59 protein-coding genes, 1 other RNA gene, 2 pseudogenes and 1 other annotated feature (2 of these 63 running past the window's edge) are annotated in these 57,671 nt (G+C 37.9%); of the genes and pseudogenes, 13 read left to right on the plus strand and 49 right to left on the minus strand.

Annotation, left to right across the window (positions count from 1 at the left end; genetic code table 11):
* Both TR08_RS26955 and TR08_RS26960 read right to left on the minus strand, forming a co-directional pair.
* Window positions 1–566 carry the 5' portion of a M42 family metallopeptidase gene (locus TR08_RS26955; RefSeq protein ID WP_045523539.1) on the minus strand. The gene continues 520 nt to the left of window position 1, outside the view, so the window shows 566 of its 1,086 coding nt (coding positions 1–566); it begins with the start codon at window positions 564–566; its stop codon lies beyond the left edge, outside the window.
* A 53-nt stretch (window positions 567–619) separates the two neighbouring features.
* Window positions 620–1,111, minus strand: a complete 492-nt coding sequence (locus TR08_RS26960) for a dUTP diphosphatase (RefSeq protein ID WP_045523541.1) — start codon at window positions 1,109–1,111, stop codon at window positions 620–622.
* Window positions 1,112–1,213: 102 nt separating this feature from the next.
* Between TR08_RS26960 and TR08_RS26965 the strand changes: the two genes are divergently transcribed.
* Window positions 1,214–1,594: a hypothetical protein gene (locus TR08_RS26965; protein ID WP_045523542.1), complete on the plus strand. Its 381-nt coding sequence runs from the start codon at window positions 1,214–1,216 to the stop codon at window positions 1,592–1,594.
* A gap of 4 nt (window positions 1,595–1,598) precedes the next feature.
* Here TR08_RS26965 and TR08_RS26970 read toward each other — a convergent pair whose 3' ends face one another.
* The 24 genes from TR08_RS26970 to TR08_RS27085 all read right to left on the minus strand — a co-directional run bounded on the left by TR08_RS26970 (window position 1,599) and on the right by TR08_RS27085 (window position 25,397).
* A complete protein-coding gene (locus TR08_RS26970; RefSeq protein ID WP_045523543.1) occupies window positions 1,599–2,186 on the minus strand; it encodes a TVP38/TMEM64 family protein in 588 nt (195 codons plus the stop codon).
* A gap of 69 nt (window positions 2,187–2,255) precedes the next feature.
* The gene (locus tag TR08_RS26975) at window positions 2,256–2,519 is read right to left on the minus strand and encodes a DUF1294 domain-containing protein (protein WP_045523545.1); all 264 of its coding nucleotides are present in this window, start codon (window positions 2,517–2,519) and stop codon (window positions 2,256–2,258) included.
* A 58-nt stretch (window positions 2,520–2,577) separates the two neighbouring features.
* Window positions 2,578–2,937 carry a 50S ribosomal protein L20 gene (gene rplT, locus TR08_RS26980; RefSeq protein WP_045523547.1) on the minus strand — a complete coding sequence of 120 codons (360 nt, stop codon included), beginning with the start codon at window positions 2,935–2,937 and terminating at the stop codon, window positions 2,578–2,580.
* 35 nt (window positions 2,938–2,972) lie between these two features.
* Entirely contained in the window at window positions 2,973–3,173 is a 201-nt protein-coding gene (gene rpmI / locus TR08_RS26985; protein WP_045523549.1) for a 50S ribosomal protein L35, read from the minus strand.
* Window positions 3,174–3,190: 17 nt separating this feature from the next.
* Window positions 3,191–3,694 carry a translation initiation factor IF-3 gene (gene infC / locus TR08_RS26990; RefSeq protein WP_045523551.1) on the minus strand — a complete coding sequence of 168 codons (504 nt, stop codon included), beginning with the start codon at window positions 3,692–3,694 and terminating at the stop codon, window positions 3,191–3,193.
* A gap of 115 nt (window positions 3,695–3,809) precedes the next feature.
* Window positions 3,810–3,941, minus strand: a sequence feature (ribosomal protein L20 leader region).
* A gap of 169 nt (window positions 3,942–4,110) precedes the next feature.
* Complete coding sequence (gene thrS / locus TR08_RS26995) at window positions 4,111–6,048, minus strand: threonine--tRNA ligase (protein WP_045523552.1); 1,938 nt, start codon at window positions 6,046–6,048, stop codon at window positions 4,111–4,113.
* A gap of 518 nt (window positions 6,049–6,566) precedes the next feature.
* Window positions 6,567–7,439, minus strand: a complete 873-nt coding sequence (gene ytxC, locus TR08_RS27000; RefSeq protein ID WP_052427649.1) for a putative sporulation protein YtxC — start codon at window positions 7,437–7,439, stop codon at window positions 6,567–6,569.
* Between the two features lie 149 nt (window positions 7,440–7,588).
* Entirely contained in the window at window positions 7,589–8,518 is a 930-nt protein-coding gene (gene dnaI, locus TR08_RS27005; RefSeq protein WP_045523554.1) for a primosomal protein DnaI, read from the minus strand.
* Window positions 8,519–8,531: 13 nt separating this feature from the next.
* Window positions 8,532–9,917 (minus strand): replication initiation and membrane attachment family protein, encoded by a 1,386-nt coding sequence (locus TR08_RS27010; RefSeq protein WP_045523556.1) that lies wholly within the window; start codon window positions 9,915–9,917, stop codon window positions 8,532–8,534.
* Window positions 9,918–9,970: 53 nt separating this feature from the next.
* Window positions 9,971–10,432 carry a transcriptional regulator NrdR gene (gene nrdR, locus TR08_RS27015; protein ID WP_045523558.1) on the minus strand — a complete coding sequence of 154 codons (462 nt, stop codon included), beginning with the start codon at window positions 10,430–10,432 and terminating at the stop codon, window positions 9,971–9,973.
* An 86-nt stretch (window positions 10,433–10,518) separates the two neighbouring features.
* Window positions 10,519–10,917 carry a hypothetical protein gene (locus TR08_RS27020; RefSeq protein WP_045523560.1) on the minus strand — a complete coding sequence of 133 codons (399 nt, stop codon included), beginning with the start codon at window positions 10,915–10,917 and terminating at the stop codon, window positions 10,519–10,521.
* 109 nt (window positions 10,918–11,026) lie between these two features.
* Entirely contained in the window at window positions 11,027–11,401 is a 375-nt protein-coding gene (gene speD, locus TR08_RS27025) for an adenosylmethionine decarboxylase (RefSeq protein ID WP_045523562.1), read from the minus strand.
* A gap of 323 nt (window positions 11,402–11,724) precedes the next feature.
* The gene (locus TR08_RS27030) at window positions 11,725–12,756 is read right to left on the minus strand and encodes a glyceraldehyde-3-phosphate dehydrogenase (protein ID WP_045523564.1); all 1,032 of its coding nucleotides are present in this window, start codon (window positions 12,754–12,756) and stop codon (window positions 11,725–11,727) included.
* A 238-nt stretch (window positions 12,757–12,994) separates the two neighbouring features.
* The gene (gene coaE / locus TR08_RS27035; protein ID WP_045523566.1) at window positions 12,995–13,600 is read right to left on the minus strand and encodes a dephospho-CoA kinase; all 606 of its coding nucleotides are present in this window, start codon (window positions 13,598–13,600) and stop codon (window positions 12,995–12,997) included.
* A gap of 21 nt (window positions 13,601–13,621) precedes the next feature.
* Entirely contained in the window at window positions 13,622–14,257 is a 636-nt protein-coding gene (gene ytaF, locus TR08_RS27040) for a sporulation membrane protein YtaF (RefSeq protein ID WP_045523567.1), read from the minus strand.
* Window positions 14,258–14,345: 88 nt separating this feature from the next.
* Complete coding sequence (gene mutM / locus TR08_RS27045) at window positions 14,346–15,173, minus strand: DNA-formamidopyrimidine glycosylase (RefSeq protein WP_045523569.1); 828 nt, start codon at window positions 15,171–15,173, stop codon at window positions 14,346–14,348.
* Between the two features lie 11 nt (window positions 15,174–15,184).
* Complete coding sequence (gene polA / locus TR08_RS27050) at window positions 15,185–17,818, minus strand: DNA polymerase I (protein WP_045523571.1); 2,634 nt, start codon at window positions 17,816–17,818, stop codon at window positions 15,185–15,187.
* An 18-nt stretch (window positions 17,819–17,836) separates the two neighbouring features.
* Complete coding sequence (gene pnpS / locus TR08_RS27055) at window positions 17,837–19,597, minus strand: two-component system histidine kinase PnpS (RefSeq protein ID WP_045523572.1); 1,761 nt, start codon at window positions 19,595–19,597, stop codon at window positions 17,837–17,839.
* Window positions 19,594–20,310, minus strand: a complete 717-nt coding sequence (locus TR08_RS27060; protein ID WP_045523574.1) for a response regulator transcription factor — start codon at window positions 20,308–20,310, stop codon at window positions 19,594–19,596. Before TR08_RS27060 ends, pnpS begins: the two co-directional genes overlap by 4 nt.
* A gap of 125 nt (window positions 20,311–20,435) precedes the next feature.
* Entirely contained in the window at window positions 20,436–20,912 is a 477-nt protein-coding gene (locus tag TR08_RS27065) for a MaoC/PaaZ C-terminal domain-containing protein (protein ID WP_045523576.1), read from the minus strand.
* 77 nt (window positions 20,913–20,989) lie between these two features.
* Entirely contained in the window at window positions 20,990–21,928 is a 939-nt protein-coding gene (mdh, locus tag TR08_RS27070) for a malate dehydrogenase (protein ID WP_045523578.1), read from the minus strand.
* Between the two features lie 111 nt (window positions 21,929–22,039).
* The gene (gene icd, locus TR08_RS27075; protein WP_045523580.1) at window positions 22,040–23,308 is read right to left on the minus strand and encodes an NADP-dependent isocitrate dehydrogenase; all 1,269 of its coding nucleotides are present in this window, start codon (window positions 23,306–23,308) and stop codon (window positions 22,040–22,042) included.
* A gap of 145 nt (window positions 23,309–23,453) precedes the next feature.
* Window positions 23,454–24,572 carry a citrate synthase gene (citZ, locus tag TR08_RS27080; protein WP_045523582.1) on the minus strand — a complete coding sequence of 373 codons (1,119 nt, stop codon included), beginning with the start codon at window positions 24,570–24,572 and terminating at the stop codon, window positions 23,454–23,456.
* A gap of 363 nt (window positions 24,573–24,935) precedes the next feature.
* Window positions 24,936–25,397 carry a DUF441 domain-containing protein gene (locus tag TR08_RS27085; RefSeq protein WP_045523584.1) on the minus strand — a complete coding sequence of 154 codons (462 nt, stop codon included), beginning with the start codon at window positions 25,395–25,397 and terminating at the stop codon, window positions 24,936–24,938.
* Between the two features lie 179 nt (window positions 25,398–25,576).
* Here TR08_RS27085 and ytvI point away from each other — a divergent pair, with 179 nt between their 5' ends.
* On the plus strand, window positions 25,577–26,692 hold the full coding sequence (gene ytvI / locus TR08_RS27090) for a sporulation integral membrane protein YtvI (protein WP_045523586.1): 1,116 nt from the start codon (window positions 25,577–25,579) through the stop codon (window positions 26,690–26,692).
* A 38-nt stretch (window positions 26,693–26,730) separates the two neighbouring features.
* On the opposite strand, the gene TR08_RS27095 is transcribed toward ytvI, so the two are convergent.
* From TR08_RS27095 to dnaE, 8 genes are all read right to left on the minus strand, one after another.
* Entirely contained in the window at window positions 26,731–27,117 is a 387-nt protein-coding gene (locus TR08_RS27095) for an FxsA family protein (protein WP_045523592.1), read from the minus strand.
* 102 nt (window positions 27,118–27,219) lie between these two features.
* Window positions 27,220–28,980, minus strand: a complete 1,761-nt coding sequence (gene pyk / locus TR08_RS27100) for a pyruvate kinase (protein ID WP_045524252.1) — start codon at window positions 28,978–28,980, stop codon at window positions 27,220–27,222.
* Window positions 28,981–29,015: 35 nt separating this feature from the next.
* Entirely contained in the window at window positions 29,016–29,975 is a 960-nt protein-coding gene (pfkA, locus tag TR08_RS27105) for a 6-phosphofructokinase (protein WP_045523594.1), read from the minus strand.
* A 297-nt stretch (window positions 29,976–30,272) separates the two neighbouring features.
* Window positions 30,273–31,247 carry an acetyl-CoA carboxylase carboxyl transferase subunit alpha gene (gene accA / locus TR08_RS27110; RefSeq protein ID WP_045523596.1) on the minus strand — a complete coding sequence of 325 codons (975 nt, stop codon included), beginning with the start codon at window positions 31,245–31,247 and terminating at the stop codon, window positions 30,273–30,275.
* Window positions 31,241–32,116: an acetyl-CoA carboxylase, carboxyltransferase subunit beta gene (gene accD, locus TR08_RS27115; RefSeq protein ID WP_045523597.1), complete on the minus strand. Its 876-nt coding sequence runs from the start codon at window positions 32,114–32,116 to the stop codon at window positions 31,241–31,243. Before accD ends, accA begins: the two co-directional genes overlap by 7 nt.
* Before the next feature lie 202 nt (window positions 32,117–32,318).
* A complete protein-coding gene (locus TR08_RS27120; protein WP_045524253.1) occupies window positions 32,319–32,894 on the minus strand; it encodes a FadR/GntR family transcriptional regulator in 576 nt (191 codons plus the stop codon).
* Window positions 32,895–32,949: 55 nt separating this feature from the next.
* The gene (locus tag TR08_RS27125; protein ID WP_045523599.1) at window positions 32,950–34,188 is read right to left on the minus strand and encodes an NAD(P)-dependent malic enzyme; all 1,239 of its coding nucleotides are present in this window, start codon (window positions 34,186–34,188) and stop codon (window positions 32,950–32,952) included.
* A gap of 125 nt (window positions 34,189–34,313) precedes the next feature.
* Window positions 34,314–37,676 (minus strand): DNA polymerase III subunit alpha, encoded by a 3,363-nt coding sequence (dnaE, locus tag TR08_RS27130; protein ID WP_045523601.1) that lies wholly within the window; start codon window positions 37,674–37,676, stop codon window positions 34,314–34,316.
* A 399-nt stretch (window positions 37,677–38,075) separates the two neighbouring features.
* Between dnaE and TR08_RS27135 the strand changes: the two genes are divergently transcribed.
* Both TR08_RS27135 and ytrI read left to right on the plus strand, forming a co-directional pair.
* Window positions 38,076–38,411, plus strand: coding sequence for a YtrH family sporulation protein (locus TR08_RS27135; RefSeq protein WP_045524254.1), 336 nt, complete (start codon window positions 38,076–38,078; stop codon window positions 38,409–38,411).
* Entirely contained in the window at window positions 38,408–38,911 is a 504-nt protein-coding gene (gene ytrI / locus TR08_RS27140) for a sporulation membrane protein YtrI (protein WP_045523603.1), read from the plus strand. The genes TR08_RS27135 and ytrI overlap by 4 nt, the downstream gene beginning before the upstream one ends.
* Window positions 38,912–38,948: 37 nt before the next feature.
* On the opposite strand, the gene TR08_RS27145 is transcribed toward ytrI, so the two are convergent.
* Entirely contained in the window at window positions 38,949–39,893 is a 945-nt protein-coding gene (locus TR08_RS27145) for a DHH family phosphoesterase (protein WP_045523604.1), read from the minus strand.
* A gap of 95 nt (window positions 39,894–39,988) precedes the next feature.
* Here TR08_RS27145 and TR08_RS27150 point away from each other — a divergent pair, with 95 nt between their 5' ends.
* Complete coding sequence (locus TR08_RS27150) at window positions 39,989–40,285, plus strand: YtpI family protein (protein WP_045523605.1); 297 nt, start codon at window positions 39,989–39,991, stop codon at window positions 40,283–40,285.
* A 203-nt stretch (window positions 40,286–40,488) separates the two neighbouring features.
* Here the strand turns inward: TR08_RS27150 and TR08_RS27155 are convergent, their stop codons facing one another.
* The 3 genes from TR08_RS27155 to TR08_RS27165 all read right to left on the minus strand — a co-directional run bounded on the left by TR08_RS27155 (window position 40,489) and on the right by TR08_RS27165 (window position 42,914).
* On the minus strand, window positions 40,489–41,808 hold the full coding sequence (locus TR08_RS27155) for a CBS domain-containing protein (protein ID WP_045523607.1): 1,320 nt from the start codon (window positions 41,806–41,808) through the stop codon (window positions 40,489–40,491).
* 123 nt (window positions 41,809–41,931) lie between these two features.
* A complete protein-coding gene (locus TR08_RS27160; protein ID WP_045523609.1) occupies window positions 41,932–42,168 on the minus strand; it encodes a hypothetical protein in 237 nt (78 codons plus the stop codon).
* Between the two features lie 65 nt (window positions 42,169–42,233).
* Window positions 42,234–42,914 carry a metal-dependent hydrolase gene (locus TR08_RS27165; protein ID WP_045523611.1) on the minus strand — a complete coding sequence of 227 codons (681 nt, stop codon included), beginning with the start codon at window positions 42,912–42,914 and terminating at the stop codon, window positions 42,234–42,236.
* 177 nt (window positions 42,915–43,091) lie between these two features.
* Between TR08_RS27165 and TR08_RS27170 the strand changes: the two genes are divergently transcribed.
* Window positions 43,092–44,189, plus strand: a complete 1,098-nt coding sequence (locus TR08_RS27170; RefSeq protein ID WP_045523613.1) for a M24 family metallopeptidase — start codon at window positions 43,092–43,094, stop codon at window positions 44,187–44,189.
* A gap of 46 nt (window positions 44,190–44,235) precedes the next feature.
* Window positions 44,236–44,432: non-coding RNA, 6S RNA (gene ssrS / locus TR08_RS31570), on the plus strand.
* Between the two features lie 71 nt (window positions 44,433–44,503).
* Here the strand turns inward: ssrS and ald are convergent.
* The 5 genes and pseudogenes from ald to TR08_RS27195 all read right to left on the minus strand — a co-directional run.
* Window positions 44,504–45,637: an alanine dehydrogenase gene (ald, locus tag TR08_RS27175; RefSeq protein WP_045523615.1), complete on the minus strand. Its 1,134-nt coding sequence runs from the start codon at window positions 45,635–45,637 to the stop codon at window positions 44,504–44,506.
* Between the two features lie 655 nt (window positions 45,638–46,292).
* The gene (locus TR08_RS27180) at window positions 46,293–46,763 is read right to left on the minus strand and encodes a (2Fe-2S)-binding protein (RefSeq protein ID WP_274521060.1); all 471 of its coding nucleotides are present in this window, start codon (window positions 46,761–46,763) and stop codon (window positions 46,293–46,295) included.
* Window positions 46,764–46,767: 4 nt separating this feature from the next.
* The gene (locus tag TR08_RS27185; RefSeq protein ID WP_193747859.1) at window positions 46,768–47,307 is read right to left on the minus strand and encodes a hypothetical protein; all 540 of its coding nucleotides are present in this window, start codon (window positions 47,305–47,307) and stop codon (window positions 46,768–46,770) included.
* A gap of 323 nt (window positions 47,308–47,630) precedes the next feature.
* Window positions 47,631–47,981 (minus strand): annotated as a pseudogene (locus tag TR08_RS27190) (recombinase family protein); the annotation flags it as partial.
* 1 nt (window position 47,982) lies between these two features.
* Window positions 47,983–48,354: pseudogene (locus TR08_RS27195) on the minus strand (cupin domain-containing protein); the annotation flags it as partial.
* Between the two features lie 587 nt (window positions 48,355–48,941).
* On the opposite strand from TR08_RS27195, the gene TR08_RS27200 reads away from it, so the two are divergent.
* The 4 genes from TR08_RS27200 (at window position 48,942) to TR08_RS27210 (ending at window position 52,419) form a co-directional block, all read left to right on the plus strand.
* A complete protein-coding gene (locus TR08_RS27200; RefSeq protein WP_045524259.1) occupies window positions 48,942–50,474 on the plus strand; it encodes a multicopper oxidase family protein in 1,533 nt (510 codons plus the stop codon).
* A gap of 308 nt (window positions 50,475–50,782) precedes the next feature.
* Window positions 50,783–50,989 carry a spore germination protein gene (locus TR08_RS27205; protein WP_045523616.1) on the plus strand — a complete coding sequence of 69 codons (207 nt, stop codon included), beginning with the start codon at window positions 50,783–50,785 and terminating at the stop codon, window positions 50,987–50,989.
* Window positions 50,990–51,283: 294 nt separating this feature from the next.
* Entirely contained in the window at window positions 51,284–51,415 is a 132-nt protein-coding gene (locus TR08_RS31575) for a YjcZ family sporulation protein (protein ID WP_081954672.1), read from the plus strand.
* A 719-nt stretch (window positions 51,416–52,134) separates the two neighbouring features.
* Window positions 52,135–52,419 (plus strand): hypothetical protein, encoded by a 285-nt coding sequence (locus TR08_RS27210; protein WP_045523618.1) that lies wholly within the window; start codon window positions 52,135–52,137, stop codon window positions 52,417–52,419.
* A gap of 356 nt (window positions 52,420–52,775) precedes the next feature.
* Here TR08_RS27210 and TR08_RS27215 read toward each other — a convergent pair whose 3' ends face one another.
* Window positions 52,776–53,060: a hypothetical protein gene (locus tag TR08_RS27215; protein WP_081954673.1), complete on the minus strand. Its 285-nt coding sequence runs from the start codon at window positions 53,058–53,060 to the stop codon at window positions 52,776–52,778.
* 142 nt (window positions 53,061–53,202) lie between these two features.
* Entirely contained in the window at window positions 53,203–53,361 is a 159-nt protein-coding gene (locus TR08_RS32875; RefSeq protein WP_193747860.1) for a hypothetical protein, read from the minus strand.
* Between the two features lie 103 nt (window positions 53,362–53,464).
* Here TR08_RS32875 and TR08_RS27220 point away from each other — a divergent pair, with 103 nt between their 5' ends.
* On the plus strand, window positions 53,465–53,914 hold the full coding sequence (locus TR08_RS27220) for a universal stress protein (protein ID WP_045523620.1): 450 nt from the start codon (window positions 53,465–53,467) through the stop codon (window positions 53,912–53,914).
* Between the two features lie 77 nt (window positions 53,915–53,991).
* On the plus strand, window positions 53,992–54,306 hold the full coding sequence (locus tag TR08_RS27225; RefSeq protein ID WP_045523622.1) for a hypothetical protein: 315 nt from the start codon (window positions 53,992–53,994) through the stop codon (window positions 54,304–54,306).
* Between the two features lie 48 nt (window positions 54,307–54,354).
* On the opposite strand, the gene TR08_RS27230 is transcribed toward TR08_RS27225, so the two are convergent.
* The 4 genes from TR08_RS27230 to TR08_RS27245 form a co-directional block, all read right to left on the minus strand.
* Complete coding sequence (locus TR08_RS27230) at window positions 54,355–54,867, minus strand: MogA/MoaB family molybdenum cofactor biosynthesis protein (protein ID WP_045523623.1); 513 nt, start codon at window positions 54,865–54,867, stop codon at window positions 54,355–54,357.
* Between the two features lies 1 nt (window position 54,868).
* Window positions 54,869–55,705, minus strand: coding sequence for an EcsC family protein (locus tag TR08_RS27235; protein ID WP_045523625.1), 837 nt, complete (start codon window positions 55,703–55,705; stop codon window positions 54,869–54,871).
* 180 nt (window positions 55,706–55,885) lie between these two features.
* Window positions 55,886–57,073, minus strand: a complete 1,188-nt coding sequence (locus TR08_RS27240) for an acetate kinase (protein WP_045523627.1) — start codon at window positions 57,071–57,073, stop codon at window positions 55,886–55,888.
* A 240-nt stretch (window positions 57,074–57,313) separates the two neighbouring features.
* Window positions 57,314–57,671, minus strand: partial view of a class I SAM-dependent methyltransferase gene (locus TR08_RS27245; protein WP_045523629.1) — the final stretch only. It continues 626 nt past the right edge of the window; the window shows 358 of its 984 coding nt (coding positions 627–984); the start codon falls outside the window, past its right edge; the stop codon is at window positions 57,314–57,316.

Below are 57,671 nucleotides of genomic sequence, written 5' to 3' on the forward strand. Positions count from 1 at the left end.
ATTGCACAGCCAATTCGGTTATCCCACGCTTTGGCTAATAACATTTTTTCATTGTTCATGACGGTAAATTCGAAATAAGGAACAACCATATCACCAGGGCGGACACCCCATTCTTGAGCTTCCTCACGGCTGCTTGCTCCGATATCAATAAACATATCTTTTATTTCAACTGGTTTCTTACGCGCTTCTGGAGATAAAATGTGCGGTGGCTTCGATCCAATAACACCAACCACCTCACCTTTTTTCGTAACGACCGTGACACGCTGAGCAAGCATGACCTGCGACCACCAGCCGCCAACTGTTTGAAAGCGAAGGAAACCTTTATCATCAATTTGTGTAACCATGAAGCCGACTTCGTCTAAATGGCCAGCCACCATAATTCTCGGGCCGTCCTCTTTCCCAACCTTCTTGGCGATCAAACTGCCAAGACCATCTGTTGTTACTTCATCAGCATATGGTGCTATGTATTTCTTCATAACTTCACGAACTTCCCTCTCGTTGCCGGGAATCCCTTTGGCGTCGGTTAAATCCTTTAACATCGTTAATGTTTCATCTAATTTTGCCATCAAATCGCCCCCTTTTATGTATGTTCGAACTTCATTATACAGTAATTTTTATGCTAATAGTTATTCTGCTGTCTTTGATAATTTACTTCATTTTTCGTAAAATATGCTTTTTCCATTTCTTCATAGGTTATTCCAAGCAGTGTACCCAGCTGTAAATAGGATTCAAGCAAAGTTTTAAAATCAATGTCATTCTTGCTTTCTTTAAATACATTTACTTTTTCATAAATCAAAATAAATTGCTCTGTAGTGTTCACTGTTGATGGTTCAATCTCAAGTGTGTAATCGAGGTTTTGAAACCCGCATTCGATACCAAGCGATAATATGAAATGGATTCCATCCACAAACTCCTCTAAAACCACACTTTTTTCCGAGGATGGCCTGATACTCCAAAACTTGAAACAGCGTGTTTCATTCGCCAATTCCCCCAGTTCCACCAGCAAGGCAAGAACCTTTCTGTTAAATAAATCTTCGTTCTGTAATGCATGCTTTTCTTCGATATGCTGATCCAATGCTTGCTGCATCCTAAATAATTTTTCTAATTGCATTTCTTGATCACTCCCTTTGCAAAATTATATCAAAGTATAGGAAGAATGAAACTTTTCTCTTCCTAATTCGTATAGTAAGAAAAAGGTATAGGAGGCAAAAACATGATTTGGCTGTTGCGCTTAGTGTTAGTATCCTTGTTCATATTCATCATTTTTGTAACAATTAAATTCCTCCTCAAACCAACCCGTAAATTAGAAACAGCACGAAAACACAAACGCTTTTTACTAGTAGATAATGAGGAGGTAATAAAGAATTTTCAACTTACCTACAATGGTGTCGTGTTTACGGGAGAAAAATACTTAGGGGCCACGAAAAACAGTATAGATGTTGTTTCCATTTCGCTTTCACCGGATCATACCACTTCCATTCAAGGAATGGCTAAAGAAGACTATTACTTTATTGAGAAAAAAATACATGAAAAATATCCAGTGGCCCAAATCAATTGGAAAAGCCCCATACATGAATTTTTGCATCAAAAATAGCCGCCTAACCAGCGGCTTTTTCTTTTGTTCTTTTAAAGAATTCCTTCCATTTGATAACATTTTGTTTCTCTCTCAATAGATATACGAGAAAAGTTAAACCAAGAAGAATCACAACGATAAAAGAAGGTGTAAAGGTAGAGATATACTCACCAAAGATCGTAAAGAAAAAAGCGATAGGAATATTAGTTATGAAAGAAGCCTTCATGTACTCTTTAAATCTTGGTTTTCTTTGTTTTAAGCAAAAGCTTAACAGGTGGTAGTGGACAAATGGAATAAGTCTTAAAATGGCAATTTGACCAACTGTAAGATTTCGATATTCTCCGAACCAACGATTTTTTATTTTTATAAGGCGCTCCTGTGTTTTCGGCATTCTATCAATAAAAGCATAGAAAAAGACGCTAACTCCCATTAAACCGATAACCGAATAAATAGTCCCCCACAATGTTCCAAATAGAACACCTCCAGCAATGACGACAACCGATACAGGAATAAATAAGAACGATCTTAGCAGATGAAATAAAACGAAAGCCAATGGAGCAAAAATCCCCCCAGCTTCCACCATAATTAACAGCAAAGACAAGTCCTCATTCATAAAACAAAGCCCCCTGGGTGTTAATCTTTCTTGATAGTTAAGCATATAGAATGGGCCATGCTGTTATGTCTATAAACTGTAAAAATAACCTAAAAGAATGATTTCTGCTAGTGCAAGTATGGGAAACCCAAATTTAAAGGATAAATGCTTCGTCTTATGTCGATATAGCTGCATCCCTGCAGTCGTACCAACCGCACCCCCAAATAGAGCAATCAGCCACAACGTCTTTTCGCTAATCCGGTATTGATGTTTTTTAGCACGATCTTTATCTACTTTCATCACAATCAAACCAATAAGATTCATTATGATATACGCACCAAAAATGATACTCATTTCCCCATCTCCCTTATAGAAAAAGCCATCCTCACAGTGGAGAATGGCTTTTAAATGATTACTTGTTTTGTTGTTGTTTTGCAACGTTTGCTAATTCAGCAAATGCGTTTGCATCACTTACTGCTAATTCAGCAAGCATCTTGCGGTTTACTTCGATACCAGCAAGCTTTAAGCCATGCATTAAACGGCTGTAAGAAAGACCGTTCATACGAGCTGCTGCGTTGATACGAGTAATCCAAAGTTTACGGAAGTCGCGCTTTTTCTGGCGACGATCACGGAATGCATACATTAAAGATTTCATAACCTGTTGGTTAGCTACTTTATATAATGTATGTTTTGAACCATAATAACCTTTTGCTAATTTAATAACTTTTTTACGACGCTTGCGCGTAACTGTACCGCCTTTTACACGTGGCATGTAATTTCCCTCCTATATAAATCGATCGCTCGAATTTACTTGATGTTTGTTAATAAGAAACGGATGCGTTTGAAATCGCCTTTAGAAACTACTGAAGCTTTACGAAGCTTACGCTTAGCTTTTGTAGATTTGTTTGCAAATAAGTGGCTAGTATATGCGTGAGAACGCTTCAGTTTACCAGAACCAGTTTTCTTGAAACGCTTTGCAGCGCCACGGTGAGTTTTCATTTTTGGCATTGGGATAGTCCTCCTTATTACTTTTCGTTTTTAGGTGCTAGAACGAGGAACATGCTTCGTCCATCCATTTTTGGATGAGATTCGATAGTTGCAACTTCCTTGCACTCAGTAGCAAAACGGTCTAATACACGTTGACCGATTTCTTTATGGGTAATCGCCCGGCCCTTGAAGCGGATAGAAGCTTTTACCTTGTCGCCTTTTTCCAAAAACTTAATCGCATTGCGAAGTTTTGTATTAAAGTCATGCTCATCAATTGTTGGGCTGAGCCGAACTTCTTTTGTAACAATAATCTTTTGATTCTTTCGAGCTTCTTTTTCTTTCTTTTGATTCTCGAATTTAAATTTGCCATAGTCCATAATTCGGGCTACCGGAGGTTTCGCATTTGGTGCAACTAGTACCAAATCAAGATTCACTCGTCCGGCAATCTCCAGCGCTTCAAATTTGGTTTTAATCCCCAATTGCTCGCCGTTTTGATCAATTAGGCGAACTTCGCGAGCGCGAATACCCTCATTTAACAACATGTCTTTGCTAATAATTAGCCACCTCCAAGGTTTTCACGAATACAACATCCGGGTCAAGAACATCTGACTTTTGCTGCATCGGCAAGTTATGAACAACTTTAGATTCTTTGTTTAAGCAAATAAAAAAGTGCGGATGAATACACCCACACTTTACGAAACAAAAGTAATAAACTAAATAGTTCACGTAAAACCTGCCAACTGCCAATTGCGTCAATCAGGTGAGAAGCGGGTGCTTCTTCTTTTCCCAAAACTAGTATTCAATTTTCCTTAGTAACTATAACATAACCAAAGACGTAATGTCAAACATGCATTTCATATGACAACGAAATTCATTTTATCAAGAAACGAAAAATTATTCAATAGAAATTTTTTCTTTTCAAAAAACAAAGGGAGAAAAATCTCCCTTTGTGATCATTTTAACCTCTTTTTACTTCTGCAAGTAATGACTCGAGGAATTGTCCAAATGGCTCTGTTACTGATTTTTGCTCTCCATATTTGCGGACGTTTACGGCATTTTCTTCAACTTCCTTGTCACCAACAACGAGCATATATGGAATTTTTTGCATTTGTGCTTCACGGATTTTATAGCCGATTTTTTCATCACGGCCATCTAATTCGACACGGAAGCCTTCATTCTGAAGTTGTTCCTGAACCTGCTTTGCATAATCAAAGTGTGCTCCTGGTGAAACAGGAATCACCTGTACCTGTACTGGTGCCAGCCAAGTTGGGAATGCTCCTTTGTATTCCTCAATTAAGAAGGCGACAAAGCGTTCCATTGTTGAAACGACTCCACGGTGGATAACCACTGGGCGGTGCTGCTTGCCGTCTTCACCAACATAAGTTAAATCAAATCTTTCTGGAAGCAAGAAATCTAATTGTACAGTAGAAAGAGTTTCCTCTTTACCTAAAGCTGTTTTTACTTGAACGTCCAGCTTAGGACCGTAGAAAGCTGCTTCTCCTTCAGCCTCATAATAATCAAGGCCAAGGTCATCCATCGCTTCCTTCAGCATACCCTGTGCTTTTTCCCACATTGCGTCATCATCAAAATACTTTTCAGTATCTTGGGGATCGCGGTAGGAAAGACGGAAGGAATAGTCATTAATGTTAAAGTCTTTATAAACCGCTAAAACAAGATTAACAACTCGTTTAAATTCGTCTTTAATTTGGTCCGGACGAACAAAAATATGGGCATCATTTAAAGTCATTCCGCGAACACGCTGAAGTCCTGATAAAGCTCCTGACATTTCGTAACGGTGCATTGTTCCAAGCTCAGCAATACGGATAGGCAGCTCACGATAGCTGTGGATTGCATTTTTGTACACCATCATATGATGCGGGCAGTTCATTGGACGAAGAACCAATTGCTCGTTATCCATATCCATTATCGGGAACATATCCTCCTGGTAATGATCCCAGTGACCCGAAGTTTTGTATAAATCCACGCTTCCCATGATTGGAGTATAGACATGGTCATAGCCAAGACGCTGCTCTTTATCCACGATGTATCGTTCAACAACCCGACGGATTGTTGCACCTTTTGGAAGCCATAATGGCAAGCCTTGACCAACTAATTGTGAACTAGTAAAGAGGTTCAATTCTTTCCCGATTTTACGGTGGTCACGCTCTTTCGCTTCTTCCAATAAGCGAAGGTGCTCTGCTAAGTCTTCTTTCTTGAAGAACGCAGTTCCGTATATACGCTGAAGCATTTTATTTTTACTGTCACCGCGCCAGTAAGCACCGGCAATGCTCAATAATTTGAATTCTTTAATTTTTCCAGTTGAAGGTACATGAACACCACGGCAAAGATCAGAGAACTCACCTTGCGCATAGATTGTCACAGTCTCTTCATCAGGAATCGCTTCAATCAGTTCAAGCTTGTAAGGATCACCCTCTGCTTTGAAATGCTGAATGGCTTCCGCACGGCTTACTTCTTTACGAACGATTTCAATGTTTTCATTGACGATTTTCGCCATTTCTTTTTCAATTCTTGGAAGGTCCTCTGGAGTAATGGATTCCTCAATGTCGATATCATAATAAAATCCACCTTCGATTACTGGTCCTACACCAAGGTTTACTTCTTTTCCATACAGCCTTTTAACCGCTTGCGCCATTAAGTGAGCTGTACTATGACGTAAAATCTCCAAAGCATCTTTTGAATCTGGGACAACGATTTCTATTGAACCGTCTTCTACGATTGGACGGCGAAGATCAAATAATTGACCATTCCATTTCCCAGCGATTGCTTTTTTCTTCAGTCCCGGGCTGATGGAAGCAGCAATATCTTCCGTTGTTGTTCCACGAGGGAACTCCTTTACTGCTCCATCTGGAAACGAAATCTTAACAACGTTTGACATGGTAACTCCTCCTTTTGAATGAAGCGTCCTATTAAAACGCTTTAGAAAAATAAAAAAACCCGTCCCTGGAAAAGGGACGAGTTTAATAAACACGTGGTTCCACCCAATTTTTCATTTTAAAAAAAGCTTAAAAATGACTTTAGGACAGGGTAACGGGCTGTTTCCCGTCAGGCGACTACTCACTTCAAAGAAGCGTTCACCGCTGAAGTTTAAAGGTGGTAAGCATTCAATCCGTGCTAGGAGGCTTTCAGCCAGGTCCTCCCTCTCTGGTAACCGTGAATAAATACTGTTGTCCTTATCATTACTTTTGCTTGATATATTGATGTCTAGCTTCAGCGCCTAGCCCCTCGAATCATAAGCCAATCGCTTCGAAAAGGCAAAGAACGCCTTCTGTCAGCGCTCGTCTTATGCTTGTCGGGTCTGGACAAGGCGCTTCAGCATTTCGGACTATGTACGTTATTATAATGATTCTATTTTGAAAAATCAATACACCAAGCACACAATTATTACAATATTTTTCAAGCACCGTTTTCGTTAGCGGTGTTTTTCTGTTGAATCCATTCTTTTGTATGCCGTAAACCTTTGTAAGACTTTATCAAGACTCTTTCTTCAAAGATGTTTTTAATGGTCCTGACAAGAGGCTCATCTGGATTTTTGGTATAAAGGTGAATGCTCTTTGGTGCGATAGATAATAAAGGTGCAATCGAAGCAGAATCTACATAAACCGGATGGTTAAACAAAAGCTTCCGGTCAATCATTCTCATCAACTCTCCCCTTTTGATCTCTTCAAATTGCTGATCAAAGAAAGTAATTTCCTCATCAAACAACAGATGCAGCGTATCCATTTTAGGCTCACGGCTTGCTAAAAAATCTCGTAATGTTTGTATAAACATTTGATATTCTTGCTCCATTTTATATTCATCGATCGATATTTCTACGTAACTCTCTAACATCTTCAAATAGGGACGCAATCGAAATTTAAGAAAGGAGTCAAACGAAAAAGAGACATCCTCCTTGAAAATTTCCTCAACTGCTTCTCTAATTTGAGGTTCTTCCGCATTTTCCTTAATAAAAACAGCCAGATCCTCCCGCTGACCTTCAAGAACAGAATAAATAATCTCCATAATGTGCTCCTGCTCTTCTGGATCCTCAAAAAAATATCGCTCTTGTAAAATAGCCCTAAACCAGTCATCACGCTTTATTATTATGATAAATTCATAAAATGCTTCTTTAACCTCTTCAAACCTAACCTTGCTTTCCGAAATTTTTACTATATGTCGATCTTCAAACAGAAGAATATCTTGATTATTTGAATGATATCGTAAGCACTTCAGCAAGTGATCATAAAATCTCTTCGCATCCATCCTGCTTCGGAAGATGATTTCTGCCAACCAAATCCCCCCTCTGACCCATACTCTGTTTTACTATTTATATGGGGGACTTGGCCAAAATAGAAGTTAAGACAGCCGTTATGCACCTATATTGTGAAAAAAAATATGGATTACCGAAAATGCATCGGTAATCCACTGTCATTTACACCTTAATCACGCCGATTTGGTCCATCAACCAATACTGGTTCACTTAAGCTTCGGATTCTTTCCATGATTCTCTTTGCTTTCATTTTTTCCTCTTCTCCACGCTGACTGTAGGTTAAATGGTGTTCAAGTCCTTGAAAGTCAAAATTAGAGGTAAAGAAGGTAGGAAGCTTTTCAAGCATTCTAAACTGAAGGATCGGGCCTAATACTTCATCCCTTGTCCAGCTAGAAACGGCTTCGGCACCGATATCATCAAGCATTAAGATTGGTTCTTTTTTTAGAGCTTCAATTTTTTCATTTAAGGTAGAATCACCAATTGCACTTTTCATTTCGCGCATCAGCTCGGGAACATAAACAATCATCGTTGAAATTTGCTTTTTCGCCAACTCGTTGGCTATGGCTCCTAATAAATATGATTTACCAACTCCAAACTTGCCATGTAGATATAATCCCTTTGGCTTTAGACCAGCCTCATAATTCATTAAAAAAGTGCCTGTCTTATCTGCTGCATCCATACGGCCCAAGTCACCTTCAAAATCCTCAAAGGTAGCTTCCAATATATCTCTTGGCACGTATAGACTTTTGATGAGCTTTTGATTCTTCTTTTGTTCATCCGCCATCACTTTTCTAGGGCAACGCTTATAAATCACGTCTATGGAGTTTCGTACCAGCACCAAATCAGGGTGATACCCTTTCATGAAATTTATACAGCCATCGAGACTTTCACAGTGATTACATTTTTTACTTTGCTGGGTGTACTCATAAAGCTTACTCATGCTTTTATCAATGGCAGCCGAATCGAGCTCATTTTGGTGTTCTGTCAGAAATGCATGAATATCGGGATGATTCAGTACTTGCTTCCGCTGCTCTTCATAGCGCTTCTGAAAGCTTTCATTTGATGCTAGACGCTTAAGTGTTCGATTTATCTTTTCCAATTACACTCACCCCCTATTTACGAAAGGCTTTTAGTTTTTCTTCAAATGCACGCTTTTTCGCTTCAAGCTCTGAGTTATCTTTAATGGAATCTTTAACACTTTCTTTCCCATTATCATCAAACCAATCAGGTAATACCTCTGTCCTAATAGGCTTTTGTTTCGTAGATTTTCCTGTCTTTTTGCTTTCTTTAAAGCTTCGCTCTTCTTTCCTTGCTGCTTCCATCGCTTCCTTAACACTCTTTATTTTAAGCCGAGCCCAATGGCTTGCAATGGATTCAACAAAGCCTTTTGTAAATTTCATGTCTGTTTTTCTAAGAACAACCTCAATCAATACATTTACAACACCAGGGGGAAGTTTGTATTTAATCATGACTTCCTCTAATATTTTTAAATTCGAAACAGAAGGCTCCACTCCACCCGATAGTTCTTTAAAAATAACGATTGGCGGTGTGGTTTCATAATAACGAATTAATTTTTCTTCCTGCGTTTTCGGTTCCGTCACTTGGACCTGATGGACAGCAGGCTGAGTTCTATTGATAAGACTCGGAAGTTGATCATAATTTTCAAATTGATACCAATCACGCGCACCTTTTCTAAGGTCGTCGATATCAATTTCATCATTTTCATTAATGGCCCCTAATATAAAGTTTTTCATTTCAATAGGGCTAATTCCATAAAGAAATGCAAGATTACTGATAACCTCTTTTACTTTTTTGGTAAGTGCTTTTTGAGGGACTAGTGATTCATTAAGACCCGCCATTAACATATCAAAATCAAAGGTATTAGTATCAATTTGAATTGGTTTTTGTTCCTGACGACCGATAAATTCTTGAGTGGATTCCGCCTCCAAGTCTTCTGCATGCTCTTGCATATACTGAAGACTGCCTGGAGTTGCTGATGCAAACACATCCTGGAAGGCTCTTGTTACTTCTAAATAGTCCTCTTCCATTGGCTTTTTTGGGATGGTAAAAAAACGTTTTAACCGCGAAAAGTGGTTTTTCCCGATTTTACGATATAAATAAATATTTAACATTCCATCAAGAAAGAATTGCTCTGGATTCAATGGTGGATGGATTTCATAAATAAACGAACGTCCACTTTCATCTGTTTTCACGTATGTTTTTAATAAGCCAATCCCCTCAAGCATCAACCTAGCTTCGTAGATATCTTTTAAGTTGACACTTAACAAATTCATTAATAAATGATGGGTGGAGGATTCAGACCAAAGTTTATTTTCTTCAAGCTCTGCCCATAGAGTCATATATAAGCTTAAACAAGTAGAGCCAATTAAGGGCTGATACAAAAAAGTCAGCACTTTGCGATCATATTCATGCAGCAATCCATTTGACGTAACAAGATAGCGGTCAATCGGAATCAATTCCTGCCAATGCTGCGCCATATCATTCACCCTTTAAAAAAAGTAATAAAGAGCCAAAGACTTTCTTTAGCTCTCTAGGATTTCTCCTTGTTTATCAGTTCCTTTAATTCCTGAATAAAAACGTTTATATCCTTAAATTGACGGTAAACTGAAGCAAAGCGCACATAAGCTACTTCATCAACATGTGCAAGCCTGTCCATGACCATTTCACCAATCAATTCACTTTTTATTTCTGATATTCCTTGACTGCGTAATTCCTTTTCTACCCCTTGGGTAATATCCTCTAATTCTTTTAAAGCAACAGGGCGCTTTTCACAAGCTTTAATTAAGCCTCTTAAGATCTTATCACGGCTGAATTCTTCCCTTGTACCTTCCTTCTTGACGACAATAAGTGGAATTTCTTCAATCTTCTCGAATGTTGTAAATCGATACCCACATTCTTCGCACTCACGTCTTCTTCGAGTTGCACGACCCTCATCTACCGGCCGGGAATCAAGCACACGTGTACCATAATTTTGACATGAAGGGCACTTCATTTGATCAACTCCCAAATCAATCCATTCATAAGTATAACATATCTATTCTTTATCTTATTAGAAAGAAAACGGTAACACAAGATGTATTATGAGCTTTTTCCGACTCTAACAAGAGTATGTAATTTGTTGATTCGCTCGTAGTAAGAAATAAGCCTTTTTCTTAAAATTGGATACAGTCCGATAGGTGAAAATTTTTCAGAAGAAATATTAAAGTCTACCGCCGTTTCCATTGGTCTCACAGTAACAACTGTAACGATTAAAAAACAAGAAATTGGTTTATTGATTTCAACTGCAATCTCCCCATGGTCTTTAGAAACAGTTGCGATTCGGCAATCCGCATCCTGTCTAAATGAATCTTCAATTGACTGAAATAACTGGTTGAAAGTTGCTTTATAATAATGGGTATTTAAGGAACTATCTTTTTGATGATCTGACGTTTCGACTTGTTTGCTGAAGCGAATAAATATATTCCTAAGTATAGACATGGTATCCTCCAATAAATTATCTTTTTTCTTAGTTTACAATACTTTGAGAAAAAAATAAAAAGAGGTGTACTATAAATACACCTCTCGTCGCTTTTTTATTTATAGAATATTATAGAACTTTTGCCTGTTTTACATGAACAGGTCCCATACCACGTGGAATTTCAATATTTTCACGTGTTTGCGCATTTAAGGCTTCCGCAATATAATCAGCTGCTACATTGGGATTAAGATCGCCACAAGTATATACATCAATGCTAGCATATCCATGCTCAGGGAAGCTGTGAATCGTTAAGTGAGATTCAGAAATAATAACAACACCGCTTACGCCTTGTGGTGCAAATTTATGAAATGCTACTTCGCGGATTTCCGCACCTGATTTCAGAGCTGCTTCGACAAAAGTTTGTTCAATAAAATTCATATCATTCAATTTTTCAAAATCGCATCCCCATAATTCAGAGATAACGTGACGTCCCATTGTTTCCATATTCATTTTTCCCCCTCTAAACATTTTCGCTGCATTCTTGAAATCTGAGTTATTGACGGTATCTTATAATTACCACGGGGGAAAGTTAGTCCAGAGAGGTCCTAACCCTTTAAGTAATTAATTGCTACCTAATTTCAAGAAGTTCACGATGACTAGTATACTAAGTTTATATTTTTTTTGCAACCTATCAATCTAAAATTTTTTTTAGTAATAGTGTTTAAAGGGCCTTTCTCCTCTAAAAAAAATCAAATTTCAAACTATAATATGAAATTGCAAATGAAAAAGCTACAAAAAAATGCTGTCAATTGACAGCATTTTTTGTTTTATCCAACTTTAACTTGATTTGAATTAGCCATTAGATGTGCGACATATAAGGTAAGATCGACGACACGGGAAGAATAGCCCCACTCGTTATCATACCATGCAAGCACTTTCACTTTTCTGTTACCCATTACCATGGTTGATAATCCATCAATGATAGCGGAGTATGGATTTGTATTGAAATCAACTGATACAAGCGGCTCCATAGTAAAGTCCAGGATACCGGTTAATGGACCATTTTTTGCCTCCATAAATGCCAGATTGATATCATCAACCGTAACATCTTGTTTCAAATCGACCACTAAATCTACTAGAGAAACATTTGGAGTAGGTACACGCAGTGACATTCCATGCAGCTTACCCTTTAACTGAGGTAATACCAGTGATAACGCTTTAGCAGCCCCAGTTGTTGTTGGGATGATAGATTGTCCACATGCTCTAGCTCTTCGCAAATCTTTATGTGGGTTATCGATGTTTCGTTGATCATTTGTATACGAGTGAATCGTCGTCATTAGACCATTTTCGATTCCAAACTTTTCATCCAGCACTTTTGCAACAGGTGCCAAACAGTTTGTAGTACAGGAAGCGTTGGAAATAACATCATGTTGCATGATATCGAGCTTTTCTTCGTTTACTCCCATAACAATCGTAATATCCTCATTTTTACCCGGTGCAGTAATAATTACCTTTTTCGCTCCTGCGTCTAAGTGTAGACTTGCTTTGTCTCGTGAGTTAAATTTTCCGGTTGCTTCGATAACCACATCAATATTTAACTCTTTCCATGGAAGCTGCTCAGGATTTCGATTATTTAATAATTTTACTCGTTTACCGTTTACAATTAGCTCTTCATCTAATGCAATGATATCCCCTTGAAATTGTCCATGAACCGTATCATATTTAATTAAATGAGCTAACGTTTCCGCTGGATAGCTCGCATTTATAGCAATAATATCAAGCTTATTTTCAAGGATCGCTTTTCTAAAAACCATCCTTCCAATTCTCCCAAAACCGTTTATTGCAATTCTCGCCTTCATTACACGGCCCCTTTCTTAATATGTTATACTTATTAACTTGTTTCTTCGTAATTAGTATAACATATTAAGGTGAATAAGTGATACATAAAGTGTGGAATTTTAAAAATGTTTTACAATTCAGATATGTAACAAAACTCCATGTCATTTGCTCAAGAACTTAACTTGCATCCTTTTCGGGCACAATCTAATCCTTATTCTCTCCATAAACAAAAAAAAGAAGGGTGCGCCCCCTTCTTGATTAAGTCAATTCTATTCCCCAGCTTTTTAAAACCTCAATTACCTGTTTTTTTGTTTCAGCGATAGACCCATTATTATTAATGACGGCATCGGCTAAAGGTACTTTTTCTGACAGGGGCATTTGTGACTTCACTCTTGCCTCTGCGTCCTCAGGTGAGAGATCATTGCGTTCCATCAGTCTTTTTAGCTGGATATCTTTATCCACATAAACAAGGAGCGTTTTTTCCACCATATGCGTTAGTTTACTTTCAAACAGCAGCGGTATATCGAGGACGATGACTTGTTCCCCGCTCACCTTTGCTGCCTCTACTTGATTATTCATCCTTTTTCGAACCTCAGGATGAACAATGCTATTTAAGAGTTGTCGTTTTTCAGCGTTATGAAAAATAATCGAACCGAGTTTCTGCCTATCAATTTCCTCGTTACTTAGTAAAATATCATGACCAAATTCAGTAACGATTTTTTGGTAGGCTGGTTCTCCTTTTTCAACAGCAAGGCGGGCTTCTACGTCTGCATCAATGACAGTGATGGCCAATTCTTTCAACATATTTGAAACAGTACTTTTTCCACTGGCTATTCCGCCTGTTAATCCGATTACTAGTGACATACTCTTATCCTTTCCACATTATCATAATTTCCAAATACCAATGATAATTAATAAAATCCCCGGTAAAAAGGTAAACTTTTGAACCCAACTAAATTTATGAAAAAAAGCACCGCTTCTTATTCCTAAAAGAAGAAATAGTGAACTCATAACAGCCACGCTGGCGGCCAAATAAAAGGGAGAGAATCCAAGCATAGCCGCACCAATTCCAGCACCAAATGCATCAATGGATAAAGCAAAACCAAGCATGAATGCCTCGATTCCAGTAATCGTACCCGAACGGTCAAAGTCCGCTGACATTGGTTTTCTTAAAATATTTATTGCAATCCCTAATGAGCGGATTTCAAAATTAATAATTAGCTTTTCATGTTCGAGTAGTACTGCATCTTTTTCCGGTCTAAAAAATTGATACATTACCCAGGCGCCGAGACCGATTAATATAAAGCCCCCAAGGCTTGCCGTGATATTGGGAGATAAGATTTTTTCTATTGCATGACCAATTGACACAGCAATCATTAAAGAGATTGCTGAACAGGTTGCAATAATGAGCACTGATTTAAGCGGCAGTACCATTTTCCTTAGTCCATACGTAAACCCTACGCTAAAGCTATCAAGACTGAGAGCAAAAGCCAGCAGGAGAAGTGAGAACAATTGAAACATGATGTCTAGGGCTCCTTCCGTCAATCACTACGATAGTATATGGGAGGAGCCTATCCTTTGTTATTAAATTGTCAATTCACTTCAATTTTTAAAGTTTTTGGCAGGTAGGACAATAATGAGTACCTCGTCCGCCTACAGTTGTTTTTTCTAATGGGGTTCCACACTTTTTGCATTCTTCCCCTTTACGACCGTAAGCAAATAATTCAAGCTGAAACATTCCAATTTCCCCTTGTGAGTTTACGTAGGAGCGAATGGTGCTTCCTCCTTTTTTAACCGCTTCATCTAATGTCTTAACAATTTCCTGATGCAGCAATGTTAATTCTGCTTCACTCAGAGAGTTTGCAATCCTTTCAGGATGAATTCCAGAACGGAACAGTGCCTCATCCACATAGATATTTCCAAGTCCAACAAAGACTTTTTGATCTAGGAGTGCAGGCTTCACCTTTCTGTTTGTCTTTTTCAGCTTCTCGGATAAATATTCCTTCGTGAAATCTTCTGAAAAAGGCTCTGGTCCAAGGTCGATAAGAGGAGGCTTTTGAAATTCCTCCCCTTTTTTAAATAAGTGCATCGTTCCGAATTTACGAACATCCCGATACCGTAATTCACTTCCATCGGTAAAATGAAAGATAACATGAGTATGTTTATCATACGGTTCTTCTTTTGGGTATAGCCCATATTTACCTTCCATCCTTAAATGGGAAACTAGGGCAAAGGTGTTAGTATAGATGATTAAAAACTTTCCTCTTCTGCCGATATCCTCAATTGATTCCCCTCTAAGGGCGTCAATGAATTGTTCAACCTCAACTGGATTTTTAATAATTTTCGCCCAGTGAACCGTTATATTCTCAATTTGTTTATGTGAAACAAGCTGTTTTAACGTCTTTCTTACGGTTTCAACTTCCGGTAGTTCTGGCATACAATTCCCCCTTATTTTGCGTCAAACCATGTTGGGCCATAGGAATAGTCTACTTTTAATGGCACTTTTAATTCGAGGGCATTCTCCATCACATCAGGCACTAATGTCTTGAGTGTTTCGATTTCTTCTTCTGGTGCTTCAAATATGAGTTCATCGTGCACTTGGAGAAGCAATCTTGTTTTTAACCCATAATCCTTCAACGCTTCAGCCATATCGATCATGGCTTTTTTAATAATATCGGCTGCACTTCCCTGTATCGGGGTGTTCATTGCCGTTCTTTCTGCAAAGCTTCTAATGTTAAAATTACGATGTGTAATCTCCGGGATATATCTTCTTCTTTGGAGAAGGGTAGCTACATAGCCTTTTTGTTTGGCAGAATGAATGATGTCATCCATATAATCCTTTACCCCTGGATAGCTGGCAAGATAGCGGTCAATAAACAGACTAGCTTCCTTGCGGGTAATTCCTAGGCTTTGGGAAAGACCATAATCACTAATTCCATAGACAATGCCAAAGTTAACGGCCTTTGCCTGTCGTCTCATATTGGATGTTACCTCGTCTGCATTAACATGGAATACATCCATCGCGGTTTTTGTGTGAATATCGAGGTCATCCTTAAACGCTTGAATCAGTTTTTCATCACCAGCGATGTCAGCCAGAACTCTGAGCTCGATTTGCGAATAATCAGCTGCAAAAATGATCCATCCTGGTTCTGATGGTACAAATGCTTGGCGAATTTTTCGTCCCTCTTCTAATCGAATCGGAATGTTCTGCAGGTTCGGATCTATGGAGCTTAATCTGCCTGTAGCTGTTAATGTCTGCTGATATCGCGTATGAACTTTACCCGTTTTTGGACTAATTACCTTGAGCAGACCTTCAATATAAGTGGACTGAAGCTTGCCTAATTGTCTGTAATTAAGAATATGCTCAATGATTTCATGGTCATTTGCTAATTTCTCTAATACATCCGCTGATGTTGAATAGCCCGTTTTCGTTTTCTTAAAGGTTGGCAGGTTTAGTTTTTCAAATAAAATCACACCTAATTGCTTGGTTGAATTAATATTGAACTTTTCACCAGCTAAATGATAAATGATGCCTTCGATTTCGATCAGCCTGTCATGAATTTCGCTGCCCATCCTTTGTAGACGTGCCCTATCAACCTTGATTCCGCAAGATTCCATATCAGCTAAAATGAGTGATAATGGCATTTCAAGCTCAGTAAACAATTCATATTGTTCATTTGTTTTTAACTCGTCTTCTAGTTTTTGTTTCAAGTCAAACATAGCAAGACTTTTTCGAACAAGGTGCTCAGCTACTTGTGTTGCTTCAGGTATTTTCCGCTTAGCCCCTTTTCCATAAAATGACTCATCTGATTGGAGATTAATCCCGTATTTTTTTCCGATCGTTGAAAGGTCATCGATCGATTCAGATGGATTGATAATATAGGAGGCCATTAACGTATCAAAATGAACCCCTTTTAAATGAATATCATACCTTCTTAAAGAAACCTCTGAACGCTTTGCATCGTAGACTGTTTTCTTTTTTGTTTCATCTTCAGCCCACTTTTTAAAGCTGTCCGACTTTATGGCTAATTCAGTTGGAAAATAATAATATCCCTTTTCATTTACAAGAGAAAAACCAATGATATCAGCGTAATGATAATTATCATCGAGCATTTCAACATAGAAATAATTATCACCTGCAAATAAATTATCGATTATCACATCAGGTGTGACAAACTCTATATCTTCAAGCTCAAGCTGCTCAGTACTTGACGTGTCTCCGCCCAGCTTTTCCAATAAGGAATGAAAGCCAAGCTCTTTATACAAAGTTACAACTTTTTCTCTTTCAAATCCCTCATAGGCAGCATTTTCTACTGATACTTCTACTGGTGCCTGTCTTTCAATTGTGGCAAGCTGCTTACTCATCACTGCTTGATCTTTAAATTCTTCAAGCTTTTCTTTTAACTTACTTCCAGTCATTTGATCGATGGAGGCAAGTAATTTCTCTAACGTTGAAAATTCCTTGAGCAGCTTAATCGCTGTTTTTTCGCCGACACCTGGTACGCCCGGTATATTATCTGAAGGGTCACCCATTAACCCCTTCATATCAATAATTTGCTCAGGAGTTAATCCATACTTTTCCATCACATGTGTTGGCGTATATTCCTCAATATCGGTAATCCCTTTACGCGTTATTCCAACTGTTGTATGTTCGGAGGAAAGTTGAGTTAAGTCTTTATCTCCTGATATTACCTTGATTTCATAACCCTCTTTTTCCGCTGATAATGATAGCGTTCCTATAATATCATCTGCCTCATAATTCTCAAGCTCATATCTCTGAATACCATATGCATCAAGAAGCTCACGAATAAAAGGGAATTGTTCGGATAATTCTGGAGGTGTTTTTTGCCTTCCTCCCTTATACTCACCAAAGGTTTTATGACGAAATGTTGTCTTCCCTGCATCAAAAGCCACCAGTATATGTGTTGGCTTTTCATCTTCGATAATCTTATTCAGCATCATGGTAAAACCGTATACTGCGTTTGTGTGTATGCCTTTATCATTATTAAGCAGGGGCAGTGCAAAGAATGCACGGTAAGCGATACTATTCCCGTCTATTAATACTAACTTTTTCTTTTCCATCCAATTACCCCTTTCAGGTTAATCCAAATATTTATGTAATTCGATGATAAACTCACTGCCCTCACCAAGGGTACTTTTTACCATAATGTTTCCATGATGTGCTTCAACTAAATGTTTTACGATTGCTAATCCTAGACCTGTCCCACCAGAGTCCCGGCTTCTTGCACGGTCAACACGATAAAATCGTTCAAAAATACGAGGAATTTCTTCCTTCTTAATTCCAACACCCGAGTCTTTCACATGGATTTTAACTGTTTTCTCGTGTTCAAAAAGTGATATATTTACATATCCTTGTGGCGGGGTATACAAGATTGCATTGCTTATTAAATTTATAAATACCTGCTTTAAGCGGTCATGGTCTCCTTGTATATATAATTCTTCCCTCTTGAACTCAAGTTCTAGACGAATATCCTTTGAAATTGCTTTTTTATTCAGCATGGTAATAACTTCTTTGATCAATTCATACAGATCAAAGTCCTGGATGTTCAACTTAAATTCCTGCTGCTCAATTTTTGAAAAATCGAGCAAATCTTGAATAAGCGATTGCATTCGTTCACTTTCTTTATTAATAATGGATAAAAAGGCTTCCAGGGTATCTTGATTGTTCATCGCACCATCTAACAACGTTTCAGAAAAACCTTTAATTGATGTGACGGGGGTTTTCAATTCATGTGATACATTGGCAACAAAATCTTTTCTCATTTGTTCAAGTTTTTTAATCTCAGTAATATCATGGAAAACGAGTAAAACCCCTTTCCACACATTGTTTATCCCAATAATCGGTATCCCATGAACATCAAAGTATTTTCTCTCGATACTTAATGGGAGAAGGAGATGTTTTCTGATTTTTTGTTCCGTCCTGAAAACATCTGCAATGATATTGCAAATTTCCTCTTGTTCAATTACTTCGTAATATAATTTATTTAAGGAATCGGAGGATTTCACCTGAAAGATATCAAAGTAACCCTTATTGATTAGATTTATGAACCCACGACTGTCAATTAACATTAATCCTGCACCCATATTTTCAATTAATGCACTTAGGCGGTCTTGCTGTATTTCTTGACCTTTACTCATTTCTTGAAGATTTTGGGCCAATACATTGATCGAAGTACTCAACATACTCGTTTCGTTTAATTCGTTACCTTCAATTCTAGCCCGGTAATTTCCTTTCGCTAGTTCAATGGCGACATTAGTAGCCGCTTCTATTGGCTTTGTATACCTTACAGTTATTCTATATCCAAGATAAATAAAAACAATAAACACTATCAATAAGCTAATTGACAGGATCCACCAAATTTGCCCGTATGCTTTTTTAAGCTCACTTATTTTCGTAAAAATGAACAAATATCCTTCTTTTTCATTTGCTTTTATAATCGGTTTCCAGGAATAGTGTAAGTCGTATTTCTCATGCTCAACAAGCTTCGTCTCATTTTTTGGTTTTTCCTTTAAGACCTCATTAATATTCTCTTTTATCCCATTTATATTAGAAGTGTTTTCCCCACTATCAAAAAGAATTTTACCTTTTGTATCTGTGAGAGCAAGTCTTACATTAAGCATACTGCTTATTTCCATTATCTCTTGTTGATTGATTGAGTTCACTCCACCGTTATTTTCAATAAACAAGCTAAGAAGATTGCTCTCTTTATCTAAACGTTCATTATATGTATCAAGGTAGTAGCTTTTAAAAAGCTGACCAAGTAAAATTCCCAATCCGATTAAACCGATTATGATTAAACTAATTAGTGCAAGAAGAAGCTTTGTGCGGAACTTGTTCATTCCCCCTTCGGCTCCTCAAGCTTATACCCTAATCCACGGACAGTTTTGATATAAGCAGGTTTCTTCGTGTCCTCTTCTATTTTTTCCCGCAAATGTGAAATGTGAACATCTACAATACGAGTATCGCCAGCAAATTCATAATTCCAAACAGCACTTAATAATTGGTCTCGAGTTAAAACGCGATTTTTATTTTGAGCCAAGTAGTGTAGTAGTTCATATTCCTTCAGGGTTAATTCCAATTGCTGATTTTTAAAATAAGCTTCATATTTATCCGGGAAAATTTGAAGGTTTCCGATTTCAATAACGTAACCAACCGTTTGGTCAACTTCATTATTAATGGTTTGTATTTGAACTCTTCTTAAAATTGCTTTTACTCGTGCAACCACTTCTCTTGGGCTAAAAGGCTTAATCATATAATCATCTGCACCAAGTTCCAGGCCCAATATTTTATCAAACTCATCATCTTTAGCTGTTAACATTAGGATTGGTGTCATGATTTTTTGTTGCCGCAGCTGCTTGCATACTTCGATTCCATCCATTTTTGGAAGCATTAGATCTAAAACAATAATATCAGGTATCATCGTTTCGGCTAATTGTTTGCCCGCTAAGCCATCCATTGCCGTGACTACTTCAAAACCGGCTTGTTCCAAATTATATTGAAGCAATGTTACAATTGATTGTTCATCGTCTACAACTAGTACCTTATTTTTCATAAAAACCTCCGAGAGTTTTATCTATTTCGTCACCTTCCTCCATTATAGTATAGAAATAATAAGAATACCCACTATCTAACTTGAGACAAAAAAAAAAGGAATGTGAAGTACATTCCTTCATGATATTAGAAATTATCTAAAACATCGGCATCCATTCCTCCTAAGCGATGAGGAGGGCAAACTTTTAGTTTCCCATTAATCACTACTTCGTCTTTTTCATTTGTTCCAACAACTGTAATCATCACGGTGTGATCATCATGATTAACTTCGACAACCTCTAACAACAACTGGACCGTTGCATAATGGTAAACTGGCTTAGAAAATTGGATATCTTGACTTAAAATATGACTTCCTGGTCCAGGTAAATACTTTGAAACAGCCGAAGTAATCATTCCTGTTAGCATAATACTTGGAACAATCGGTTTTTTGAAAGGTGTTTGTGAAGCATAATCATGCTGAATAAATAGAGGATTTGCATCATCGGTCAGCCCTAAATACAGAAGAATATCCTTATCTTCGATTTTTTCGGTTAAGGCTAGTTTTTCACCAACTGACATTTCTTTTATTTCTCTTCCTAATTTTCTTTTCTTCCCTAAAAGCATTTTTTACGCCCCTTTGTAAACGGTTTCATTTATAGTAGAAAAAAATTCGGGGAGCTGAACCCCCGAATTTTAATCATTTACACTAATACTTTCATTACATTTTGAACAGATTCAACTGATTTGTCTAAAGCTGCCTTCTCTTCAGCAGTTAGATCAAGCTCGATAACTTTTTCAATTCCGTTTGCACCAAGGATTGTTGGTACTCCAAGGTAAATACCTTCGTAACCAAATTCTCCCTCAAGGTAAGCGATTGAAGGAAGAACACGGCGTTGGTCTTTTAAGATAGCTTCACACATTTCAACAAGTGAGGCTGCTGGTGCATAATAAGCACTGCCGTTTCCTAAAAGGTTAACGATCTCTCCGCCACCTTTTCTAGTACGCTCTACAATCGCTTCTAAACGATCTTTAGGAATTAATGTTTCTAACGGAATACCACCAGCATAAGAATAACGAACAAGTGGAACCATATCGTCACCATGACCACCCAACACAAAGCCAGTAATGTCTTTTACTGAAAGATTTAATTCTTGAGCAACGAATGTGCGAAAACGCGCTGTATCAAGAACACCAGATTGCCCAATTACACGATTCTTAGGGAAACCAGATGTTTTGAATACTGTATAGGTCATTGCGTCAACTGGGTTGGTTAATACAAGAATTGTACAGTTTGGAGAGTACTTCACAATTTGCTCAGTTACACTCTTCATAACTTTTTGGTTTGTTTGAACTAAATCATCACGACTCATGCCTGGTTTACGAGCAATACCTGCTGTAATAACGACGATATCGGAATCACGAGTATCTTCGTAATTGGATGTACCAGTAATATTCGCATCAAAACCTTGAACAGGACTTGCTTCAAGCATATCCAATGCCTTACCTTTTGTAGGGTTTTCCATTTGAGGGACATCAACAAGAACGACATCGCCTAACTCTTTTTGTGCAAGTAAGAATGCAGTTGTAGCACCAGTGAAACCTCCGCCAATTACGGAAACCTTTTTACGCTTTAAAGACATTTTAAACTCTCCCCTTTGAAAGTATTATTGTCATTATTCGAAAGGGGCTGTTCGAAAACAGCCCTGATTATCCTTGTCAAGCTTCATCCTCTAGGTGCTTAAGCCTTCCAATTATTCCATATTCTTAATTAATTCATCTGCAAATTCAGATGTTTTTACTTCTGTTGCTCCGTCCATTAAACGAGCGAAGTCATAGGTGACTACTTTAGAAGCAATGGTTGTTTCAACTGATTTAATAACCATTTTTGCTGCTTCATTCCAGCCTAAGTGCTCAAGTAGTAATACACCTGATAGGATAACAGATGAAGGATTTACTTTATCTAGACCTGCGTATTTAGGTGCAGTACCATGTGTTGCTTCGAAAATAGCATGTCCAGTTTCATAGTTGATGTTTGCTCCAGGAGCGATACCAATTCCGCCTACTTGCGCTGCAAGAGCATCAGAAATAAAGTCACCGTTTAAGTTCATAGTTGCAACTACATCAAATTCACGTGGACGTGTAAGGATTTGCTGTAAGAAGATATCAGCAATTGCGTCTTTCACGATAATTTTTCCTGCTGATTCTGCATCAGCTTGCGCTTTGTTAGCTGCTTCAGAGCCTTCTTCAGCCTTAATGCGGTCATACTGAGCCCATGTAAAGACTTTATCACCAAATTCCTTTTCAGCAAGCTCATAACCCCAATTTTTGAAGGCACCTTCTGTGAATTTCATGATATTTCCTTTGTGTACGAGTGTAACTGATTTACGGCCTTCTTTGATCGCATAATTAATAGCTGCACGTACAAGGCGAGTTGTACCCTCTTCAGAAACAGGTTTAATACCGATACCAGAAGTTTCTGGGAATCTAATTTTGTTAACGCCCATTTCATTTTGAAGGAAGTCGATTACTTTCTTAACTGCTTCTGTGCCTTTTTCATATTCAATTCCAGCATAAATGTCTTCAGTATTTTCACGGAAGATTACCATATCAGTATCTTGTGGACGCTTAACTGGTGAAGGAACACCCTCAAACCATCTAACTGGACGTAAGCATACAAACAAATCTAATTCTTGGCGAAGAGCTACATTCAATGAACGAATTCCACCGCCAACAGGTGTAGTAAGTGGACCTTTAATCGCAATCAAATATTCGTTGATTAAATCAAGAGTTTCTTTTGGTAACCATTCACCAGTTTGGTTGAAAGCTTTTTCTCCAGCAAGAACTTCTTTCCAAACTAATTTACGCTCGCCTTTATAAGCTTTTTCTACTGCTGCGTTTAATACTCTCTCAGAAGCTGCCCAGATATCTGGTCCAATACCGTCACCTTCGATAAATGGGATAATTGGATTGTTTGGTACATTTAATACTCCGTTTGTTACTGTGATTTTTTCGCCTTGCATAGTTGTTCTCCTCCTATTATGTATCAATGGTATTTATCAATTGCCTTGTCCATAAAGAGATTGAATCCAAGGTTAAAGAATTGCAATCTTTAACCTTTTCATACAATCCTATTAGAACAATTTTTTTGAAAAAAGTAAAATTTTATTAACCTCTTTGGTTAATTGGAACATATGTCTGCAAGCCAGGACCTGTATATTCCGCACGTGGACGAATTAGACGGTTGTTATCATATTGTTCTAGTATATGAGCAAGCCATCCAGAAACCCTGCTGACTGCAAAGATTGGTGTAAATAAATCATGGTCAATGCCTAGGCTATGATACATAGACGCTGAGTAGAAATCAACGTTTGGCGGTAATTTCTTTTCGCCAGTAACGATGCTTTCGATTTTTTCAGACATTTCATACCAATGCGGCTCGCCTGTCAACTCGGTTAATTTTTTCGACATAGCTCTTAAATGCTTGGCACGAGGATCACCTAAGCGATAAACGCGGTGTCCAAATCCCATAATTTTTTCTTTTTTCTGAAGTTTTTCGCGAACATATGGCTCAACATTCTCAATGGTGCCAATTTCTTTAAGCATTTTCATTACTGCTTCATTTGCACCGCCATGTAGTGGTCCTTTAAGTGCTCCGATTGCAGCAGTTACGCCAGAATAAACATCTGATAAAGTAGCCACACAAACTCTTGCAGTAAATGTAGATGCATTCAGTTCGTGATCAGCATGCAATACAAGTGCCTTGTCTAAAGCGTTTACTGCGATTTCATCTGGCGCACTCCCAGTCAACATGTAAAGGAAGTTAGCAGCAAAACTTAAATCTGTTCTAGGTGCAATTGGATCAAGACCTTTTCTAACGCGTGCAAAAGTGGTTACAATTGCAGGCATTTTCGCTTGAAGTCGAATCGCCTTTTGATAGTTTGACTCTGAATCCATTATATCAGCTTCTTCGTCATAGAGACCCAATAAGGAAACAGCTGAACGAAGCGCAGCCATTGGATGAACCTTTTCAATTGGATACATCTTAAAGTGCTCTATTACTTCTTGTGGAAGTGCAGCATTTTCAGATAGCTGCTTTTTTAATTCTGCTAATTCAGGCGCTGTTGGTAATTTGCGGTGCCACAATAAATAAATTACTTCTTCAAAGCTAGCATTTTCAGCTAAATCATCGATGTCATAACCAACATAAGTTAACGTATCATCAATGATTGAACTGATGGAAGAAGTTGTTGCAACTACCCCTTCAAGACCTCGAGTTACTGTCATAGAAAATCTCTCCTTCTTATTCTAATTTCCCCATTACCCATTACCCATTTGTAAAAAGAAGTATTTTTATCAGCTGAAACCGTTTAACGGTCACGCAATGTTGAAGAAAATCTTCATTTCAAACATTGTTAATGAATTACTAGCGCCCTTTTTGTACAAATATCTAGATTGAGCGCTTGCTCGGGATAAATCCAACAAGCTAAATAACTTTTAATAAAAAAGTTATTTTACAAGTAATCTAGCATATTAATGTGACTTATGTAAAAAAGGATGCGCTTTCAAGTCCTATTATAAACAATTATCAGATTTTTGTGAACGAAAAGGGGCTGAAAAGTACAAAAAAAATATTATTTTACAAAATAACTAACTAAAAAATTTAATCATTTTCATGGCTGTATAGGCTATTCCCGCGCCGATAAGAGGACCTACAGCCACACCTTTGAAGATAGATACGGATAAAATTGTTCCAAGAACAAGCGCCGTTGTAATATGCGGATCATTTTCTAATAGAGATACCCCGCCCTTTGCTAATAAGGCTACGACCATACCTGAAATAAGCGCTACCCAAGCAAAAGGTGATTTAAATGCACTAGACAAATCTTTAAAGCCAATTTCACCCGAGGCAATCGGAGCTAAAACTGCTATTGTGATGACGGTAACTCCCCAATTAATCCCTTTACTCTGTATATAGGTGAAGGATTTTGATTCAAGTCCGCTTAATTTTAATAATAGTAAAACGACAATAGCAATCAACAATGAATTATTTTTAGCGATAATTCCAATGATCAAAAGCAGTAATAAGAACAATAATGGCTCATTAAACATTCACTTCATCCATCCTTTACTTAATATCTAGGCTGTGTTTAAGCAAATTCTTGATTTTGCACACTCTGTTGCTAGGAGCGGAAATCAACAGACAAGTTTAACACAGCCAAAATCATGCAGTATTGTACAAAAAATGATAAACTAAAGCTACCTATATAATCCTATAAGGAGGCATGTTATTGGATAAAAAGTATTTGTATCGAACGATGAGGTTCATTTTTGTGATTGGCATTGTCGTTCTCGCACTTCTATCATTTTATTATTTGTCAAAAGTGACCTATCCATTTCTAATTGCCTTAGTAATTGCATTTTTTATCAATCCAATTGTTAACATTTTTGAAAAAAAACTTCGAATGCCTCGCGGATTAGCGGTTTTTGTAGCTTTAATCATCATTTTTGCCTTTGTTGCGGGCTTGGTTACACTGTTAGTAGCTGAAATTGTTTCTGGAGCAAATTACTTAGCTCGAGTTGTACCAGAGCATTTGGATACATTAATCGGCTACATCGAAGAGTATATTACGGCTCAAATTATCCCTCTTTATAATCAACTAACCAGCATGTTTAATCAATTAGAAGATGGACAGCAAAACACCATTATCTCTAATATTCAAAATGTTGGTACCACCATTGGTACGACAGTTGGAAATTTCATACAAAATCTTTTCGGCAACATCCCTGTGATCCTATCATGGTTTCCAAATGCCGCAACTGTGTTAATTTTTTCTTTTTTAGCAACCTTTTTTATTAGTAAGGATTGGTACAGATTTTCACGTCTAAGCAGTCGCATTTTACCTGAGAAGGCTAAAACAAGTGGTAAAACTGTATTTGTCGATTTGCAGAAGGCTTTATTTGGTTTTCTAAAGGCTCAACTAACACTTATATCTATTACAACCGTTATTATTTTAATTGGGCTGCTTGTCCTCCGCGTAGATTATGCGATTACAATCGCCTTGATAACGGGTATAGTGGACATTATTCCATACCTAGGTACCGGAGCTGTTTTTGTACCATGGATTATTTATGAGGTCATTGCAGGGGATATAGGTCTGGCAATAGGATTAGGTGTGCTTTATTTACTTGTTATTGTTCAAAGACAAATTATGGAGCCTAAAATACTTTCATCCAATATTGGTCTTGATCCACTAGCCACCTTAATCGCCTTATTCGTCGGATTTAAATTAGTTGGCTTTCTAGGATTAATTTTAGGTCCTGTCACCCTCGTTATTATAAACACACTCTATCGTGCAAATGTATTTCACGATTTATGGACTTTTATTAAAGGGAAAGAAACTTAATACATAAAACGTCAACCTCCATCTGGAAGTTGACGTTTTTATTTAATAATTTTTATATTTCCTTTTTCAATCCTTTTACGTAAGGCACTTATCATTAGAAATTTGAAAGGCTTTCTAGATGGAGGAAACAACAATAAAAATCCGAATAAATCGGTTATAAACCCAGGAGTTAATAGAAGGGTTCCACCAATTAAAATACAAATGCCATCAAGGACAGACTCACCTGGAATTTGACCATAAGCAAGCTGTTCCTGTGCTCTTTTTATTGTCTGCAGACCTTCCCTCTTTGCCAAGTAGGCACCAACTACACCTGTAAGAATGATAAAAGCAATGGTCGGCAAAACGCCAATCGTTCTGCCTGATAACAGCAGGAATCCAATATCTATTGCGGGTATTACAATAATTAATAAAGCTAAATAGCGCATTTTTCTATCTCCTTCAAACCAGCTTGTATACATTATATACCCAATAGTTGAAATAATCCTTTTAAAAAGAAAAAAGAAGGGAATATCCCTCCTTTTCAATAATTAAAGGACACTGGCATGTCCGTTATATATAACACCTCTTGAGGCATCTACTGTGATTTCCTGACCATCTCTAAACAACTCAAGTGCATTTTCAACACCAACAATTACTGGAATACCAAGGTTAAGTCCAACTACAGCTGCATGGCTGGTTAAACCACCTTCCTGAGTTATGAGAGCAGCACATTTTTCGATGGCTGGTACCATATCACGGTCTGAACCTAACGTAACTAAAATGGAACCTGGCTTTACCTTCTCGATCGCTTCCTGAGCAGTATGGGCAATAACCACTTTACCGAAAGCAGATTTACGTCCAATTCCTTGTGCTCTTGTGATAATATCACCGACAACATGAATTTTCATCAAGTTAGTGGTTCCAGCTTCACCAACAGGCACACCAGCAGTGATAACTACTAAAGCGCCATGTTTAACGATTCCGCTGTTTACACTTTCTTCAACAGCACTATCCAGCATTTCGTCTGTAGAGCTGCAGATTCTTCCTAGCTGAGGATACACACCCCATACAAGTGCTAAACGACGGAAAACCTGCTCGTTTGCTGTAACAGCCACGATTGGTGCCTTTGTACGGTATTTTGATATCATTCTTGCCGTATGACCACTTTCAGTTGGTGTAATAATCGCATTCACATCTAGATTTAAAGCAGTATGTGCAACTGACTGACCAATTGCGTCAGTAAGATTGTGCTCTGAATCTTTACTGCGAGCCGATAAAATTTCTTTATGATCTAAAGCTTGTTCCGCTCTAGATGCAATATTATGCATTGTTTGCACGGCTTCAACTGGATATATCCCTGCAGCTGTTTCACCAGATAGCATTATCGCATCCGTACCATCAAATATTGCATTGGCAACATCACTAGCTTCTGCACGTGTTGGACGTGGATTGCGCTGCATAGAATCAAGCATTTGAGTAGCCGTAATAACAGGTTTACCATGCGTATTACACTTCTTGATTAACATTTTTTGCACAAGTGGTACTTCTTCAGCTGGTATTTCCACACCAAGATCGCCACGTGCCACCATTAAACCATCCGAAATTTCAAGGATTTCATCAATGTTATCGACGCCTTCTTGGTTTTCAATCTTAGGGATAATATGGATGTGTGTAGCCTGCTTTTCCTCTAATAGCTGACGAATTTCCAGCACGTCGCTGGCACGTCGTACAAAGGAAGCAGCAATAAAATCAACACCTTGCTCAATTCCAAAAATGATATCATTTGTATCCTTTTCTGTAATACCTGGAAGTTTTACCGATACTCCTGGAACGTTGACACCTTTTTTGTTCTTCAATGTTCCACTGTTAAGGATTTTTGTCTGAATTTCATTTTGTTCCTTATCAATATTAAGGACTTCAAGTCCAATTAGACCGTCATCCAATAATATTTTAGAGCCCACATGCACATCATCAATTAATCCTGGGTATGTAATTGAAAACTTTTCTGTGGTACCTTCTACTTCATTCATTGAAAGAATAATATTATCCCCTGATTTAAGTTCAATTGCTCCATTTACCATATTATTAGTGCGGATTTCTGGACCTTTTGTATCAAGTAGAATAGCAACAGTCTTACCTGTTAGTTTTGAGGCTTCACGAATATTTTGGATTCGCTGTCCATGCTCTTCGAAGTCACCATGGGAAAAATTCAAACGGGCAACATTCATCCCTGATTCGATTAATTGGGTTAATTTTTCTACACTTTCACTTGCAGGACCAATCGTACAGACGATTTTCGTTTTACGCAACATCTTTTGTTTCCTCCTATATTTAAACAGTACTTTTAGATAGATAATTCTTTTGAAAGTTTAACAAGGTCTAGGTCTAGCTTATGCTTTCTTTCTAAAGCTTCGACAATATCGTAATCAACAAGGCTATTTTTTTCAATCCCTACTGCACGTCCGCCCTTGCCCTCGATTAATAATTCTACTGCTCTTGCACCTAGCCGGCTTGCCAGCACTCGGTCTGCCGCTGTTGGCGATCCACCGCGTTGAATATGCCCAAGTACAGATACTCTTGTATCAAAGTTGGTTGCTTCTTTAAGCTGCTTGGCAAAATCATTGCCGTTGCAAACTCCTTCAGCCACGATAATGATGCTATGCTTTTTCCCACGTTCCTGCCCTTTACGAAGTCTATCTGTAACTTCAGCCATATCATAGCCTTCTTCAGGAATAAGAATGGTTTCTGCTCCACCAGCTAATCCAGCATACAAAGCTAGGTCTCCAGCGTCCCTTCCCATTACCTCAATCACAAAAGTTCTTTCATGAGATGTAGCGGTGTCACGGATTTTATCCAGAGCATCAATAACTGTATTTAAAGCCGTATCAAAACCAATGGTTACTTCCGTACCAGGAATATCATTATCGATTGTTCCAGGTACACCAATGCATGGATAACCATGTTGTGTTAAAGCTCTTGCACCACGATAAGAACCATCTCCACCAATGACAACAAGCCCTTCAATACCGTGTGCTTTTAACTGCTCAATTCCTTTTTGCTGTCCCTCTGGTGTTTTAAATTCTGGGCAGCGTGCAGTATGCAGCATGGTACCTCCGCGATGAATAATATCACCGACCGAGCCGAGCTCTAGTTTTTTTATATTTCCAGATATAAGTCCAGTATATCCACCATATATTCCATAGACCTCTACGTTGTGAAAAATAGCTTTTCGAACAACTGCTCGAATTGCGGGATTCATTCCTGGTGAGTCTCCACCACTTGTTAGAACACCAATTTTTTTCATTTCTACCACCTCATGTGATTTACTAAAATCGTATGTATATTTAAATATGAGTTTTCATTATACGTGTCCTGCATTTATTATTTACATAAAAGCCGGTAATATTTATAAAATACCATTAAAGAGACCCCTAAACAACTCAATCACATTAGTAAATTTAATAGACGGAATAATCGGTTAACTGGAAACGCTTAACCACAAAATGGAAACGTCATCATTTACACATATTGGCTATTTTTTGACACAAATGTGAAATGGAACAAAGTCCTATAAAAGAAAAACGTGCTCTGAAAGCACGTTTTAGATACTAATATAATCCTTTAAAAATGAGTATTCACCAATCGTTCTAAATCGATTATAGCGATCTGCCACAAGCTCCTCTTCTGATAGTTCTAGAAGTTCCTTTAAGGATTTCTTCAAGAAAATATTAATCGCCTCAGCTTGACCCTTAACGTCCTTATGTGCACCACCCTTGATTTCTGGGATAATATCATCAATGATGCCAAGTTCTTTCAGGTCAGGGGCCGTTATTTTCATGGACTCTGCTGCCTTCTTTGCAAGGGAAGAATCCTTCCATAAAATTGCAGCTGCCCCTTCAGGCGAAATAACGGAATAGGTTGAGTTTTCAAGCATATACATGCGATTACCAACTCCTAGTGCAAGTGCACCGCCACTTCCTCCTTCACCAATAACGATGCAAATAACTGGCACCTTTAGTCCGGCCATTTCAAATAGGTTACGAGCAATGGCTTCACTTTGTCCCCGTTCTTCTGCAGCTTTTCCTGGATAGGCTCCTTTTGTATCAATAAAACAAATAATTGGACGATTAAATTTATCCGCCTGCTTCATTAAGCGTAAAGCTTTTCGATAGCCTTCAGGGTGTGGCATTCCAAAGTTTCTGCGAATATTTTCTTTCGTATCTTTTCCTCTTTGATGACCAATGACCGTAACTGGCAGCCCTCGAAACTTAGCAACCCCGCCTACAATAGCTTCGTCGTCGCCAAATGATCTGTCACCATGACATTCAAAGAAACCGTCAAATAAGTTGGCAATATAATCTAATGTAGTCGGTCTATTTGGGTGTCTGGCAATTTGAACGCGATCCCATGGCTTGATATTGTCATATATATCTTTTTCGAGTTTTTCAAGTCGTAATTCTAATTTTTCAATTTCGGAAGATAAATCAACATCTGCAGTTTTTGTAAACTCTTTTAGTTCGGCAATTTTATTTCTTAATTGCACGACCGGGCGTTCAAATTCTAATTCCCCTACCATTCGAGCTCACCTCCTGGTTGATGAATTTCAAGTAAGTTTGTGATTTTATCGATTAAATCTTGACGAGAAATGATCGCGTCAAGCTGACCATGCTTCAATAGAAACTCTGCTGTTTGAAAGTCTTCAGGCAGTTCCTCACGAATGGATTGTTCGATTACTCTGCGACCCGCAAAACCTATTAATGCCCCTGGTTCTGCAAAGTTGTAGTCACCTAATGAGGCGAAGCTTGCAGAAACACCGCCAGTTGTTGGATGGGTCATAATTGAAATAATAAGACCGCCATTATCACTAAATCTCTTTAAAGCAACACTCGTTTTGGCCATTTGCATTAAGCTAAGAACGCCTTCTTGCATTCTGGCACCGCCTGAGGCAGTAAAAATGATAAATGGTACTGACATTTCATCGGCTTTTTCAATCGCACGGGTAATTTTTTCACCTACAACGGAACCCATACTTCCCATTCTAAAAGTAGAATCCATAATGGCTAAGACAATTTTATTACTATTAACACTTCCATAGCCAGTCACTACGGCTTCATTAATCTTCGTTTTTTGACGGTCTTTTTCTACCTTTTCCAGGTAATCTGGGAAGTTCAACGGGTTCTCAGAAACCATGTTTTCGTCTATCTCATTGAAGCTGTCTTCATCTAAAAAGCTAACAATACGCTCTTTTGCATTCATGGCATGGTGATATCCACAATGTAAACAAACCTTCAAATTTTTATTAAGTTCTTTTGTATACATAATCGTTTTACATGACGGACATTTCGTCATAATTCCTTCGGGTACATCATTTTTCGCAGCCTCAGTAGGAATCGTTGCATATTTTTTCTTTTTATTCGTATTTTTTGTAAAAAGCTCTTTAAGCAATTTGTCCAAACCTCCCTCGTTGGAAAAAATCTGCCAAACGGCAAGTTTTTATCATCTTATATTTGAAGTCTTTCCTTAAATAATGACAATTCAAACCTAACCTTTAAAAATTGGTCAGACCACCCAAACATTAAAAATGCCCACATCAAATTGGGCTTGATTGCTTGTCTAACACTATAAAGGAAAAACACTTCAAAATCTGTTAGTATTTGTCGGTTAAAATAGACAAATTTCTTAATTGCCGATATGCATATAATGTCTTTTTCTCATCTTTCGCAGCCAATGCTTCAATTAACATTAAAAAGCTATTTCGATTATACTCTACATTTTTTATATCCAGTGAATTGTAATAGTCTTTTAATATTAACCAGATTCTCGAAAACAAATAATTGTCTGCCATTTCAATAAGTTGATAAAAGAATTGATCATCATTTAATTGGTCGGCTTCAACCAAGCTCTTTAGCTTCAACAATTGCTCTTCATCAGCTCTATTAAGAACTAACCGAAGAAAATCCATTTCTATTAGGTTCTTTGTTTCAATCACATCTAATTTTGCTTTTTCATCTTGGAGAATAAAGGTACCAAGCAGCTGGACTAGTTGATTTCCACGAAAATCCCTGATATACGTTCCTTCACCGCGTCTCGTTTCAATTAACCCTAGCAGTTCTAATGCTCTTAAAGCTTCTCGAACCGAAGAGCGCCCGACATTCAGGCGCTCTGTCAATTCCCGTTCAGATGGGATTTTATCTCCAGATTTTAAATTATCTGCAGATATCATCTCTCTTAGATGTTTAACAATTTCTAGATATACTTTAGTATTTGTCACTAACGAATCACTCACTTTTACCAATAATAGCGAGCCTCATTGTTTTTTCTTTTACATCTTCAGGGTCAACTTTTAACCGGGCTACACCCGTTTCCATAGCCGCTTTTGCTACTGCCGCAGCAACTGCTGGAGCCACTCGCGGATCAAACGGTGCTGGGATGACATAATCCTCATTTAGTTCAGATTCATTTATTAAGCTGGCAATTGCCTCAACAGCTGCCACCTTCATTTTTTCGTTTATGTGTGTTGCACGAACATCTAGAGCTCCACGGAAAATCCCAGGGAAAGCTAGTACATTATTTACCTGGTTAGGAAAATCAGATCTTCCCGTACCAACCACTCTAGCTCCAGCTTCTTTTGCTACATGCGGCATAATTTCTGGAGTAGGGTTTGCCATTGCAAAGATGATTGCATCTTTATTCATTGAAGCAACCATTTCTTTTGTTAGTGCGCCTTCAACAGATACACCAATAAATACATCGGCACCTTTTATTACTTCTTCAAGGCTTCCGGTAAGATTCTCACGATTTGTGAATTTTGCTACTTCTGCCTTGACCTCATTCATACCTTGCGGGCGTCCTTCGTAAATGGCACCCTTCGTATCACACATAATAATATCTCTTACACCATAGCTGTATAATAATTTAATAATTGCAATTCCAGCCGCTCCAGCCCCATTAGCAACCACTTTAATTTCAGTTATTTTCTTGCCAATCAGCTTTAACGCATTTACAAGACCCGCAGCCGTAACAATAGCAGTACCATGTTGATCATCATGGAAAACAGGAATATTCGCTTCTTTTTTCAATCTTTCTTCAATGACAAAGCAATTTGGCGCGGCGATATCTTCAAGATTCACGCCTCCAAATGTTGGCTCAAGCAGTTTAACGGTTTCAATTATTTTTTCGACATCGGTAGTGTTTAAGCAAATTGGGAAGGCATCGACGCCAGCAAAGCTTTTGAACAATACTGCTTTACCTTCCATTACTGGAAGTGCAGCTTCTGGTCCAATATTTCCGAGACCTAAGACTGCTGTACCATCTGTCACTACAGCAACCATATTGCCTTTCATTGTGTATTCGTAAACTGTTTCTGGCTTTTCATAAATATCCTTACATGGTTCGGCAACGCCAGGAGAATACGCTAAACTTAGATCCTTTGCATTTCTTACAGGTACTTTTGATTTAGATTCTAGCTTTCCTTTGTTAATTCGATGCATGTGTAGTGCTTCTTCCCGTAAAGTCAAGATATTCCACCCCTTAAATTAGTACAAAAAGAAATCGTTAAATACCATTACTAGTCTGTTATTTAGTGGTCAGACCACACCCATCTCATTACCACTATAAACATATCTGGTAGAGTTGTAAAGAATTATTCTTTCAAAACAACATTATCATTTCCTAAAAATTCACACAATAAGTTCAATAGTTTACTGCTGGGATAAATCATGAATTCACTCCCCAGCCTAATGGTTTTTTTGCTGGTTTCATAATGTAATACAACTTTTGTTTTTCCAACATTTTCCTTAAACAATTGTTTTAATTGATTTTGCGAATGCTCGTCTTGTTTTCCATCGACTATTTTTAAATATAAAATGGATTCCTGCTTAGTCTTTGTGCTTAGCCATGTTTCCATTTCAGATACTTGTTGGATGATAAATTGAAGCTTACCTTCTCGTTCTTCCACTTTCCCAACCATCACTGCAAATTTCCCATGGTCTAGTAAGTGGGAATATTTCTTGTACACGACTGGAAATGCGACTGCTTCCATTTCACCGCTGGAATCACTTACATTCAAAAAGGCCATTGAATCCCCTTTTTTTGTACGAATTTTCCGTAAAGAAGTAATATACACACCAGCAACTGCTCGTTTATGTTCCGCTGTTAATTCAAACAATACAAATGCTCCAGCTTGTTTAAGTCTTTTTTCATAGATGGAGACTGGGTGATCCGAAAGGTAGAATCCAAGAGCCTCTTTTTCAAAAGAAAGCTTATCCTCTAGTCTAATAGGATCAACTAAGACGTATTTTGGCTTAAGTTGAAATTCATCAGGAAATAACTCAACTTGGCTTGATTCATCAACCTTAAATAATTGCGCATGCTCTAGCGCAACATCCAAACTTGCAAGCAAGACTGCACGGTCTTCGTTAAATTCATCGAAGCTTCCAGAATGTACGAGAACCTCGAGGGTTTTTCGATTGATTGCTTTTGAAGATACCCTTGTGCAAAAATCGAATAAATCCTCAAACTTTTTACTTTTCCTTGCTTGAAAAATTTCTTTTAATGCTGCAGCACCAACACTCTTAATCGCTGCAAGACTATAACGAATCCCTGTCTTCTCTACCTGAAAGGAAAATCCACTATAATTAATGGAAGGGGGCAGGATGTCAATATCCTTTTGTCTTGTTTCCAAGATATATTGAGCTATTTTTGTTTCATTCCCAATCGCCGATGTTAACAAACCAGCCATGAAATAAAGGGGATAATTTGCTTTTAAAAAGGCAAGCTGGTAAGCAATCATACTGTAGGCAACTGCATGGCTTCTATTAAAACCGTAATTCGCAAATCGTACAATTAAATCATAAATATCATTAGCCAGTGATACGTTATAACCTTTCTTTAAAGCACCTTGGACAAAATGGTTTCGCTCCTTGTCCAACACATCCTTTTGCTTTTTCCCTACCGCCCTCCGCAGTAAATCCGCTTCACCGAGAGAAAAACCAGCCATTGTTGAAGCAATTTGCATGATTTGTTCCTGGTATACAATGACTCCATATGTATTTTCCAGTATGGCTTTTAGATCTTCATGTGGGTATTCTACTGCCTGCCTTCCATGTTTCCGGTCAATAAAAAATGGGATATTCTCCATTGGTCCTGGACGATACAGGGCATTAACCGCAACAATATCTTCAAAGCGTGAAGGTTTCAAGCGGGATAATACCTTTCTCATCCCTTCAGATTCTAGCTGGAAAATACCGGTTGTCTCTCCCCTTGCTAACAGTTCGAATGTTTTTTCATCATTTAAAGGTATGGTTTTAATATCTACTTTTCTTCCGGCTTTCTTTTGAATAGAAGATAATATCGATTCGATTAAGGATAAATTTCTTAAACCAAGAAAATCCATTTTCAGTAAACCTATTTCTTCAAGATGCTCCATAGAATACTGAGTTAAATATACGTGATTATGTCCCTGTTGTATCGGAATTAACTCAATGAGTTGTTTCTCACTAATAACCACTCCTGCAGCATGTGTGGAGATGTGACGAGGCAATCCCTCTAGCTTTAACGCTGTTTCATAGAGCTTTCTATTTATTGGGCTTTCATCAATAAAAGCTCTAAGAGGCTGCGATTCTTTATAGGCGTTTTCAAGGTTTATGCCTAAGCGTGCTGGAATACGTCTTGATAGCTGTTCTAATTCCTTCGTATTCAATCCAAAGGCTCTGCCAACATCTCTTAGCGCTGCTTTAGCGGCAAGTGTTCCAAATGTTACGATTTGCGCTACATGTAATTCTCCGTACTTTTTTGCAACGTATTCGATCACTTCATCCCTACGATGATCAGGAAAATCTATATCAATATCTGGCATGGATATCCTTTCTGGATTTAAGAAGCGCTCGAATAATAAATGATGTGCTAGTGGGTCGACATCGGTTATATACAAAACGTAGGCGACAAGTGAACCAGCTGCAGATCCCCTTCCGGGCCCAGTCAAAATACCATGCTCACGGGCATATCTCATAAAATCCCAAACAATTAAAAAGTAGTTACTAAATTTCATGGAGTTAATGACCGATAATTCATAGGTCAATCGTTCAAAATGCTCTTGAGCAGGTGAAGCAAAGCGCTCCTTTAACCCTTTTTTACAGAGCATTTCTAAGTAATTCTCTGCTGGCTGTCCGTTCTCTGTCGGGAATTCAGGTAAATAGGTTTTGTTCAATTCGATATTTACCAAGCACCTTTTAGCGATTCTAATACTGTTTTCTAACGCTTCGGGCAATTCAGAAAATACTTCAATCATTTCTTTTGCTGTTTTTAAATAAAATTGATCGCTTTCTAGTCTTTCTCGGTGCTCATCTTGAAGTTTATCTCCATTTTTTATCGCTAATAGGCATTCATGAGCAAACATATCGTCTTGTTCTATGTAATGAACTCTATTTGTTGCCACCAATGGAATAGTAAGTTCTTCAGCAATCGTTTGAATCCTCTTTTGAACGATCGCTTCCTCCTCTAATTGATGGTTTTGGACAGCTAGGAAAAATGACTCATTGCCAAAGATCGACTGAAGTTTTTTAATTATTTCTATCGCTTCTTCTTGTTGATTGCTTAATAGATTTTGTTCAATCTCCCCTTCTATTCCTGGAGAAATGGCAATAAGTCCTTCTGCGTAATGTTTTAACCATTTAAAAGGGATACCGTTAGCCGCTTTTGTTTGGACAGCACTAGAAATTTTTAAAAGATTTTTAAATCCCTTTTCATTTTCAGCAAGTAAGACTAACGGGAATGCTTCTTCCTTCCTGTTTTCACTTTCTACATCAACGGTTAACCCCAAAATCGGTTGAATATTGTTTTTTAGACATAACTTATAAAATTCAATTGTTCCATACATAACATTTTTATCGGTTAATGCTATCGCTTTAAATCCTTTTTTCTTTGCATTATTAATCAATTCATGAACCGAGGCTGTGCTTGTTAACAAGCTGTATGCGCTATAAACATGAAGGTGAATAAAAGACATCTTGTCACCCCTTCCTATCAGGTTTCCTATTTTTATTATAGAGCCAAAAAGCAAAAAAGGAAAATATGTTCTTATTTTTTTAAAATCATTGTCTCTATTAACCTGGCTGTTGATTTCTGCTCCAGGCGCTTCGCTTTCCGCGGGTACTAACCGCCTCTTCGGCGCTTAAGCGCCTGCGGGGTCTCCCCTGCCCCGTCCTCCCGCAGGACATTGAATAAGCTTCATTGAATTATCACCGCACGAAGAAAATGCGATAGCATTTTCGAGAATCTCGCGCCTTCCGCACAAATCAACATAGTTACAAAATACTTTTAACAGGGCCATTATAAATCAACATAATCAAGAATATTTGTCCATATAAATGATACATAGGATATTTGAGTGAGGGCGGTTGAAGGTATGAAAGAAATTGGTTTTTTTCCTACGTTTATAGAAAGTTATTTTATTGCATTAGGAGTTATTCTTGGCGGTTCTTTGATTGGAGGAATCGCAGCCTTTCTGACGGGACAACCACCGCTGACAGCTGTTTACAGGCTGTCTACAGATCTAAGAATCTGGGCAATTGTTGCTGCAATTGGCGGGACATTTGATGCCGTCTATACCTTTGAGAGAGGGTTATTTAATGCCGAAACCCGGGACATTTTTAAGCAGCTCCTCATCATCCTTTCTGCCTTAGGCGGCGCTCAAACCGGTGCACTGATTATTAATTGGTTAACTCAGGAGTATATATCGTGAGAATTCCCCCCTATTATCGAAGACCTTCCTGGCAGCGTTTTTTTGCAGGGATGGCTATTGGCGGCGCAATCAGTTGGTGTATTTTTATTTATATTTTTGGTGTGTGGCAGGAGAAGCATACTGCATTAATTGATAAACAAAGTGAAGAAATCGTTGACTTAAGGGAAGAAAAGAAGATATGGCAGGAAGAATATAAAGAGATTAATAAACGAACGATTGAGCAGCTAACCATTCAAAAAATCAATGTAAAGATAACAAATTGGGAAAAATACAAGCTAGACTTACTAAGTGTTTCAGAAATTGAAGATTCCGTAAAAGATGATATAAGTATGATGATTGCTAAGGACATTGATACCGTCTATAAAAGCAAAGAATTAATCAAGAAAATCATTCAAAATAAACCCGTTAAAATAAATGACAAAAGGTATAAACTGCAGGTAAAGGAATTGGTCATCTTCACCACCCTCTCCATTCAACTTGAAATAGAATTCGAGAATTAAAAAGAATCGGCCTGCGCTTATGAGGCCGATTCTTTCATTATTGTTGATAGTTGTCACATACATCGCTAAGCTCTTTTATTACATGCTCTACCTCATCCCATGAATGGATAGATGCACCTGAGGCTAGTGGATGTCCCCCGCCTTTAAACTTTCTAGCAACCCCATTAATAACCGGACCCTTTGAACGTAGTCGTACCCTAATCTGGTCTTCCTCTTCTATGAAAAAAACCCACGCTTTGATACCTTTTACATCACCTAAAGTTCCTACAAGTAAGGAAGCCTCTGATGGCTCTGCACCATATTCATTCAATAGCTTCTTCGTTAGCATAACAGAAGCCACACCATTATTTTGCATTTCAAAATTTTGAAGAACGTAGCCATTCAATTTAATAATATTGGAATCAAGCTCGTACATTTTATTAAAGAGCTCGGTACGGGAAAAATTATAATGAATTAGTTCCCCTGCATATAAAAAGGTTTTGTCAGTAGTACTTGGAAACAGGAATCTCCCTGTATCTCCAACAATACCAGCAAATAAAAGCCTTGCAGCCGCATCATTTAATTTTAATCCTCGGTCCTTACCAAATAAATAGAATTCGTAAATCATCTCACTGCAAGAACTTGCGGTTGTATCCACCCACAGTAAATCCCCGTATGGATCCTCATTTGGATGATGGTCTATTTTTATTAGTTTATCGCCTAATGAATATCTTCTATCACAGATCCGTTCCTCATTAGCGGTATCACAAACTATAACTAAAGCACCTTTATACACTTCATCTTCAATGGAATCAAGACGGCGCATAAAATGGAGCGACCTTTCTTCTTTTCCAACAGCAAACACTTTTTTATCTGGAAAAGATGCTTTTAGTATTTCAACTAATCCGCATTGTGAACCATATGCATCCGGGTCTGGACGGACATGGCGATGGACGATTATTGTTTCATATTGTTCGATCATATCTAAAATTTTTTCATTCAATGTGATCACCTCTCAATTGATTTGAAGCAAAGGTAGTATTTTGTTAAAATAATATGTACAATTAACAAGAGAATTTTAGACTTGGGGGAAATTTAATGTCTGTTCTAGTGTTTTTTATTGTCATTCTATTTGCTTTCTATTTATTCTATAAAACCAAATACTTTAGAAGCAGCCGGCCAGTAGAAAAGAAATGGCTTGGTGCAAAATCGAATATATCACTTGGTTTATTTGTCACTTTATTTGGTATTAATCATTTATTCTTTATTTCACAAACGACTGTTACACTGATTGTATCCGTAATCTTTATTGTGTATGGCGGTGTATTTACTTGGGTTGGATTCAAAAAGTATAAACATTATCTCCCATTTGCCGCAGAAGAAGCAGAGAAATAGAAAAGCGGAAGCGCCTTGCCCAGGGAAAAATGCAGTTCAATTTTTCCTAGGGGCGACAGGCATAAGACGAGCCGGCAGGAAGGTTGTTCTTTAACCTTCTTGACGGATTGGCTTATGACCCGAGCCCCTAGGCGCTGTAGCTAGACAAGTTACAATGTTAAATAAATGATAGCCGCTTATCTTGAAGCGGCTTTTTCCTTGTTTTAATTCCGATCGATAAGCTGACACATCATCATTGCTTTACCTACTAGAATTCCATCGCTAAAGACCTCGACATCGACCTTTCCGAATTTACGGCCCACTTCAAGGACTCTCGGGTAGATTTCTATAAGACTTTCCATCTGAACAGGTTTTAAAAAGTAAATGGTCATATTCTCAACAACCAAATCTCCTTTTTTATAGCTTCGTAATATCCTGTTCGCAGCCTCTGAAACTATCGTGGTAAATACGCCATAAGAAATTGTACCGAGATGGTTTGTCATTTGCGGGGTTACCTCACAAGTATACACATCTTCCCCTTTTGCTCTTCCCCGCATTAAGACCATTTGATGGGTCACAATGTCATCAATTGTTTCTCCTACCTGTGGCTGACGTTGGTTCATTTGCAGTGCTTTTAATACATCCTGCCTGCTAATTATCCCTTCAAGATGGTTGGTGTCATCCACGACTGGAAGAACTTCTATGCCTTCCCAAACCATCATATGTGCTGTCGAGGCAACACTTGTTTTACCAGAAACAGTCATCGGCTGTTTAGTCATAATCTTTTCGATCGTGGTTTCAGTCTCCTGCCCCATGATATCTTTTGCTGTTACCATCCCTTGAATCTTCATGTTCTGATCCACCACAGGGTAACGGCTGTGGGTGGTTTCAAGATTTAAAGTATGCCACTTAGAAACCTTATCAGAAGTCTTCAAAAAATAGGTCTCTGTAAGCGGGGTTAGGATATCCTCAACCAGAATAATTTCTTTTTTAATTAACTGGTCATAGATGGCACGATTTATCATTGTAGCCACTGTAAAGGTATCATAACTGGTTGATATAATCGGCATTTCTAGACTATCTGCTAGTTTCTTGATATGGTCGTCAGTATCAAAGCCGCCGGTAATTAAAACAGCTGCTCCGGCCTTTAATGCAAGCTCCTGTGCCTGTGTACGATTCCCAACGATTAACAGGTTATCAGGACCTGTATATCGCATCATCGCCTCAAGTTTCATTGCACCGATAACAAATTTATTAAGTGTTTTATGCAAGCCAGTCTTCCCGCCTAAAACCTGACCCTCCACAATATTAACGACTTCTGCAAAGGTGAGCTTTTCAATATTCTCTTTTTTCTTCCGTTCAATCCTAATCGTGCCAACACGTTCGATTGTACTGACATAGCCTTTATTTTCAGCTTCCTTGATTGCTCTATAGGCTGTACCTTCACTAACAGTCATCGCCTTGGCGATTTGTCGTACGGATATTTTTTCCCCAACAGGAAGTTCATCAATATATTGTAGAATTTGTTCATGTTTTGTAGCCAAGACCTTCACCCATTTCTATAGCCCTTTAAGTATAAATTATCGATATATTATTTATACCATTATTTTGAATAATAAACCAACACAAAGGGAGCCGTTAATACTGGCCCCCTTTGTGCATGGTTATTAATAATATGAACGTGATTTTTTGTTAATTCGGAGTTGATGACGTTTTTTTACTGCTTTTTTTGGACTATATAACATGGCTGTAAGATTTCCTGCAATAACAATTATTGCAAACGCTAGCCAGGTTAGGGCAAAAGTCCCTTCCAGACCTTCTGCAAATACCGATAGTCTTGGTACAGCAAAATAAAGCATAAAACCACAAAGCAACAGGCAGAGTAAATACCGGTTTTTTTTCAATTCCTTTGTCTCCCTTCAAAACGAACTGCTTGTTTCACTTTATGCATAGAAGGGATAAAAAAGTATTATAATTCTATAAATTCTCCAGGCTCTAGGACTTTGCCATTTTTATTTTCAAGCATTTCAATAAATTGTTTAGGATCCTGCTTAATAGGTGGGAACGTATTGTAATGGATTGGAACTATTAATTTTGCCCCTAATAATTTTGCAGCATACGCTGCGTCCTCCGGTCCCATTGTAAAATTATCACCGATTGGCAAGAATGCTAAATCAATTGGATGTCTTTCTCCGATAAGCTTCATATCCGAAAATAAAGCCGTATCTCCGGCATGATAAATCGTTTTTCCCTCTGCCATAAATAGAATTCCAGCTGGCATGCCGCAATATATAATTTCATTATTTTCCGTTGTATAACTGGAGCCATGAAAAGCTTGTGTTAATTTGACTTTTCCAAAATCAAATTGATGTGCGCCGCCAATATGCATCGCATGAGTATTTACCCCTTGCCAGCCTAGGTATGTAGAAAGCTCATGATTGGCTATAACAAGCGCATTGTTTCTTTTAGCTAACTCAACCGTATCTCCGACGTGGTCATTGTGACCGTGAGTTAACATAATTACATCTGGGTTTACATCCTCCACTTTCAAGTCTGTTAATTGATTCCAAGTAATAAAAGGATCAATAATTATCTTTTTGCCATTGATTTGAATTTGAACAACCGAATGCCCGTGATAAGAAACTTTCATCTACCCATCTCCTCTATAAATTTTTTATAGTATGTACTTCCATATAAATTTCTAAATTCCTCCCTCATTTATATCCATAAATAGTTCTTTTTAGCACAACCTAAAAGCAGATTGTTTACACATGGCTGTAAAATTGATACGCTCAAGTAGGAATTTTTATTTAGGAGGTTGAAATAAATGAATCAACGATTACAAAAACTTCAAGCATGGATGAAGGAAAATGGGATTGATGTCAGCTTTATCAGTTCTTCTGAGAATGTATTTTATTTAAGCGAATTTTTCTCCAATCCCCACGAGCGTTTACTAGGTTTAGCAGTTTTCCAAGAAGAAGAGCCTTTCCTAGTTTGTCCGGGAATGGAAGTGAATGATGTCAAAAGGGCTGGTTGGAACCATGAAATCATCGGCTATAGTGATATCGAAAATCCATGGGATTTAGTACATACTTCGATCAATAAAAGAATAAAAGGAGTACGTAACGTCGCGATTGAAAAGGAACATATGAATGTGGACCGCTATGAACAGTTGTCCGTATTATTTTCGGGTGCTGCTTTTGTTTCCGCAGAAGAAAAATTAAGAAAGCTTCGTATGATTAAAGATGCGAAGGAATTAAAAATCATTGAAGAGGCTTGCGCTTTAGCTGATTATGCCATCGAAATCGGCTGCAGTGAAATTAAAGAGGGCAGAACAGAATTAGATGTATTAAATGCTGTTGAATATGCACTTAAGAAAAAAGGCGTAACGGAAATGTCATTTTCAACAATGGTCCTGACTGGTGCAAATGCTGCGTCCCCACATGGTAATCCTGGAGGCACAAAAATCCAAAAGGGTGATTTAGTATTATTTGATTTAGGTGTAGTGGTTGATCGCTATTGCTCTGACATCACAAGAACGGTTGCCTATGGTGATATAAATGATAAACAGAAAGAAATATACGATACCGTTTTAAAGGCACAGTTAGCAGCACTTGAGGCAAGTAAACCAGGTGTAACTGCTGCAGAGATTGACCTGACTGCGCGCAGAATCATCACTGATGCCGGATATGGTGAATTTTTCCCTCATCGTCTTGGTCACGGACTCGGAATCAGCGTTCACGAATATCCATCCATGACAGAAACAAATCAACTAGTTATTGAAGAAGGAATGGTTTATACCATTGAACCAGGTATTTATGTTCCTGGTGTTGCTGGTGTTAGAATTGAAGATGATGTGTATATAACAGAAGACGGCTCAAAACAACTAACAAAATTCCCGAAGGAACTGAAAATAATTAGATAGATTTTTTTACCATTGAACAAAAGAGATAAATGAAGTAATATACTAATACAAGCTGCGTTGCTCGTAGTGATAATAAAGTTTTAACCTTTAAGCTGTAAAAGGGAGTTTTACTATTGAAGCTAAAATGACAAGCCTCTGTCTATACGACATGGAGGACAAGCAGGAGGCTTTCTGCGAACACCCACTTTGAGGAGTGGTGGTTTAAAACTTTCTTATATAAGGTACGGCAAATGCGGCTATATAATGAATTTAACTGCCAGCTTCGTTTTGAAGCTGGCTTTATTTTTTCTACATAAAAAAGAAGAGAATCAATCTCATCCTTTCGTGTTCATATGTCCAAGTAATGTTTTTGTATCGGAGTAATGCAGACCATGTGCATCAGCCACTGCTTCATAGGTTACAAAGCCGCCAAGTGTATTGATACCATAAAGTAAGGCTTCATTCTCAAGGCATGCCTTTCTAAAACCTTTATTCGCAATTTGGATGGCATAAGGTACTGTCACATTTGTTAAAGCAATAGTTGAAGTTCTAGGTACTGCTCCAGGCATATTGGCAACCGCATAATGAACAACACCATGTTTAATGTAGGTTGGGTTATCGTGAGTAGTAATACGGTCAGTTGTTTCAAAAATCCCGCCTTGGTCGATGGCAATATCAACTACGACACTTCCTGGATTCATGGATTGAATCATTTCTTCTGTTACTAGTTTTGGAGCCTTAGCTCCAGGAATAAGTACCGCACCGATAACAACGTCTGAATCTTTCACAGCCTCAGCTATATTATACGGGTTAGAAATAAGTGTAGTCACTTCAAATCCAAAAATATCATCTAATTGACGCAGACGCTCTGGATTCAAGTCAATAATGGTGACTTTTGCCCCAAGTCCAATCGCCATTTTCGCAGCATTTGTTCCTGCTACACCGCCACCGATAATCGTAACGGTCCCTCTTTGTACACCAGGTACGCCAGAAAGAAGAATCCCTTTTCCTCCATGAACTTTTTCTAGAAATTGTGCCCCAATTTGCGCGGCCATTCTTCCCGCTACTTCACTCATCGGGGTTAATAAAGGTAATGATCTATTTGACAGTTGTACCGTTTCATAGGCAATTCCAACCACTTTTTTATTGATTAATGCTTTTGTTAGTTCTGGTTCTGGAGCTAAATGTAAGTATGTAAATAGAATTAACCCTTCACGGAAATATTGATATTCACTTGGCAGAGGTTCTTTAACCTTCATCACCATTTCCATTGACCAAGCTTCATAAGCCGTTTCTACTATTTTCGCACCCGCAGAAACATAATCTTCATCTGTGAAACCGGAACCTTGGCCAGCTCCTTTTTCAATAAAAACCTCATGACCAAATTTTAATATATTGAAAACCCCTGCTGGTGTCATCGCAACACGGTTTTCATTATTTTTTATCTCTTTAGGAACGCCGATCCGCATGTACTTACCTCCTAATAATCTCAGCATTAATAAAACAGGATGATTAAATTTCTATTTTCTTAGTAAAGCTGATGATGCATGTCCATTACTTTGAAAACAACTTCATTTTATCAAAAAAACCAACGATTCCCAAACTTTTTATTTTTTTACTTTGTACTTAGGAAATATCAGAAAGAGCCTTTCAGCATTTCTTAAAGGGTTCCGTTTTGAGGTGTTTTTCTAAAAATTTGTGCCGAAATGACAGTAGTTTTGATATTGGTAATGGCTTAAAAAAATGCAAAACTCGCCACAGTATGCGAGTTTTCTTTATTAGAAATACCGGATCCATATTAAACTAAAACACTCTATAGTTGAACAAGAACCTATCGCTCAGAATGATGGGCATTTGATACAGAAGAGCTGATCCTATCCAATTAACTCGAATTAGCATAAAGTTTGGTCCTTGTACAGGGTTGTATGTATGCACAGTCTTATATGATTATGAAAAGATAAGACCTGCGCTCTGTCAAAAATATTTGTTGCTTAAACTACAATAACTAATACCTCTTTTTCTTTACTCGTGTAGAACAGAGCAGCAGAGGACCTTCCGTGTAGGAGTTCATTTTTAAGCATAAAGAGAGGTTGCAGACCAACCTCTTTTGTCCTGATTACTAGGCTAATTGGAATGGTGCTTATTTTTTGCCAATGCAGACTTGATGGCCTTTTCAATTTCGCTATAGCTAGTGCAGCGGCAAATATTTGATTCAAGCCACTCTTTGATCATCGGATCATCCGCATCCGGTTTCTTCAGGATAAGGGAATGACAATTCATAATAAACCCAGGTGTGCAATAGCCGCATTGAAAAGCAAAATGTTCAACAAACGCCTGCTGAATCTGGGTATTTTTTAAGCCTTCAATCGTTGTAATTTGCTTCCCCGGCCCCTCTACGGCCATCATTAAACAAGATTTCATCGGCCAGCCGTCAACATTAATCGTACAAGCTCCACAATCCCTATTCAGACACCCTGGTTTTGCCCCTGTTAGACCAAGTTTCTCCCTGATTGTGTATAAAAGTGTGTCTCCCGTTCTAACGGTCACCGTGTGCATTTGATCATTTACGTTTAAATGAATCGTTTGGAGTTTCACACAATCACTTCCTTTCCCCTATATCCAACGCCCCTAGAACATCCTCGAGTAAATTTTGCAGAACGAACAGCCTGTATTCTGATGATCCCTCAACATCATTAAGAATCGGGCTGGGCATCTCGGCTAAAGTGCTTTGAATCCGCTCCTGTACAGATATTTCACGGTTATTTAACGGAGCCTCCATCTTCTTTGAACGAAACGGAAACGGGCAAAGGCCGCTGATGGCCGTCCGTATCTCTCCATCCATTTTTAAAGCGGCGACTGTAATTAATGGGTAACCTGTTTCCCATTGTTGCCGTCGTTTGATGCTGATAAAAGGAGCATGGATATATCGTTCATCTGTGGCCACCTGGATAAGAAACTCACCTTTTTTCAATTGCAGTTGCTCGTGGAAGATCTCATTAATTGGTTTTACTTTTACACCTTCCGGCCCAACAATCTCAATACTTACGATTCGTGCATGGGCATATGGACTGATAACAACTCTTCCGTATAGCTTTTTCGTCGTGTGGTAATCGTGTGTGTATTGTGCACGGCCTGTCACTTTGTCCTGCGCCTCTTTACGAATAATGCTTTTCCCGATAACCTCCATATCCATCCCTTCAATCCTTTTTTATATTTGTACAATTGGGAATTTTATGCTTGTCGCTAAAACTCATCACCTATATATATTCAGTACCTTTGAAAGAATAGAATGTTTTATTTCTAATGAACAAATTACAATAGGAAACCGTAATAACAATAATTATTATTTTTTATTTGCAATTTGAATTGTAATGTAACTAATGAACCTCATAATAAATATCATTGCTTAGTAATTTTATCCCCTCAAAATAAAAAATCGACCATGATGGTCGACTCTTGCCTTCATTGATTAAGCTGCTCCTGACGTTTCTTGGCTCTTATTAACGTGCTTTTACTTATACCCGTTATTTCCTCTACTTGCATGTATGAATTTGTTTCAAGTAGCTTTAGTGCATGATCTATTTGTGCCTTTTTAAATTTCTTCGGTCGACCCTCTCTGAAATCCTCACGCTTCCTAGCTGATGCTTTCCCTTCCCGAGTTCGTTCTACAATCATATTTCTTTCCATTTCAGCTACTGCTAACATGGTTTGGAGGAAGAATCGTCCCATTGTTGTATTTTCAAGTAATCCTACATTTAATACATGTACCATTACATTCTTTTTAAATAATTCCTCAACAACGTCAATTCCTTCTTTTATCAACCGAGGCTATACGTGCCCGTCCCAACAGCATATAAGACCATTCTGCCTGTTTATGCCAATGGAGTTCACGTACTCCGCCGGCCGTTAAGCTCATATTTACTCTAGCAAGAGTAGTCGCTATCGGAAGTTCCCTGGCGGTGATCTCCCGTGACCATCCCCCGTGATTTAATGTCATAGAAGTGTCTGAGAATGAGAATTTCAAGTTAGGAACTAATCCTGCATCTGTAATAGGTGGGACGAGCATATTCGGATTTTGAAGATCCCTAAGGATATTCCGAGGTCCTGAGTCTATCGTGCCAGCTCCATCACTACGGATAGGTTGTGGCACTTTGCCGTTCACTTGATTAATTGTTCGGATGTCCATCAAAATGCACCTCATTTATGGGATAGTTCAGGAAAAATCTTTTATCGTATTCTTATGAGTAGGGCAACGAATATGTGCCTATTTCAACCAACCTACTTTGTTAGCACAACAACAAAAGAGATTACCGCTTGCAGTCCCCCTCTTTAACTAGTTGACCTTTTTTCATTTGGTCTTAATATAACTTGGAAAAACTGGTCACCGACCTTCGGTTGTTTTGGAGATATACTATACTAATATTTTTTCACACTGAACTCTTTTTTGATACCTCCTAAGCCCAACATGCATAACTTTATAATAGTTCAAGAAAACAAGGAGTATTATAGTATGAATATTGTTTCTATAGGAAATGCAAAAGCATTATAAATTTTCTAAAATTGGAAGGGCAAAGGTTTGTATGACAGGAATTCAAAAAATAGGAAAATGGGGGAATCTTAATGAATATTAATGATGGCATTTCGCATAACTTGCACAAATCATCCAAACACTGTACCAACCCGTACTGCAAAAATCCAAATTGTAAATGTGGAGATCAATGTAAATGCACACCTAATAACCATTGTGGTAGTAAGGAAGCAAATCCGCCAAAAATAATTCTCACTAAATTTGTAGACGAACTTCCAATCCCACCTGTTTTAAAACCTCGATGGACAGATCAGTTACATACGTATTATGAAGTGAATATGACTGAATTTAAACAATCTCTCCATAGTGAGTTAAATGATACCACGGTATGGGGCTATGAAGGGGGCTATCCAGGTCCTACCATAGAAGTAGAGAAAGGTAAAATTGTATTTATCAAATGGATCAACAATCTTCCTGATAAGCACCTGTTTCCTGTAGATCATACGGTGCATGGTGCCCATATGGACGTACCGGAAGTACGGACGGTAGTACATGTACACGGAGCTTGTGTTGAATGGGAAAGCGATGGCTATCCAGAGGCTTGGTTTACAAGAGGATTCAAACAAGTCGGTCGATATTTTAGGAAACAAATCTATCGATATGATAATTGCGGTCATGATTCCACACTTTGGTATCATGACCATGCCCTAGGTATCACTAGGCTTAATGTTTATGCTGGATTGGCGGGATTCTATTTAATCAGAGATCAACGGGCACGCATCTTGAATTTACCAAGTGGGAAATACGAAATCCCTATTATGATACAAGACAAGACATTTAATAAAGATGGATCCCTTTATTACCCAAAGCAGCCAGATAAACCAATCCCGGAATTAGAAACGTCGATCATTCCTGAATTCGTGGGAAAAACGATTTTAGTGAATGGCAAAGTACATCCCTATTTAGAAGTGGAACCACGTAAATATCGATTTAGGTTGCTAAACGCAGCAAACACCCGTTTCTTTAGAATTAAACTTGGCTCAGGACAACTTATGTATCAAATTGCAACGGATGGAGGATTTATACAGCACCCGATAGGTGTAAAAGAAATTATGTTAGCACCTGCAGAACGAGCAGAGGTGATCATTGATTTTACCAATCTTGAGGGTAAGAATATTATCATGACAAACGATGCGCCTGCTCCATTTCCAACCGGAGATTCAGTTGATGAAAATACGGACACAGTGATGCAGTTTAGAGTAACTCATCCATTGTCTAATGTGGATACGAGTGCTATTCCGGCTTATATAATGCATGTTCCCAAAATAAATGAACAGTCAGCTTCCAAAATACGATACCTAACATTAAATGATAATATGGATAAGTACGGTCGTGAATTTATGTTATTGGATAATAAACAGTGGGATGCCCCCATCACTGAAAATCCAAAATTAGGATCAACTGAAATTTGGTATCTCATTAACTTAACTACGGATACACACCCTATTCATCTTCACTTAATTGATTTTCAAATCTTAGATAGGAGAAATTTCGATGTAGAAAAGTTTAACAAAGAGAAAATGATCCATTATACGGGTCCGGCGATTCCTCCGGAACCATACGAACGAGGATGGAAGGATACCGTTCGAGTTAATCCTAACCAGATTGCTAGAATTATCATGAAGTTTGGTCCTTATACCGGATTGTATGTATGGCACTGTCATATCTTGGAGCACGAGGATTATGAGATGATGAGACCGTTTATAGTTATCCGATAATAGACTGTGTTCTGTCAAATATAATTGCTTAAACACCTTTTTTAATTTAAAATAATGCCTTAGATTTTCCGGAAGTATAAAATTAATCTACTAAGAACATTGGGATTTAACACCCAATGTTCTTTACTTTATCAAGCTAACCTGACCCTTTGAAGCTTTTTTTATTGTTTATGGTGGAATGATAGGCCGTTTTGCCCCATTAAAACAACGATTTCCTGTACGGTTAGGAATCTACTTTTTTATCTTCTTTCACTAAAGTGGTAAGCCAGTCATAAATTAGATTATTAACCTGTAAAGGATGATTTTATATGTCTGGAATACCTTATCAAGTAGTAATTGATGTCGTGAACGGTGGTGTTGTCAATGTTGGTGGCGCTTTGTCTGTTTCTCCTAAAAACGCTGTGAAGACTATTCACGGTTCAGGTAGTAGCAATACAGGCATTGATATCATAACGATTAATGGAGTTAGTTCCAGTAATATTGCAGATACTGATACAGTGGATCAACCAATTTAACTGGAAACTAGGACCGCCGTCCTCTCCCCCTATGTTATTGGGTAAAGAAGCGGGCGAAGAAACAGCAATATGGTCGAACCGTTACTGAAAGCCCGTATAAGGCGAATACAGGCTTTTTTGTTTGCGGTAAAGTGAAAAGCTGCTATGCCGTGTATATATGGGGCCACATTTTAGGCAATCGCTAATTTTGTCTTATCAATAGGGTGATTGTCTAATCCATTCTTGTCTTTAGGAATATATATACGGAGTGATAAGTTTTTTCCTTCAGATATTTCAATAGGGTGGTAAAAAAATATGGGCTTTGGATGGGGCGGATACGGCTGTGGCGGTTATGGCTACGACGGTGGCTATACTGGAGGCAGCACTTTTGTTTTAATCGTAGTATTGTTCATCCTACTGATCATTATTGGGACTTCTTTTTTCTAAATTGTACGGAACAAAGGGCAGGTTAAGTTAATCTGTCCCTTTGTCATATAAACTTCTGAAATGAAAGAAGGATAATTACACATGGGGTTTTTTCGTGACGATTTTAGAAGAAGACGGTTTTTCCCCTTTGAATTCAAAAGAGAAAGAAGAAGAAGAAGACGTAGATTCTATTAAGCAAATGATTTAAACCGTATTTCCAGGAGATAAGGACTTGCGGCCATCAAAGGCAGCTATTCTTGTAGAGCTAAGAAGGTGGTTTAAGAAGGCTATTCTAGGACCTAAATGGGTCCTTTTTGTTTTGAGTAATCGAGCATCCAATTTGTGGATGCTTTATTATTTTGAAAAAAATTAGTCAATTCGAATTTTCATCTCACTTTAATGCCCTAGCCGTCTTGAAGACAATAACCGCTTCATTAACAATTGGATGTGCTTTATTACACATTGAAGATTACTTCCAAAACAGAAAATATACAGATTAAAACAAAAAGCCTCCAGAGTCTTTTAATATATATAAGGACAGATAGTTTCGAAAAATAACGCCTGGATCTTAGATTACTTGGTAATCATAGATACAGGCGTTATTTTTCAACACACATTCGTGTTCAACTAACAACTCTTTTTGCTGAACAAGCAACTTCTCTTATATTGCACATTTTCTTCGTACTACGCTAATTAATTTTATTGTTAAGGAACATATTAATTAAAAAGGGGTTGAGAACATGGATTTTCCAACAATACATACAAATTTTTGGGATGCAATAATTGCAGTCCCCGTAATAATGTTACTAACTCAACTAATAAAATTATTTTTGAAAGTACCAAGAAAATTTATACCCACAATTGCTCTTATATTAGGTTTAGGTATCTCAATTTTTATAAGTCACAGACATAATCTTGTAGCAGGCATTTTTATGGGCTGGTTTTATGGATATGCTGCCATAGGCTCATACGCTTCATTAAAAACAACCATTATGTCATTCCGACATAAAAATAACGATGATTAATTTTTGAAGGTTACTCCTAACTCACATCTGCATATTATTATTTGGAAAAAATCACAAAACGTCTCTCCTATATTAGACTACCTTAACTGAGGTAGTTTTTTCTATATAACGTATTATCGTAAAGAATTCTAATTGCAAAATGGCTACTTTAAACTATAAGGTCCAAGGGCAAGTTTCAATTTATCTTGTATTCAACAGGTGACCTATGCCGCAATATTTAAAACTCTCAGAAACCTTGATAAATAAAGAGAATGACGTATGCCAATTCATAAGTCATTTCTTGTGTCATTTATTAAGAAAGCACCCGAAAACGGAACCCTTTAAGCATTTCTGCAAAGCTCTTTTCATTCTTTTTATTAATACCACTGGTAGTACGGATCTCCATAATATGGATAAGGATCTCCATAATATGGATAAGGATATCCGTATCCGTATCCGTATCCATACCCTGGGGCTAATGCTGCCCCTAGTGCTAATCCTCCTAGGAATGGTAATCCAAAGCCAAAGCCAAATGGTCTACCAAATCCAAAACCAAAGCCTGGTCTTCCAAATCCAAACCCATGACCAAACCCACCAAACCCGTGACCAAACCTTTGATCGTAAGGATCCACTGACTCCAAATAATTAGGCATTTCTTGCATGTTAATTCCTCCTCATTTTTATTCCTTACACAAATAAAGGATATGCAGGATTAAAATGAGATTCTTGGGTAAATGTCTCTGTAGATGTAAAATTAATAGTCATATACATAGGAAAACTCGCCGATTGGCGAGTCCTAATAAACTATCCCTCTAAGTTCTGAACTCCATCCTTACTTACTCTTTCAGTTCCTTCGTTAATAAATCCGCTATTATACGAATTCATTATTTGTTCACTTACTTCATTAATCCCTTGTTCATCAAATTCAAATGAAAATGATTTGTTAGGATCCTGCTTTAACATCAGACCAATTCTCCCTTCATCAAAGATACACTCATTATTTTTCGAAAAATTGAAACATTTATCCCTAGAAATTATTGTATAATTTAGGTAAGGAGGGATTACAATGCGAGTTCAATATGACCATATTTTAGTTGCAATTGATGGTTCAAAAGAGTCAGAGCGGGCTTTAGAAAAATCGATTGAAATTGCTAAAAGAAACAATGCTAAATTGTTATTGGCGCATGTTATCGACACAAGGTCATTTCTATTAATTGATTCCTATGATCCAGATATTGCTGACCGAGCAAACAAACTTGCTATTGATATGCTTGAAAAATATCAAAACCAAGCATTAGAAGCTGGGGTTGCACACGTTCATTATGAAATTGAATACGGCTCGCCTAAAGTGAAAATCCCTAAGGAAATGGCTAAAAAGCACAAAATTGACTTAATTGTTTGCGGTGCTACTGGTATGAATGCCGTTGAAAGGTTCTTAATTGGCAGTGTCTCTGAACACATTACACGTTATGCCCCATGTGATGTCCTCATTGTCCGTTCACAAAAAAGCTCTTAAACTAAAATAAATTAAATCGTGAATGCTTTCTGGATGTGTTGTAAAATAGAAGAATAACTCGTCCAGGAGGCTATCACATGAAAGAATATTTTTCATTCGATCAACGACTTGGCATTTCAATTCCCAATCTAGAAATGGAATGGGCACAATATAGTGAGGAAACACAGCAGGTTATCTTGTTTCATTGGGAACAAATTCGTGGTTCCATCCCTGATCGAATTGCTGAGCTTGAAAATATTATTAATAAAAAGCAAGCACAACTTTCTGTAGAAAGTAACTTTAAAACCTCATGTGAATTAAATAGTGAAATAGCTGATCTGGCTTCCATCATTAATGATTTATGGCTGTGGTACAGAGCTAACCAAACAATGGCAGATAAAATGCACCAATAAGAAGTGCTCCCCTTTTTGAAGGGAGCACTTCATTCATTATTTAGTTGTTTATAAGTCTTTTTTAATTTCTCTCACTACATGACCAATCTCCGGCAGGATTAACTTATTCATAGCCAGCTTTACTGCTCCTGTAGAGCCAGGTGTAGAAAAGACACCCTTATTCTTAACTACTCCCGCAATAGCTCGTGAAAGAATAGCAGCTGAGCCAATATCCTCTTGATAGCTCAACATCCTAAATAATTCTCCAAAACCAATGATCTCCTTATCCAGCATACCTTGAACGGTTTCAATTGTTACATCGCGCTTTGCTATGCCAGTACCTCCATTTGTAAGAATGACATCAATATCATCATGCTCACAGCCATTTAAGATGGCCTCTTTTATTGGAGCCGCTTCATCCTTGACGATGACATAATCAACAATGGCATGCCCCGCTTGTTCGAGCATTTCCATCATCAGTTTGCCACTCTTATCTGTATCCTTATTTCTTGTATCACTTACGGTAATCACTTTACAATAGACGGTCTTTGGAGCTCCTTGCTTATGTTCCGTTGTACTCATCTTAAAATTCCTCTTTCTGATTAAGATATCGCAGCTGATAATATTTATGGGCGAATTCTGTTACTTTTCTCGTTAATTGATAATTAGTCCCTGCACCAATGGCAATACTGACCACCGGAATCCCTTGGATGAGCCTCTTGCGGAACAACGTTATAACCATTGCTTTTAGTAATTGTTGAATTGGCTGTTCTAGCCAGGTCACATCTGTAATTTCTTCGGCACCTTGATAAAAATAATGGTCACCGCTTGAATTCATTTCATTCATTAAGACCGACCATCCTTCTTTTTGTAGACGCGGAGGTAATGAGGCAGTATGAAAGACCCTTAAAGAACTCATCATCTCGTAAGGAGTATTCACCTCAAAACCATATGTCATGGCAATTAATTGTACTGCCCGTAAATTTATGACGGCCATTGCAGGAATATCTGTACCTAATAGAAGTGTTCCACCTGTACCTGCTAAACCACCCTGCGCAAATGAATAAAGACGATGTCGTGCAATTTGCTGCATAGCTATGTACTGTAACTGATCAATATCCAATTTTCTTAGATCCTCAATTTGGTGCAATTCCTTATTAAAAACACGGCCTGAAGATAGGATTCTTTCCTTTGCGTCCATCTGTATCTGAGAGCCCTGGATCATACCATGCAAATGGAACAACCAGCTATCAATAACTGAAAAAAATTGGCTTTGAACTTTTTCAGGTAATAAAGAGAAAGAACGCTCTAAATATTTTTCATACGTAAGCTGTAAATCATTTGCCTCGTAGTTTAATAACTGGTTCTCCCACTCCCTAATTTCATTCAATACCTCTGTTTCCCGTTCAGTTAATGGCATAGGTAATCCCTCCTCACTTCCATGTCTAGCTGCAGCGTCTAGGGGCTTGGGGTCATAAGCCCCTGTTCAAGACGCTTCCGCTTTTCTGTTCTATTTCCTTCCAGTATATCACAAAGAAATATACTTAAAAAACGTAAAAAGGCAAACCGTCTCTGGGACAGTCTGCCTTTTTATCATGGATTATTGTGCTAAACGAACAACGTCACGTGCGATCATTACTTCTTCATTTGTAGGGATGACAATTACTTTTACTGGTGAGTGTGGATAGTTAATAAACCTTTCCTCACCTCTTACTTTATTTAGAGCCGGATCCCAATAAACACCCATAAATTCTAAACCTTTTAGTACATTCTCACGAACTACATCACTATTTTCGCCTATTCCAGCTGTAAAGATAATGGCATCAACTCCATACATATGGGAAGCATATGAGCCAATATATTTATGAATGCGGTTGGCAAAAACGTCCAATGCTAGCTGAGCACGCTCATTGCCATTACTTGCTTCAATTTCAATATCTCTTAAATCACTTGAAAAACCAGAAACCCCTAACATTCCACTCTCTTTATTTAAGACATCAAGTACTTCTTCTGCTGTTTTATTTGTTTTTTCCATAATGTATGGAATTAACGCAGGGTCGATGTTGCCTGAACGTGTTCCCATCGTTACCCCTGCAAGAGGTGTAAAGCCCATAGAGGTATCAATTGATTTTCCACCCTCGATAGCAGCGATACTTGCTCCATTACCTAAATGACAGGATAGAAGGCGAAGCTGTTCTACCGGACGACCCAATAGTTCAGCCGCACGCTGAGAAACATATTTATGGCTCGTACCATGGAAGCCATATTTACGAATACCATATTTCTCATAGTATTCATATGGAAGGCTGTATAAATAGGAGCTTTCCGGCATCGTTTGATGGAAGGCTGTATCAAATACTGCTACAGCTGGCACGTTTGGAAGAACACCTTTGAAAGCCTTAATTCCTGTAACGTTTGCAGGGTTGTGCAGTGGTGCAAGCTCAGAAAGTTCTTCAATTTTATTAATTACCTCATCAGTAATCAGAACAGAGTCATTAAATGCCTCTCCACCATGAACGACACGATGTCCAATACCTTCAATCTCATTCAGGGATTGAATAATACCTAAAGTGGTTAATTTATCTAGCAGCATTTTTACTGCTACTTCGTGGTCTGGAATATTAGTTGTTTCCGTAATTTTTTCACCATTTACAGAAATGGTAAAAACTGAATCATTTAGACCAATTCTTTCAATAAGTCCTTTTGTTATAACTTCTTCAGTCGGCATTTCAAATAATTGAAACTTCAAAGAAGAACTGCCGGCATTAATTGCAATTATTTTAGACATTTCGTTTACCGCTCCTTTTATATAACAACATCGGTTCAAGAAGTCCTTTTTTTCGTACAAGGTTATTTTGCTCAAACAGACATCGTTTATTGCTCTCAACACCTCATTTAATCACTGTATATATTACATTTCAAGGAGTAAATTGGATGGAAGCGGTTACCACGCAAATGTAAATTTATTCACATTATTCTAATTGTTCATACCTACAAAAAAGCGATAAAACCGAGACTGTAACCGGTTTTATCGCTTATTATCTTGAAACCATTTTTCAACTTTTTTCAAAATATTGTCCATTTCAACAGCGTTGGAAAGGTTTGGTAAATTGACAAGTAAAGCTTGTTTCGGTGCGGCTATACCTTCACCCTTCTTTTGCAGTACTAAGATACTTTTCGCTGCATTTTTATTATTAAACATACTTAGTGGCAGTTGAAGTACCCCTTGAATAATAATTTCTTCTTTAAAGAATTCACGAAGCTGCTGTGCTTGGTCACTTTCAAATAGACCATTTGGTATGATAAAAAATAAATATCCTCCGTGCTTTGTGTGACGGACACTTTGCTCTATAAATAAATGATGAGCATAGGAGTGACCTTTATCC

The sequence above is a fragment of the Neobacillus niacini genome (genome assembly GCF_000759675.1).
Classification (GTDB): Bacteria; Bacillota; Bacilli; order Bacillales; family Cytobacillaceae; genus Neobacillus; species Neobacillus niacini_A.

Bases quoted from the DNA above. Each gene is read 5' to 3' on its own strand.
- TR08_RS27215 (WP_081954673.1), bottom strand. From the start codon at position 53,060: ATGCAAGAAATGCCTAATTATTTGGAGTCAGTGGATCCTTACGATCAA.
- TR08_RS26960 (WP_045523541.1), bottom strand. From the start codon at position 1,111: ATGCAATTAGAAAAATTATTTAGGATGCAGCAAGCATTGGATCAGCAT.
- TR08_RS27235 (WP_045523625.1), bottom strand. From the start codon at position 55,705: ATGCCATTAACTGAACGGGAAACAGAGGTATTGAATGAAATTAGGGAG.
- speD (WP_045523562.1), bottom strand. From the start codon at position 11,401: ATGGAAACAATGGGACGTCACGTTATCTCTGAATTATGGGGATGCGAT.
- TR08_RS27225 (WP_045523622.1), top strand. From the start codon at position 53,992: ATGAAAGAATATTTTTCATTCGATCAACGACTTGGCATTTCAATTCCC.
- TR08_RS27240 (WP_045523627.1), bottom strand. From the start codon at position 57,073: ATGTCTAAAATAATTGCAATTAATGCCGGCAGTTCTTCTTTGAAGTTT.
- rpmI (WP_045523549.1), bottom strand. From the start codon at position 3,173: ATGCCAAAAATGAAAACTCACCGTGGCGCTGCAAAGCGTTTCAAGAAA.
- pnpS (WP_045523572.1), bottom strand. From the start codon at position 19,597: ATGAACAAGTTCCGCACAAAGCTTCTTCTTGCACTAATTAGTTTAATC.
- TR08_RS27220 (WP_045523620.1), top strand. From the start codon at position 53,465: ATGCGAGTTCAATATGACCATATTTTAGTTGCAATTGATGGTTCAAAA.
- TR08_RS27010 (WP_045523556.1), bottom strand. From the start codon at position 9,917: ATGGCGCAGCATTGGCAGGAATTGATTCCGATTGACCGCTATCTTGTT.
- TR08_RS26965 (WP_045523542.1), top strand. From the start codon at position 1,214: ATGATTTGGCTGTTGCGCTTAGTGTTAGTATCCTTGTTCATATTCATC.
- ald (WP_045523615.1), bottom strand. From the start codon at position 45,637: ATGCGGATCGGCGTTCCTAAAGAGATAAAAAATAATGAAAACCGTGTT.
- TR08_RS32875 (WP_193747860.1), bottom strand. From the start codon at position 53,361: ATGTTAAAGCAGGATCCTAACAAATCATTTTCATTTGAATTTGATGAA.
- TR08_RS27150 (WP_045523605.1), top strand. From the start codon at position 39,989: ATGTCTGTTCTAGTGTTTTTTATTGTCATTCTATTTGCTTTCTATTTA.
- TR08_RS27030 (WP_045523564.1), bottom strand. From the start codon at position 12,756: ATGAAGGCGAGAATTGCAATAAACGGTTTTGGGAGAATTGGAAGGATG.
- icd (WP_045523580.1), bottom strand. From the start codon at position 23,308: ATGCAAGGCGAAAAAATCACAGTAACAAACGGAGTATTAAATGTACCA.
- coaE (WP_045523566.1), bottom strand. From the start codon at position 13,600: ATGTCACTAGTAATCGGATTAACAGGCGGAATAGCCAGTGGAAAAAGT.
- TR08_RS27060 (WP_045523574.1), bottom strand. From the start codon at position 20,310: ATGAAAAATAAGGTACTAGTTGTAGACGATGAACAATCAATTGTAACA.
- citZ (WP_045523582.1), bottom strand. From the start codon at position 24,572: ATGACAGTAACTCGAGGTCTTGAAGGGGTAGTTGCAACAACTTCTTCC.
- TR08_RS27170 (WP_045523613.1), top strand. From the start codon at position 43,092: ATGAATCAACGATTACAAAAACTTCAAGCATGGATGAAGGAAAATGGG.
- TR08_RS31575 (WP_081954672.1), top strand. From the start codon at position 51,284: ATGGGCTTTGGATGGGGCGGATACGGCTGTGGCGGTTATGGCTACGAC.
- dnaE (WP_045523601.1), bottom strand. From the start codon at position 37,676: ATGTCTTTTATTCACCTTCATGTTTATAGCGCATACAGCTTGTTAACA.
- TR08_RS27135 (WP_045524254.1), top strand. From the start codon at position 38,076: ATGAAAGAAATTGGTTTTTTTCCTACGTTTATAGAAAGTTATTTTATT.
- TR08_RS27205 (WP_045523616.1), top strand. From the start codon at position 50,783: ATGTCTGGAATACCTTATCAAGTAGTAATTGATGTCGTGAACGGTGGT.
- TR08_RS26970 (WP_045523543.1), bottom strand. From the start codon at position 2,186: ATGAATGAGGACTTGTCTTTGCTGTTAATTATGGTGGAAGCTGGGGGG.
- TR08_RS27165 (WP_045523611.1), bottom strand. From the start codon at position 42,914: ATGAAAGTTTCTTATCACGGGCATTCGGTTGTTCAAATTCAAATCAAT.
- TR08_RS27020 (WP_045523560.1), bottom strand. From the start codon at position 10,917: ATGTCTATACTTAGGAATATATTTATTCGCTTCAGCAAACAAGTCGAA.
- TR08_RS27065 (WP_045523576.1), bottom strand. From the start codon at position 20,912: ATGCTTTTAGGGAAGAAAAGAAAATTAGGAAGAGAAATAAAAGAAATG.
- thrS (WP_045523552.1), bottom strand. From the start codon at position 6,048: ATGTCAAACGTTGTTAAGATTTCGTTTCCAGATGGAGCAGTAAAGGAG.
- rplT (WP_045523547.1), bottom strand. From the start codon at position 2,937: ATGCCACGTGTAAAAGGCGGTACAGTTACGCGCAAGCGTCGTAAAAAA.
- pfkA (WP_045523594.1), bottom strand. From the start codon at position 29,975: ATGAAAAAAATTGGTGTTCTAACAAGTGGTGGAGACTCACCAGGAATG.
- ytaF (WP_045523567.1), bottom strand. From the start codon at position 14,257: ATGTTTCAATTGTTCTCACTTCTCCTGCTGGCTTTTGCTCTCAGTCTT.
- TR08_RS27120 (WP_045524253.1), bottom strand. From the start codon at position 32,894: ATGATATCTGCAGATAATTTAAAATCTGGAGATAAAATCCCATCTGAA.
- nrdR (WP_045523558.1), bottom strand. From the start codon at position 10,432: ATGAAGTGCCCTTCATGTCAAAATTATGGTACACGTGTGCTTGATTCC.
- TR08_RS26975 (WP_045523545.1), bottom strand. From the start codon at position 2,519: ATGAGTATCATTTTTGGTGCGTATATCATAATGAATCTTATTGGTTTG.
- TR08_RS27085 (WP_045523584.1), bottom strand. From the start codon at position 25,397: ATGTTTAATGAGCCATTATTGTTCTTATTACTGCTTTTGATCATTGGA.
- TR08_RS27210 (WP_045523618.1), top strand. From the start codon at position 52,135: ATGGATTTTCCAACAATACATACAAATTTTTGGGATGCAATAATTGCA.
- mutM (WP_045523569.1), bottom strand. From the start codon at position 15,173: ATGCCAGAACTACCGGAAGTTGAAACCGTAAGAAAGACGTTAAAACAG.
- infC (WP_045523551.1), bottom strand. From the start codon at position 3,694: ATGTTGTTAAATGAGGGTATTCGCGCTCGCGAAGTTCGCCTAATTGAT.
- polA (WP_045523571.1), bottom strand. From the start codon at position 17,818: ATGGAAAAGAAAAAGTTAGTATTAATAGACGGGAATAGTATCGCTTAC.
- accA (WP_045523596.1), bottom strand. From the start codon at position 31,247: ATGGTAGGGGAATTAGAATTTGAACGCCCGGTCGTGCAATTAAGAAAT.
- mdh (WP_045523578.1), bottom strand. From the start codon at position 21,928: ATGTCTTTAAAGCGTAAAAAGGTTTCCGTAATTGGCGGAGGTTTCACT.
- TR08_RS27230 (WP_045523623.1), bottom strand. From the start codon at position 54,867: ATGAGTACAACGGAACATAAGCAAGGAGCTCCAAAGACCGTCTATTGT.
- TR08_RS27095 (WP_045523592.1), bottom strand. From the start codon at position 27,117: ATGCGCTATTTAGCTTTATTAATTATTGTAATACCCGCAATAGATATT.